The organism is Oleomonas cavernae (assembly GCF_003590945.1).
Lineage (GTDB): Bacteria > Pseudomonadota > Alphaproteobacteria > Zavarziniales > Zavarziniaceae > Zavarzinia > Zavarzinia cavernae.
This window is the reverse complement of sequence record NZ_QYUK01000011.1, coordinates 3,405,243-3,458,219: the sequence shown is the minus strand read 5'-3', so window position 1 is coordinate 3,458,219 and position 52,977 is coordinate 3,405,243. Positions and strand designations below refer to the sequence as shown.

Sequence of the window (52,977 nt, the reverse complement as noted above, 5' to 3'; positions counted from 1 at the left end):
AGGTGCCGATGGCCGCCGCCAGCATCATCAGCCCCATGATCGAGGTGCCGGTGACCGTGGTGCCGTCCTTGGAGACCCGCACTTCGGCGTCGAACTTGGTGGCGGTGGACACGAACTTGGCCGCCGCCCGGGCATGCAGGCCGCGGCGGTTACAGATTTTCAAGGTCCGGACCGGCTGGTCGCCGCCGCCCGAAATGCCGATTGGGGCCGGGGCAGGATCGTTCATGCCTGCTCACCCGCGAGCAGGGCCGAGGCCACGGAGATGTATTTGCGCCCGGCCTCCTGGGCCGACGACACCGCCTCGGCCAGGGTCTGCTTGCCGCGGACGCTGGCCAGCTTGATCAGCATGGGCAGGTTGACGCCGGCGACGACTTCGATTCCGGGCTTGTCCATCACGGAAATGGCCAGGTTGGACGGCGTGCCGCCGAACATGTCGGTCAGGATGATCACACCCTTGCCCCGGTCGACCGACGCCACGCCGTCGATGATATCGCGCCGCCGCTGCTCCATATCGTCGTCGGCACCGATGCAGATCGCGCGCATGGCTTGTTGGGGACCGACGACATGCTCGGTCGCGGCGATAAACTCTTCGGCCAGGCGACCGTGGGTCACCAGTACAAGGCCGATCATGGCTCCATTCGACAAGACCACCTCAAGCGAACACTGTATCGCGATGTATGACCGTGACGCGATGACCGCCTTCGCGCAAGACCCTGCCGATGCGTTCGGCCATGAACACGGACCGATGGCGCCCGCCGGTGCAGCCAAAAGCGATGGTCAGATACGATTTTCCTTCGCGCCGATAAAGGGGTACGAGGAATCCGAGCAATCCGGTCACACGTTCGTCGAATTCGGCAAAGGCGGGGTCGGCGACGATGTGCGCGGCCACCTGAGCGTCGCGGCCGGTGCCCGGGCGCAGTTCCAGCACCCAGTGCGGATTGGCCAGGAAGCGGACGTCGAGCACAAGGTCGGCCTCGCGCGGCACGCCCTTCTTGAATGAAAACGACATCACGGTGACCGACAGGCCGATATGCTCGTCCAGGGGGAACCTACCGGCGATCAACCGCTTGAGGTCGTTGGTCGAGAGCAGCGTGGTGTCGATGACCTCGTCGGCATCGTCGCGCACGTCGTGCATCAACTGCTGTTCCAGGGCGATGCCGTCGGTGACCGGGCGGCCCTGGGCCATGGGGTGCAGGCGCCGCGTCTCGGTATAGCGCTGGGCCAGCACCACTTCCGAACAGTCGAGGAACAGCACCTGCAGGTCGAGGTCGGGACGGTCGCGCAGGGTGGCGATCCGGCGCAGGAACTGGTCGGTGGCGAAGCCGCGGCTGCGGCTGTCGACATTGATGGCGATGCCCTGGGCGGTCCGGTCCGCCTCGGGCGACAGCACGGCGGTGAGCAGGCTCAGGGGCACATTGTCGATGGTCTCGTAGCCCAGGTCCTCGAGCGCCTTCATGGCCGACGACTTGCCGGCCCCCGACAGGCCGGTGACCAGCACCGCCCGCAGGCGGTCGCTGTCGGGCGGGGTGGTCGAATCGGTTCCTGGGGACATCTCGTTCATTCAAGCACCGTTACCGAGCCATCGAGCAAGCCCAGCGCCAATTCGACCTTGATCGGCGCCGCGGCTTCGAAAGGGTTAAGGTGGATCCGTGACACGGCGATGTCGGCGATCAACGCCTGCTGCGGCAAGGGCATCCGCTCGACCGCCTCGGGCGCCACCAGGTCGACCACCAGCAGCAGCGGCGCCTGGGCCCGGGCCGGCCGGCGCAGGATGCCCAGGCCGCGCACCTCGATCAGGCCGTGCAGGTTGGCGGGCGCGCGGGCGACCAGCCGGCCGTCTTCGACGCTCACCGTGACCTGGTCGTCGGCGACCAGTTCGCCGCCCCGGTCGATCAGCCGCAGCGCCAGGTCCGACTTGCCGCTGCCCGACGGCCCGCGCAACAGCACGCCGCGATCGGCCAGCGCGACACAGGTGGCGTGCACCAGATGGGAGGAGGCATTCATGGCGCGAAGGTGCGCCCCGGCCCCGGCGCCGTCAATCGACGACCCCGGGAGGTGATCCCTCTCCGCCGCTTGCGGGGGAGAGGGAGGGGCCCGTCGCGTGAGCGACGGGAGGGTGAGGTGGTCGTGGGGCGAGCCTGCGCTCCATGCCGACCACCCTCCTCACCCAACCCTCTCCTCCGAGGAGGAGAGGGCTTTTCAGGATCTAGCGCCGCTTCTCGTCGCCCGGGTCGACCGGTAGGTCCAGGATGAAGCGGGCGCCGCGCCGGTCGGCGTCGGCGGGGCCGCGATTTTCGGCCCGGATGGTGCCGTCATGGGCCTCGACGATCTGGCGCGCGATGGCCAGGCCCAGGCCGGAATGGCTGCCCACCTGCTCGTTGGGGCGCTCGGTATAGAAGCGGTCGAAGATGCGGGTCAGGGCCTCGTCGGGGATGCCCGGCCCGTCGTCGTCGATGGTGACGAGCAGGCGGTCGTCCTGCCGCTTCAAGGCGACGACCACCTGGGCGGTGCCATCCGTTCCCGAGAACGAGATCGCATTGTCGAGCAGGTTGCGGAAGACCCGGCCCAGGCGTTCGGGCGAGCCGCGCACCTCCAGCCCCTCGGCCTCGGGCGCGATGGTCAGGACCAGGGCCGGCCAGCCCGGCCGTTCCAGGTCGCGGTAGGTGTCGATCAGGCCGCTCAGCAATTTGTCGACGGCCACCGGGCGGCGTTCGTCACGCGCCATTTCGGCATCCAGGCGCGAGGCGTCGGAAATCTCCGAGATCAGCTTGTCCAGGCGGCGGACGTCGATTTCGATGATCTCGGCCAGGCGCTGCTTGGCCTGGGGATCCTTGGTCCGGGCCCAGGCCTCGGTCGCGCTGCGAATCGACGACAGCGGATTCTTCAATTCGTGGGCCACGTCGGCGGCGAAGGCCTCGATCGCGTCGATGCGGGCATAAAGCGCGCTGGTCATCGCCTCCAGCGCGACGGAGAGGTCGCCGATCTCGTCCTGGCGGCGGCCGAAGTCGGGGATCTTGACCCGGCGTCCGCGCCCGGCCTTCACCTGTTCGGCCGCTTCCGCCAGGCGGTGCACCGGCTGGGCGATGGTCCGCGCCAGGAAGAACGACAGCAGGATGGTGATCAGCAGGGCGACGCCGAACACTTCCAGGATGGCCAGGCGTTCGGCGCGGATCGCCTGGTCGATATCGCGCGCCTCGACCGACAGCACCAGGGCGCCCAGCACCTTGCGGAAGCGGGTCACCGGAATCGCGACCGAGATATGGGGCGTGCCGTCGATCGTCACCCGCTCGATGGCGCCGGCGCTGCCGGCCAGCGCCGCCGTGGCTTCCGGATAGTCGCGCGCCTGCTGCAGCGGATATTCGACATAGAGCGTGCGCCGCCTGGTGGTGGGCAGCAGCGGTTCGACCAGGTCGTAGAGGAATTCGACCAGGCCGGGGCCGGCATCGGGCGGCGGCAGGTCGATGCGGCGCACCTGGGCATCCAGGCGCAGGTCGTTGGTGTCGGCGACCAGGCGGCCGTCGTTGCTGAACAGGCGCGCCCTTGTATCGATCGGATCGGTCAGCCGGCGCAGCAGGGCGCGGGCCGGCTCCACATCCAGGTCGACCGCCTCGGGCCCGGAGGAGGCCGCCAGGCCCAGGGCGCCGGCCATCAGCTCGCCCTGGGTCAGCAGGGCTTCGGTGCGCTGGGTGACCAGGCTCGAGCGGAACTGGTCGAGATAGAGGATGCCGCCGACGAGCACACCCAAGGCCACGACATTGACCGCCAGGATCCGCCGCGTCAGGGACGAGAAGGGGCCGCGGCCACGCCGGCGCCGCGGGGGGATCGTCACAGGGGCCAAGGGTTCAACCGTTCAGTCAGCTTTCGTCGAACTTGTAGCCGATGCCGTAGAGCGTTTCGATCGAGCCGAAGTCGGCATCGACGCTCTTGAATTTCTTGCGCAGCCGCTTGATGTGGCTGTCGATGGTGCGGTCGTCGACATAGACCTGATCGTCATAGGCCGCGTCCATCAACTGGTCGCGGCTCTTCACATGGCCCGGCCGCTGGGCCAGGGCCTGCAGGATCAGGAATTCGGTGACCGTCAGGGTGACCTGCTGGTCGCCCCAGGTGCAGGCGTGGCGCAGCGGGTCCAGGGTCAGGCGGCCGCGCACCATCAAGGGCTCGGGCCGGGCCTCGTCGCCCTCGGTCACCGCCTCGGCGCGGCGCAGCAGGGCCTTGATCCGTTCGATCAGCAGGCGCTGCGAGAACGGCTTGCGGATGTAGTCGTCCGCGCCCATGCGCAGGCCCAGCACCTCATCCAGCTCGTCGTCCTTCGAGGTCAGGAAGATCACCGGCAGGGACGAGGCCTGGCGCAGGCGGCGCAGCACCTCCATCCCGTCCATGCGCGGCATCTTGATGTCCAGCACGGCCAGGTCGGGGGCCGAGCGGCCGAAGGCGGTCAGCGCCGCCGCCCCGTCGGTGAAGGTTTCCACGGCATAGCCTTCGGCCTCCAGGGCGATGGAGACCGAGGTGAGAATGTTCCGGTCGTCATCGACCAGGGCGATCTTCGGCGGGGCTTTCGTGCTCAAGTCTGCTCCTCCCACGGGCGTGGGACCGTTCCGATGTATGGGTGAGGGCGAATTTTGGCAATGATGGGGCAACAAGGGCCGGTTGCAGGGTCATTTATGTGACGGCCGATACGTTCGGGCGCAGTTTCGACCTTATGTATCAAGCGCACCAGGGGAGATAGGCCGTGATTAGGGGGCGCTAGCAGCGCTCGCATTCCTCGTCAGCGCAGTTGTGAGTCCGGTGGAGGATGGAATTCCATTCAACGACATGGTGAGGCCCAATTTCCATGCAGGGGTCACCCATGACAAACATGCGATAGCAAAATTTAGTAACGCGTCTTGGGGAATTTGGAAATACGTCTCTATATCTAGCAATTCCCCAAATATAAAAAAATTTCTCCCCAGCGTGTATAGCTTTAGCGCTTTCGTTAGAAATGCCAAATTTTATACTCTGCAAATTGAAATTTGGGGCGATAACCATGAAAATTGTTTGGTTAACTTCCGGAAACGTAAAGTTATCGGGCATATCTACTTCAGAGACGTAGGCATAAATTTGCAGCTGAACATCTATAGCTGGCGTATTGCCAGAATTATGCCATGTTTCACGAAACAGCCAGAAATAGCTATTTGTCGATTCATCATAGTGCTGGGTGTGAACCAAGTTCACGGGATGGACGTAAGCTCTCAGCTGTCTATGGCTGCTGTCTCTAGTGATCGCAACTGTTTCGTTTGCGGCTTTAGCCGCTTGCACGCTCGCTCTAGCGGTTATCCACGAGAGAATAAGCGTTACGACAAGGCCACTAACACCAAAGGCCGCTATCAAGGTTTGGCTGTGGGCGGAATCGGCGGCATCGCGAGCGGCTTCCGCAGCCTTCCACTGCGCGCACAAATCGGAATCTTCGCGATCCTTGGGGCGGTCGCAGTCGGCTCTATAACCGGGGGATGCTCGGTTTCTGCCTCGGCGCCGGGGATAAATGGGGTTGGCGATGGTTGTGGCTGACTGCCTTCGGCCTCTTGGTTTGGGGCTGGGCTTTCCGGCTTATTCTCTTCCGCTAGCGCGGCCATAGACCAAAGCGCGATGCCAGCGATCAGGCATCCTCTAAGCGCAGCGTCGCGCAGCCGATTGCGTGTAAACATTGGATCAGAAAAGCCGCCGTAAATCCGCCCCGGCCAATCTTGTTCGCAATGTTGCGCTCTGTCTCGTGGATTCCGAGCGCGGTTGGCTTCTCCGCCAACTCCCGGTAGGACACGTCGCGGCGCTTGAGCTCCGCCTTGGCTTGCTCCGCCCAGTCCGTTTCGTTGTCCGTTGCCGCATGAGAAACCGGTGGCCCTTTCAAACGGCCCGCCTCGCAGGCTTGGAAAGGCTGCCGGCGGCACAGCGACTCATAACCGATTGAAATCAATTGACTTTTATTAAGTGCTTGATTCTTATTGCAGAATCGCCATATTGCGGCAATGCAGCCGATCAGATTTAAATTCTCTCCGGAGAAAGCCAAGGCGGCCATCCAATGGATGATTGCCCAGCAGCCGGGCATCGATTTGCATGCAATGCTGAAGGCTTGCTACTTTGCCGATAAGCATCACCTCAACAAATATCACCGCCCGGTCTTTGGCGCGACCTATCGCGCCATGAGGTTCGGCCCCGTTCCCGTCGAGATTTACGAGATGGCGAAGGGCGAAGCCCTCTGGCTGGCTGAATTGGGCGATGACCGGTTTCCATGGAAACTCGAGGGGTATCGTCTGCAAGGCAATGGCGCGAATGCCGACCTTGACCACGATGTTTTTTCGGATTCGGATTTCGAGTCCTTAAAGCACGGCTTTGGCATTTCTTCTCACATGACGTTCAACGCGCGCACGTCTGCGACGCATGGGGCTGACTGGCAAGCCGCCAAGCTGGGAACCATGCGCTACGAGGACATGATCGACGATTCCCCCAGGAAGGCTGAAATCGTTGCGGACCTCCGGCAGAATGCCGCCCACATCCGGCTGTGACGTGCCTTGGTCCGTGCCCTTGAAGTCATCTGGATCTATGACGAGAAAATAGATCCGGCCAACTGGAAGATGGCGATATGCGTCGAGCCATCCCTTGGGATCTACCTGCGCATCAACTCGGACGGTTGGCGCGATGGCTCCATACCGATCCTGCAAGCGGATTACCCTTCTTTCCTGAAGCATGACAGTTTCATCGAATGCGGACAGCCATTCGAGTTGGATGATTACGTCATCGAGCATGGATTGGCGGCGCAAGGCATCTGCGATGCGATCCAAAAGAGCTCGACGATAAGACGCGGTGACAAAGCGGCCATCTACAAGGCTCTTGGCTGCCGGCCTTGATTCATGGCTTTGGACACGCGCTTGGTGAGGGCCTTGCGCCGCGATCACGAATCCCGCGGCCAGGATTAGGTACTGTACTCGATCGCCGGTATTCGATAGGTGTTTTCGCGACCTTGGTCTTTGAGCATCGGATCGCCCTTGACGACGCAGGAAAGCCCGGCGGATAGCGCCCGCGATCTGGTTCGCCGCACGCCGACGGCGGCCCTGGCCGTCACCTTGGGCGACGGCAGCCCCTATGCCTCGCTGGTCCTGGCCGCAACCGACCACGGCGGCCAGCCGCTGCTGTTCATCTCCAGGCTGGCCGAGCATACCCGGGCGCTGGAAGCCGATCCGCGGGCCTCGCTGCTGTTCGACGGCACGGTCGGGCTGGCCGACCGCCTGACCGGCGCCCGGGTCAGCCTGGTCGGCCGGCTGGCGCGCGACGACGACCCTTGGCTCAAGGAGCGTTTCTTCCGCCGCCATCCCGCCGCCGAGATCTATCGCGACTTCGCCGATTTCTCGCTTTGGCGGATGGTGGTCGAGCGGGCCCATCTGGTGGCCGGCTTCGGGCGGATTCATTGGATCGACGGGGGCGCATTTGTCCTCAATGCTGCGCAATATGCTGCATTGCAGGAAGGGGAGGCGGGGGTGGTCGCCCACATGAATGAAGACCACCTCGACGCGATCGCCCTTTATGCCACGCAATTGCTGGGCGAAGCTGACGCGGACTGGCGAATCTCCGGGGTCGATCCGGAGGGGATCGACCTGATCGCGGGCGACCGGCGCAGCCGGCTGCGCTTCCCGAGTCATGTTTCGAGCGTCATGGAAGTGCGGACGCGGCTTGTAGAATTGGTTAAGACAGCGCGTGAACTGCATAAATTGTGACAAATGTCGCCAACTGCGACCATCACGCCTGTTGCGGGAGCTTTTCAGGGCATCTATTTTCGCCGAGTCACGCAACCCAAGTGGGCGTCGGGTGTTTGCTCGTCGTCTTGAACAACCCCGACGCGGGATCATCATCCCGCCCTCTTCTCGCGGAGAAGCACATTGCGCCAGACTGGCACCCATATTTCGCGACATGGCCTCGACCTCCAGGGGATTCGGAACGTCTCCGCCGCCTACTGGAATCTCGATACGCCGGCCCTCTATGAAGAGGCGATCCGCCGCAGCGAGGGGGTCCTTGCGGAAGGCGGTCCTCTGGTCGTCAAGACCGGCCAGCACACCGGCCGTTCGGCCAGCGACAAGTTCACCGTGAAGGACGCCGAGACCGAGAGCGCGATCTGGTGGGGCAAGTCCAACGTCGCCATCACCCCAGAGGCGGCCGCCGGCCTGCGGGCCAAGGTTCGCGCCTATCTCGAGGGCAAGGAAATCTTCGTGCAGGACCTCTACGGCGGCGCCGACCCGGCCAACCGCGTGAAGGTCCGCGTGGTCACCGAATTCGCCTGGCATTCGCTGTTCATCCGCAACCTGCTGGTCCGCCCGGCGGCCGAGGATCTGCCGGACTTCCTGCCCGAATTCACCATCATCGACATGCCCAGCCTGCTGGCCGATCCGGCGGTGGACGGCACCAAGAGCGGCACCTTCATCGTCGTCGACTTCGCGGCCAAGACCATCGTCATCGGCGGCACCTCCTATGCCGGCGAGATCAAGAAGTCGGTCTTCACCATCCTGAACTACCTGCTGCCGGTGAAGGGCGTGATGCCCATGCACTGCTCGATCAACGTCGGCAAGGCCGGCGATTCGGCGGTGTTCTTCGGCCTTTCGGGCACCGGCAAGACCACCCTGTCGGCCGACCCCGAGCGCGAGCTGATCGGCGACGACGAACACGGCTGGTCGGAACACGGCGTGTTCAACTTCGAAGGCGGCTGCTACGCCAAGATGATCCGCCTCTCGCCCACGGCCGAGCCGGAGATCTACTCGACCACCAAGCGTTTCGGCACCGTGCTGGAAAACGTCGTGATCGACCCGGTCACCCGCAAGCTGGACCTGGACGACGCCTCGCTGGCCGAGAATTCGCGCGGCGCCTATCCGCTGGACTTCATCGCCAATGCCTCGGCGACCGGCATTGCCGGCCATCCCAAGAACATCATCATGCTGACGGCCGACGCCTTCGGCGTGCTGCCGCCGATCTCGCGCCTGTCGCCTGAACAGGCGATGTACCACTTCCTGTCGGGCTACACCGCCAAGGTCGCCGGCACCGAGAAGGGCCTGGGCAAGGAGCCGCAGGCGACCTTCTCGACCTGCTTCGGCGCGCCCTTCATGCCTCGTCACCCGACGGTCTACGGCAACATCCTGAAGGACAAGATCGCCCGTCACGGCGCCTCGTGCTGGCTGGTCAACACCGGCTGGACCGGCGGCGAGTACGGCACCGGCAGCCGCATGCCGATCGCCGTCACCCGCGCCCTGCTGCGCGCCGCCCTGGACGGTTCGCTGAACCAGGTGCAGTTCCGCATCGATCCCAACTTCGGCTTCGAGGTGCCCGTGGCCGTTCCCGGCGTGCCGACCGAGATCCTGGACCCGCGCCAGACCTGGGCCGACAAGGCCGCCTACGACGCCAAGGCCAAGCACCTGGTGGGGTTGTTCATCGACAACTTCGCCCAGTTCGAAGCCCATGTGGACGACGCGATCCGCTCGGCAGCTCCCAAGGCCGCCTGAGCCTGGCCGATCTCGCTTTGAGAAAGGGCCGCGGGCAACCGCGGCCCTTTTTCTTGACTTGCCCCACGCTCGGCCTTGACCGTGCATCTTCAGTTGGCCCCGAGCATAGGCCGGGAGACGGCAATGGGGGATGATTTGGCCGAGGCAAGCGTGGTGAGCCCGCTGCGGCAGCAGGTGGCGAGGGCGGCGAGGGTCATCTTTCCGTTCGTGGTACTCGTCGTCCTGGTCGACCAATGGCCTTTCCTGACGAAAACCTTTGACCGCGGCCAAGTGTTTGGCCGGGATGCATATAACCTATGGACCGCCGGCCGGCTGGCGCTGGAAGGCCGTACCGGTGATATCGCCGATTCGGCCGCTTTTGCCCGCGTGCTGGCCGAAGCCCTGGGGCCCGAGAGCAATTCCGCCCTCAGCCTTTTCCTCTATCCGCCGCCGGCACTTCTGTTTGTGGCGCCCTTCGGCTGGCTGCCCTATCCGGTGGTGCTGGCGCTCTGGTCAATTCTCGGTGCTGCCTGCTTCGTGATGGCGGTGGGGTTGCCGCGGCTCGAGCGGCCGCTTGTGGTGCTCGCACTTGTCGCGCCCATGACTCTGGTCAATCTGGTGCTGGGGCAGAACGGCCTTTTCAGCGCCGCCCTGTTCATCGGCGGCCTGCGCCTTGCCGGCAGCAGACCGGTCTTCGCCGGGGTGCTGATCGGGCTCCTGGCCTACAAGCCGATGATGGGATGCCTGCTGCCGCTGGTCTTTGTTGTCCAGCGGCAGTGGCGGGTGGTGCTGACGGCCGGCGCTACGCTTGCCCTGGCCTGCTTTCTGCCCGTGCTGTTCTGGGGCCCCGAGGTTTGGTCGGACTATCTGGAAAAGACGGTGCCCCTGGGCCGTAATTTTCTGGAACATGGCACCGGCATCGGCGGGGCCATGCGCCTGACACCGTTCACGGCGATGCGCCTCCTTGGGGCGGAGGTTGGCGCGAGTTACGGGGTTCAGGCGGCGGTCAGCCTCGTCTCTGTTGGCCTTTGCCTGGTCTACTTGCTGCGCCGAGGGCCGCGGGCAAATTTGGACGGCTTGGATATCCTGGTGTTTTCTGCCGCTACCGCCCTTGTCGTGCCCTATCTCCATTTCTACGATCTTGCGGTCATCACCGGCGGCCTGATCTTGATGTGGCGCGATGATGCCGGGGCTTCCGCCCGCCTGTTGCGCAATGGCGTCGTGCCGTTGTTGTGGTATCTGCCGCTCCTTGGCGTGATGTTGAATCTGGTCGGGCTGCCCCTGGCCCCGGTGGCTCTGATCGCCTGTCTTGCCCTTCTCGTGTTCCAGCCGATGCCGGCCGCCGCGCTTCCGCCATGATCTCGCCCAGCTCTCCGCCGCAATCAGGCTTCAGCATGGGATAGTCCAAGAGGGGGACTTACCCATGACGATGATCCACGCCCCGCTGGCGCGTGCCTGGCAATACCGCCGGCCCGCCGCGCTTTCCGTTGCCTTTGTCTCGTTGCTTGCCGCCTGTTCGCCGGACCAGACGTCCCAGACCGCCACCGGCAGCACACGGCCGAGGGATCCCTCGACCGGGGCGGACCCTGGCCCACAAGCGGATGCGCTCGGCACGCTCCGCGAGGCACCGGCCAAGGTCGCCGCGCCGTCCACCCTCGCGGTGGGCGGCGCACCGGTCCCGTCGGCCCCGATGCCCGAGCCCACCACCGACCGCTTCACCGATGCCGAACAGAACCCGGTCAAGGTGGTGGCCGAGGAGCCGGTCTCCACATTCTCCTCCGATGTCGACACCGCGTCCTATGCGGTCGCCCGGCGTTACCTGCGCGAGGGCCAGATGCCGCCGGCCGGTGCCGTGCGGGTCGAGGAGATGATCAACTACTTCCCCTATGACCTGGCCGGCCCCAGCGACCCGGCCCGGCCCTTCACCACCCGCGTCGCGGTGATGCCCAACCCGTGGAACGTCGACACCAAACTGATGACCGTGTCGATCAAGGCGCTGGACTTGAGCGAGGGCCGCCGGCCGCCGCTGAACCTGGTGCTGCTGGTCGACGTCTCGGGCTCGATGGGGCCGCCGGACCGCCTCGCCTTGCTGAAGACCTCGTTCATCGATTTCGCCCGCAGCCTGCGGGACGAGGACAAGATCTCGATCGTGACCTATGCCAGCGGCGTCGCCACGGTGCTGGAGCCGACCTCGGGCGAGAACAAGCGCAAGATCATCGCGGCGATCGAGGGCCTGGGCGCTGGCGGTTCCACGGCGGGTGCCGACGGCATCGAGCGGGCCTATGGCCTGGCCCGCGCCAATTTCGACAGGCACGCGGTCAACCGCGTCATCCTGGCGACCGACGGCGACTTCAACGTCGGCATTACCGATCCCAAGGCGCTGGAGAGTTATGTCGTCGAACAGCGCAAGCAGGGCATCTATCTCTCGGTCTTAGGCGTCGGCATCGGCAACCTGAACGATGCCCTGATGCAGCGCATGGCCCAGGCCGGCAACGGCAACGCGGCCTATGTCGACAGCGCCATCGAGGGCCGCAAGGTGTTGCAGGAGGAAGCGGCCTCGACCCTGGTGCCGGTGGCCGACGATGTGAAGTTCCAGGTCGAGTTCAACCCGCAGAAGGTCAGCGAGTATCGCCTGATCGGCTACGAGACGCGCGCCCTGCGCCGCCAGGATTTCACCGACGACAGGATCGATGCCGGCGACGTCGGCTCGGGCAAGGTGGTCACCGCGATCTATGAGATCACCCCGGCGGGGTCCAGGGGCTATGTCGAGCCCCTGCGCTACGGCACGCCGGAGGCGACCAGCGGCAGCACCGATCACGGCGAGGAATTCGCCCATCTGCGCATCCGCTACAAGCAGCCGGGCCATGACACCAGCGCCCTGATCGAACGGCCGGTGACCGCCAGCGACGTGGTTGCCGGCCTGGGCGATGCCAGTGACGACCAGCGCTTCGCCGTGGCCGTCGCGGCTTACGGCCAGAAGCTGGCCGGGGTGAGCTTCGTCGCCGACCTGTCCTGGTCGCAGATCGCCGATCTGGCCCAAGGGGCGCGGGGTGAGGACGTCAATGGTTACCGGGCGGAATTCGTCCAGTTGATCAAGGCCGCCGACAGCATCGATTGAGTGTGCTTGCTTGTTATCGTCATCCCGGCGGAGGCCGGGATCCATTCGGGGGCAGCGCGCGATGTCGCAATGGATCCCGGCCTTCGCCGGGATGACGCCTGTTCTTATGGTGCTCAATCCCGGGGCGGGAAGGCGGTGTTCACGGCACGCAGGTCGTCGCAGAAGGTGCGCACCACCATGTTGGGCTTGCCCACACCGGGTGTGGCCAGGGCGATCTCGGATTCCAGGGCATAGCGGGCAGCGTCCAGTGCCTGCATGCGGCCGGCGGTGACCCAGGCCTGGGCATAGTGTTCGGGCAGGAAGCCGACGAAGCAGCCCGACAGGATCAGGTGGGCCTGGGCCTCCATGTTCTCGACGCTGGCCTTGTGGATCACCCGGCCCATGGCGGCCATGTCGCGCTCCAGGCTGTAGGCGCGGGCGACGAAGCGGCACCGGGCGATCGCCGCCTGGTCGATCTGATTGGCCGGTTTGCCGAACAGCTCGTGGCCCTCGCCGCAATAGAGCAGGCTGCGTTCCTTGTAGAGGATTTCGTAGTCGACGCCGGCGACATGGCGGGGGAAGACGCCCACCGCCAGGTTCATGCGGCCGTCCAGCAGGGCGTGGTTGAGGGCTGAGGGCCGGTCGACCATCAGGCGGATGTGGACGTCGTTGTCGCGCTGCTCGAAGCGGCGGATGGCGCCGGCGATGGGCGAATGGCTGTCGGTCACCGTGCTGTCGACCAGGCCGATCTGCAACTCGCCCACCAGCTTGCCGCGCAAGGACGCGGTTTCCGAGCGGAAGCCTTCCAGGGCGGTGAACAGGCGCTTGGTCGACAGGTGCACCCGCTCGCCCTTGTCGGTCAGGCGGAAGCCGCCGCGGCCGCGCTCGCACAGGATCATGCCGAGGCGCTGTTCGAGGTTGCTCAGGTGGATGGAAAGGGTCGACGGGGTCAGGCCCAGTTCAGCCTGGGCCCCGGCAAAGCCGCCGTGTTCGGCCAGCGCGTGAAAGACCCGCAACAGGCGCAGGTCGATATTGTCGACTTTCATAGGGGAAAGTTATCGGAACAAAGGCTGCGCGTCATGTCCGGTGGTAGAGCATCCGGCCGATCACGTTGAGGAGCAGTTGCGCCGCGAGGATCGCGGTGCCGCCGGTGTGATCGTAATCGGGTGCCACCTCGACCAGGTCGATCCCGCAGATCGTGCCCCGGCGCGTGAGCCCTTCCAGCAGCTCCAGCACCTCGTAATAGGTGAAGCCGCCGTGGCTGGGCGTGCCGGTGCCCGGCGCGATCGAGGGGTCGAAGCCGTCGATGTCGATGGTCAGGTAATAGCGCTTGCCTGCCGGGATGCGCTCGATCACGGCGTCCACCCCCAGCTTGCGGAACTGGCGCACGCTGAGGATGTCGGAGCCCATGCGCCTGGCGTCGTCATAGCCGTCCTTGGCGGTCGAGGAGACGTTGCGGATGCCGAGCTGGGTCAGGCCGGTGACATAGGGCTTCTCGGCCGCGCGGCGCAAGGGATTGCCGTGGCCGAAGCGCACGCCGTGGCGCTCGTCGACGAAATCGAGATGGGCGTCGACATGGACGACATGGAACGGTTCCTGGTCGTCGAAGGCATTGATGCAGGGGATGTTCACCGAATGGTCGCCGCCCAGCACCAGGGGGATGGCCCCGGCTTTCAGGATCTTGCGCACGCCGTATTCGATGTTGGCGTGGCTCTGGACCGTGTCGGTATGGATGATGTCGGCGTCGCCGATATCAACGATGCGGGCATCGGCGAGGTAGGTGACATCGTCCTCGTGGTCATAGGCGCCGTCGTGCCCGAAGGCGAACAGGGTCGAGGCTTCACGGATCGAGCGGGGGCCGAAGCGGGCACCGGCGCGCCACTGGGTGCCGAAATCGAACGGCGCGCCCATGACCGCGACATCGGCATCGATCTTGTCCCAGTCGCTGCAGATCGGGCTCTTGGCGAAGGTGCAGAAGCCCACGAAGGGCAGGTCCAGCCGGCCGCGATCATATCCCGCCATCAGTCGCGCCTTAGGCCTGGAACCGCGCTGCGACGATGCACAGCAGTTCGAACATCAAGGTAGCGCCCAGGATCGAGGTCATGTTGGAGAGGTCGAAGGGCGGCGAGACCTCGACCACATCGGCGCCGATGATGTTCAGGCCCTGGAGGCCGCGCACCATGCGCTGGGCCTCGAAGGTGGTGAAGCCGCCGATCTCCGGCGTGCCGGTGCCCGGCGCCTGGGAGGGGTCGATCGCATCGACGTCGAAGGAAACGTAGACCGGTTTGTCGCCCACGATTTCCCGCGCCTCGGCGATGATGTCCTCAGGCGTGCGCTTGACGAATTCCTCGATGAAGACGATGCGGAAACCCGCGGCCTTGGCGAAATCGAGGTCGGAGGGGTCGTAGATCGAGCCGCGGATGCCAATCTGGATCACCCGCCTGGGGTCGAGCAGGCCTTCTTCCACCGCGCGGCGGAAAGGGGTGCCGTGGGTATAGAGATTGTCGCCGAAATAGCGGTCGTTGGTGTCGGAATGGGCGTCGAAATGGACCATGCCCACCGGCGTGGTCGAGGCCAGGGCGCGCAGGATCGGCAGGGTGATCAGGTGGTCGCCGCCGGCCGAAATCGGGATGGTGCCGTGGCCCTTGATCTCGCTGAAGAAGCCGGTGATCAGGTCCAGCGACTTCATCAGGTCGATCGGGTTGACCGGGGAATCGCCCAGATCGGCCACCCGGGCCAGGTCGTAGGGCGAAATCCCGCTGGCATGGTGGATGCGGCGGATGAAGCTGGAGGCATTGCGGATTTCCCGGGGCCCATGGCGTGCACCGGCCCGGTTGGTGGTGCCGCCGTCGAAGGGTACGCCCACCAGGCCGATGTCCACGCCCAATGCCGAGGTCGAGATCGGCAGCCGCATGAAGGTCGGCAATCCGGCGAAACGCGGGATCAGCGCGGCATCCTGGGGCTGGGGGAACGACGGGTCAGGCATCATGCTTCCTTGGAGTGACAACTCGGGCGCATGGTTGCCGCTCGAACGCACTTGGAGAATTCTGTTTCGTCAAAGAATGCTTGGATGGCTTTCGATATCAATGCGTCAAACGCCCCTTGAGGAAACGACCATGGTGACGATCAGGGATCCGCGCGCCAGCGACGAGGCCCATTGGCGCGTGTTGTGGGACGCCTATGTCCGCTTCTACCGGGCGAATGTGCCCGAGGCGGTGACGGCGGCAACCTGGGCGCGGATCATGGACCCGGCCCAGCCGGTCAATGCCCGCCTGGCCGAACTGGGCGGCCAGATCGTGGGCTTCGCCACCTCGGTCGTCCACCCCGCCACCTGGTCGATCGCGCCGATCTGCTACCTCGAAGACCTCTTCGTCGATCCCAAGGCCCGCGGCGCCGGCGCCGGCCGCGCCCTGATCGAGGACCTGATGGCCCAGGGCAAGGCCCGGGGCTGGGCCAAGCTTTATTGGCACACCCAGCAGGGCAACACGACCGCGCGGATACTCTACGATCGCCTGGGCCCGGCGGATGATTTCGTGCGCTATGTGCTGGCGCTTTAGCGGCCCGACGACCCACCTCACCCCACCCTCTCCCCCCTAAAGGGCGGAGAGGGCTAGCAAGCTTTCCCTCTCCGCCGCTTGCGGGGGAGAGGGTGGGGCCCGCCGCGTCAGCGGTGGGAGGGTGAGGTGGTCGCGCTCGCTTTCAACGTCTCGCGCACCGTCTCCAGGATTTCCCGGGACAGGGCCTCGTCATTCACTGCCCGTGCAAGGGACAGGGCGCCCACCAGGCTGACCAGCAGGTTGATCGCCTGGGCCCGGCCACCGTCGGGTGCCATCCTGGTCATGCCGGCCAGGTTGCGCTTCACCTGGCCGGTATAGGCGGTGCGCGCTGTCTCGTTGCTGCGGGCGATGTCGGCGACCAGGGCTGTCACGGCACAGCCGTCGGCCACGCCGTCGCGGTGTGCCGGGCTTAGATAGTAATCGATCAAGGCCGCCAGGGTGACACCGCCCAGACGGCCGTTGCTCTGGGCTAGGGCATGGCCCACCGCCTCGGTCACCAGCTCGTCGCGCGAGTCGAAATGGCGGTAGAAGCCGCCATGGGTCAGGCCCGCCTCCTTCATCAGGTCGGCCAGGCTGACCCCGTCGATGCCGGACTCGCGGAAGCGCTGCGACGCGATCTTGACGATGCGCGCATGGGTCTGCGCCTTTTCCGCCTGGGAATGGCCCATGACACCTCCAAAAACACTGTCCGCAGCCTCGCAAAAAAACTCGGCCGCGCCAACAGGATTGTGATCGACATCCTTCTGGATGATGAATAGCATCCTGATGCCTTTAAGGGAGGTGCGCCGATGTCCGTCGAATTCGTCTTCGACTATCAAAGTCCCTATGCCTACCTGGCCAGTACCCAGCTTGCGGGCCTGGGCGTGCCGATCGACTACACACCGATCGCCATCGTCAAGGTGATGAAGGCCGTGAACAACCGGCCCTCGCCCGAATGCCCGCCCAAGGCGCGCTATGCCGGGCTCGACGCCCGCCGCTGGGCCGAGCTTTACGGCGTGCCCTTCGGCATGAACCAGCAGTTTCGTGGCGCCGCCTATGGCGGCGGCTTCGAGGTCGAGGCGCTGATGCGCGGCGCGCTGGTGGCCGGGGATGAAGGGGTGATCGCCGCCTATAACGCTGTGGTCTTCGGGGCGATCTGGGGCCAGGGTGCCGATATCGTGACGGCCGAAGGGCGCCGGCAAGCCTTTCACGGCACGGGCATCGACATCGATGCCCTGTGGGACAAGGCGGCAGATCCGGCGATCGCGGCGCGGCTGGAGGGCAACAACGCGCGCGCCGTGGACCGCGGCGTGTTCGGCGTGCCCACCTTCTTCGTGGGCGAGGAAATGTTTTTCGGCAACGACCGGCTGGATTTCGTGCGCCGGCGCATCGCCACGGGAGCCGCAGCATGAGCCGGAAAATCGCCCTCGTCACCGGGGTCGGCCCCGGCACCGGCGCCGCCATCGCGCGCCGCCTGGCCAAGGGCGGCTATGAGGTCGCGATGCTGGCGCGCACCGCGGAACGCCTGAAGTCGCTCGAGGCGGAAGTGCCCGGCACTCACGGCTTCGCCGTCGACGTGGCCGATGGGCCTGCCCTGAATGCGACCCTGGACGAGGTCACGGCCAGGCTGGGCGCGCCCGAGGTGGTGGTGCACAACGCCGTGGGCGGCGCCTTCGCCAATTTCCGCGACATCAATCCCGATGTGCTGCAGCAGAATTTCCAGACCAATGTCATGGCCCTGCTGCACCTGGCCCGTCACACTACGCCGGCCATGATCGCGGCGGGCAAGGGGGCCTTGATCGTCACCGGCAACACCTCGGCCCTGCGCGGCCGGGCCAATTTCGCCGGCTTTGCGCCGACCAAGGCGGCCCAGCGCATCCTGGCCGAATCGATCGCCCGCGAGGTCGGGCCCAAGGGCGTCCATGTCGCCTATCTGGTGATCGACGCGGTGATCGATGTCGAATGGACGCGGCGCATGCGCCCCGACGCGCCGGACGATTTCTTCATCCAGCCGGCCGACATCGCCGAGGAAGTCTGGCACGTCGCCCACCAGGCGCGCAGCGCCTGGTCGTTCAATGTCGAGATCAGGCCGTTCGGCGAGACCTGGTGAGCAAGTCGCCAAAGCGCCGGGCGAGCGTATGGGCATCGCCCGGCCAGCGGCCCGACAGGTAATTGCCGTCTTCGACCACGAAGGCCGGCGTCTCGTCGCCTGCCGTATCGCGGGCGGTGCCGCGGGTCTTGGCCGTGTAATGCGGATCGTCGCGCGGCACGTTGCGGAAATCGCCGGCGTCGGCCAGGGCGCGGGTGACTTCCTGCTCGACGCCCATGTAGCCCGCAGGCTGGCCCGGCGCTTCCCTGTAGGTGCGGTAGTAGTGGGGATCCCAGAAGCGGCCGAGCTTGTTCAGGCGCCAGGCCGCGCTTTCCTGCGCCCAGGTCAGGGCCGTGGTCTTGCGGCCGTGCAGCACCGAGCGGCCGGTGGCGGGATCGATGCTGCGGGCGGCCAGCAGCACGCCGTGGCAGATCGCGGCGACCGGCTTGCCCGCCGCAAAGAAGCCGACGGTCAGGTCCTGCAGCTGCTTGCTTTCCAGATATTGGCGCATGCCCCGCGCCCGGTGCCCGCCGGGCAGGAACAGGCCGTCGTAATCCTCGACCCTCAGGGTGTCCCAGCGCAGCGGCACCAGAAAGGCCGGATCCAGGGTCATGCGGGCATAGGCCCGCCGGGCATCGCCGTTCGCCCGCAGCACCAGGCCCAGCGCCACCAGGCTGTCGAGCCCCGGCAGGAAGCCCCAGGGATCGAGGCCCCGGCCGGTCAGCATCAGGTCGTCGGCCATGCCCGGCGTGCCGCTGGCCGTGGCAAACACCACCGTGTGCCCGGCCTGGGTCAGGACCGCCCAGGTCACCGCGACCTCCGACGGATCGAAATCGCGGTCGGGGATCGGCATCAATACACGGGCCATGAGGGGGTTTCCTGATGAAGCTTGGGGGCAGCCTACATCAGCCTTGGACGTCGATCATGCGTCCTTCGAGACGCCAAGCTGCGCTTGGCTCCTCAGGATGAGGCAAGTCTTTGTACCAAAAAGATTTTCCTCATCCTGAGGAGGCCCGTAGGGCCGTCTCGAAGGACGCACGACAGCCGCGTCAGCGCCGTCCGGTGTCCATGAAGTCGGCGGCGCTGAAGCCCTCGGGGGCGGCGATCTCGACGATCGCCTCGTCGCGGTCGTCGAACTCGGTGCGCAGGGCCCGGCTCATCACCGCGTGCATATCGTAGAGGCAGGTGATGTAGGTGAATTCCAGGATCTGCTCGTCGCTGAGGAAGCTTTTCAGCGCGGTGAAGACCGCCTCGGGCACCCGGCCGCCCTGCAAGACCAGGCAATCGGTATAGGCCAGCACCGCCCGTTCCTCGGCCGAGAAACAGGTGGCGACCGGCCAATGCGGGATGGCGGCGATTCTCTCTTCCGAAACCTTCAGGCCGCGCAGCGACTTGCAGTGCTGCGAGAAGACGAACTGGCTGCCCTTGGCGAAACCCGCCCGGGTCTGGCCCAATTCGCGCAATACCGGATCGATCAGCCGCTTGGGGCTGCGATAGAACTGGAAGCCGCGCACCGCATGGTCCAGGGCGTCGGGCACCAGGGCGAAGACGCTCCACCAGTTGCCCGGCGTGCCGGTGTCGGTGCCGGGATCGGCCACCGGGTCGCGGTCGCCGAACAGCAACTGGTACATGGCCTGGACGATCGGGGCATTGTCCGGGCTCTTGGGCACCTCGCGCAGACGCGGCATGGCCTCAATTCCTCTCGATCAGGGTGGCGGGGCCGCGGGCCTCGTGGCGGATGTCGTCGGGGCCGAAGGCCTTGGTGGACGCGGCCAGTTCCATCATGATGCCGTTGGGATCGGTGAAATAGACCGAGCGGACGAAGACCTTGTCGTGCATGTCCGGGCTGAAGCCCTGGCGGCTGTCGTCGTGGTTCAGCACCACGGGGAAGGTGGGGACGCCGGCCGCCTCCAATGCCGTGCGGTACTCGTCGAGTTTCTCCTCGGGCACCGAGAAGGCGACATGGTTCATCGACCCCACCGCCGTCTTGGGATCCATGGGGAAATGGGCGACCGAGGCGATGCCGGGGGCCGGGGGCGGCACTTCCGGCCACCAGAAGAAGGCGAGCGTGCCGGCGCCGCCGCAATCGAAGAAGAAGTGCTGGCCGCCGTCGGGCAGGGCCACGGTCTTGACCAGCGGCATGCCCAGGATCCTGGTATAGAAATCCACCGTTTCGGCCATGTCGCGACAGACAAGGGCCAGATGGTTGAAGCCGGTAATCTGCATGTGTCCCCCGCCTTGCCATTCCACTTGACCCCGGGGAATGTGCCGGTCGAGCCTAGCCGCCGGCCGATCATTGTCAAGATAATTGACTAAATATCCCCGATGCGGTGAAGATGGGCACATAACAAGGATCGTCATGGCTGGGACAAGCCCACGGCTGTCTGGTCAACGAAATCGGGTAGTTCCAAGGCATATGCGCACCACTCTCAATCGTCATGGCCGGGCGAAGTCCCGGCCATCCACGTCGGCAAGCTGCCTCTTCCGTCAACAGATGCGGCTCGTCCCGACGTGGATGACCGGGACAAGCCCGGTCATGACGATTGAGAGTGGTGAGGGTGGAAGGAAAACTACCCGAAGGAAGTGGCCTTCCACGCCCCTTTTCCTTAACCGGACAGCCGTGGGACAAGCCCGGCCATGACGACAAAGAGCGATCTGGAGGGGATGGCATGACTTCGAGCCTGAATGCCGGCACGCGGCTGCGGGCACTGCTTGCGCGGCCGCAGATTCTGTTGGCGCCGGGCGCCTTCGACGGCATCTCGGCGCGCTTTGCCGCGGCCGCGGGGGCCGAGGCGGTCTATATGACGGGTTTCGGCGTCGCCGGTTCGCTGCTGGGGGTGCCTGATATCGGCCTGGTGACGGCCACCGAAATGGCCGACCGCGTGCGGGCCCTGGCGGAGGCCGCGGCCGGCACCCCGCTGATCGCCGATGGCGACAACGGCCACGGCGGCGCCTTGAACGCGGCGCGCCTGACCAGGCTCTACGAAGGCGCGGGCGCGGCCTGCATCCAGCTCGAAGACCAGGTCCTGCCCAAGCGCTGCGGCCATATGGAAGGCAAGGAGATCGTCGCCTTGGGCGAGGCGACGGCGCGCATCAAGGCCGCGGCCGGGGCCAGGCACGACGGCGGCTTCTGCGTCATGGCACGCACCGATGCCCGCGCGGTGGCCGGCCTCGACGAGGCCTTGCGCCGGGCCGAGGCCTATCTGCACGCCGGTGCCGACCTGCTGTTCGTCGAGGCGCCGCAGACTTTGGAAGAGATGCGGGCGATCGCCGAGCGGTTTCCGGGCACCCCGCTGGTCGCCAACATGGTCGAGGACGGCAAGACCCCCTATCTCGACGCCAAGAGCCTGCAGGACACCGGCTTCAGGCTGGTGATCTTCCCGGTCTCGGTGCTGCTGGTGGCGGCCAAGGCGGTCGAGGATGCCTATCGCGCGCTGCTGGGCGCCGGGCGCCTGCCGGCCGAGGCCGAGAGGCTGAGCTTCGCCGGCTATAACGAGCGGATGGGGTTGGGTGAGCTACTGGCCAAGGCTCAGGCGCTCTTGCCCGCCACCAGTTGAGGCGGGTGGCCCCAGTCTTCCCCAAGCCCGCGCGCAGGCCGGCCAGCTTGTCCGGCCCGATGCGGGTTTCCAGCACGCTTTCGAGTTCCAGCAGCAGCCTGGTCGCGGTCTTGTGGATGGGCATGGCCTCCAGGCTGAAATTCACGATGCGGGCGCGCTTGTCGTCGGGGTCGGCGGTCACGGTGATCAGGCCGCGCGCCTCCATTTCCGCCAGCATCTGGCTGATCGCCTGGCGGCTGACGCCTAGGTTGATCGCCAGGCGCGAGGCCCGGTGCTCGCCCGAAGCCAGGTTCAGCAGCAGGAAGGATTGCGCCCTCGTGGCGCCTTCGAGGCCCGCCGCGCGCATGCCGGCCTGCAGCGCTTCGTCGAACCAGTAGACGGCGCGGAGGAGATCGAGCATCAGGGGCGAGCGGGACATTGGATTCAACCGCCGGCGGCTTTGCGAGGGCGACCACCCTTGGCGCCGTTCGCTCGCGCCGCTGCGGCCTTGGCCGGCGACGTCGCCCGCCCGGCAATGCGCGCCAGTTCCCGGTTCATCCAGGCGCGCGTGCCGAAAATGCCGGATACCAGCGCGGGCACATAGAGATCAGCGTCCAGTGCTGGCCAGTGCAGGTTTAAGCCCATGCCGTCGACCTCCACGCCGGCAAGTTCATCATCGCTGGCGCCGTGCAGATCCTGCACCAATCGGGCCGGGAAGGCATAGGTGCAGCCATTGACCAGATTGATCGTCACGCGCCCAGTCGCCCGGTCGTAGGTGGCACCCGCGGCACGCGGCGCCGTCTCGAGCAATTTGGCTCCCCGGGCCTGCGCTGCCTTGAGCTGTGCATCAGTCACGCTTGCCATGAATGCGCTCCCATTCCCGCAAGAATTCATCGCGATGGTCGATCACTTCGGCGACCAGCCGCCGCAAATCGGCACGACTGATCCCGACACTGGAAATCAACTCGGGCTCACCACCAGAGCCCAGGAGGTTGATCTTCGCCTGTCCCGCTCCGGTGATATGGACATGGGCTGGCTCATGATCGAGCGTGTAGATCACGAAGCGAAAGCCATGCGCGCGATGGACCACGACCATGGCGCAATCATAACCCATCTGATGGGTTATTCAATACGTATGAGCGTTGCCCCCTGCCGCACCGGGCGGCAGAGAGCATAGGCCCCGATCAGGCTGCGGCCGTAACCTTCACCGGGTGGATCGCGCGGAAGCCGATGGCGAAGCGGTTCCAGGTATTGATCACCCCGATCATGAGGGTCAGCTTCACCGCTTCCTCGTCCGAGAAGTGGCGGCGCATCTCCTCATAGTCGGCGTCGGGCGCATGGCTCTGCGAGACCAGGGTGAGGGCCTCGGTCCAGGCCAGGGCGGCGCGCTCGCGCGGGGAATAGAGCGGCGATTCGCGCCAGGCGCTGAGCAGGTACAGGCGTTCCTCGGTCTCGCCGGCGGCGCGGGCATCCTTGGTGTGCATGTGGATGCAGAAGGCGCAGCCGTTGATCTGCGAGGCGCGGGTCTTCACCAGTTCGAGCAGGCTGTGCTCCAGGCCGCAGCCTTCGGCGTAGTTCGAGAGTGCCACCATGGCGTTCACGGCTTCGGGGGCGGCTTTGTAGAAATTCAATCGGGGGGTCATGGGTCTCAACCTTCCTTGCTGCCTACAAAGAGAAAGACGATCCGGCCCGCCCGGCTGTGACATCAAAAAGGCCGGCGGCGCTGCCAATCCAGCGTGGAGGCGATCATGGTCTCGAGGTCCGAGCGGCGAGGCACCCAGCCCAGGCGGCTGCGCAGCCGGCTGGCGTCGGCGACCAGGGATGGCGGATCGCCGGGGCGCCGGGGGCCGATGACATGGGGCACCGGCCGGCCCAGCACCTGTCCGGCGGCGGCCAGCACCTCGGCCACGCTGGCGCCCAGGCTGGAGCCGACGTTCATCGCCGCGCTGCCGCCGCCCTCCAGCAGGTGGCGCAGGGCCGCAACATGGGCCTCGGCCACGTCGGCCACGTGGACATAGTCGCGCACCGCCGTGCCGTCGGGGTGTCGTAGTCGTCGCCGAAGATCTGCAGGGCCGGGGCCTGGCCCAGGGCGGCCTTGGCGATGTTGGGAATCAGGTGGGTTTCGGGCTCGTGGCTTTCGCCGATCTGGCCTTCCGGGTCGGCGCCTGCGGCATTGAAGTAGCGCAAGGACAGGGAGCGCAGCGGATAGGCAGCCCCCAGGGCGCGCAGGATGCCCTCGAACGCCAGCTTGGTGGCGCCATAGGCATTGATCGGATCCGTCGGGTGGCTCTCGGGGATCGGCGAGGCCGTGGGCAGGCCATAGACCGCCGCCGAGGACGAGAAGACGAAGGGCTCCACCCCCAGTTCGATCAGGGTGCGGGCGAAGGCCAGGGCCTTCACCACGTTGTTCTCGTAGTATTTGAACGGCTGCATCACCGATTCCGAGACGATGCTGAAGGCCGCGAAATGCATCGCGCCCACCGCCCGGTGGCGGCGGATGGCGGCGGTGATCAGTTCGCCGTCGGCAATGTCGCCCTCGACCAGGGGGCCCCATTGCACGGCCTGGGCATGGCCGGTCGACAGGTCGTCCACGGTCACGGGCAGGAAACCGGCCGCGCTCAGCGCCTTGCAGGTGTGCGAGCCGATATAGCCGGCGCCACCGGCGACCAGGATGGCCGGGCGATCTCCCGAAGACTCCATGCTCACTTAACTCCGCGACGGCGCACAGCATTGACTGCCCGGGCGCATCCTAGTCGAGCACCGTGGCGGGCGCCAGCCGCCCTCTTTTGGTCGCCTTTGCGTGGCTTGATGGCGCCAACCAAACAGCCGCAAAGGTATGCGTCGATGGAACTTTTCATGTTCCGCCGGCTGCTGGTGCTCATGACCGGGCTGGGGCTTTCCTGGTCGGCCGCGGGGCAGGATGCCGGTGTCGAGAAGGGCGATCTGCTGATCGCGGTCGGCGACTATAGCTTCGCCGATGACGACGAGGCGGCCCTGGCCGCCGCCGCGCAGCGCCCGCTGGTGCCGCTGGGCGTGCCACCCGCCATGGTCCAGGCCGCCGATCCGAGGCCCCAGCCACCCACGGTCCCCACGGGCTGGCAACTGGGCTTCAACGGTGGCGGCCAGGGCGGCGGCGTCGTGGTCGAAGGCGGCGGCTCGGCCGCGGCCCGCGGGGTCAGCCTGGGCGCCACCGTCGATCCCGGCGCCAGCACCGGGCGCCTGTTTCTGGCGACGCGATCGGCCGACCTGACGCTTGGCTCGCTATCGGCCCGCAGTACCCAGCAAGTGACTTCGATCAGCCCCAGCTCTTCGCCATGGCCACACCGGCCATCACCCTGAAACACACGATCGAGGTCGACATGCCCTGGCACGACACCTCGGTGCTGCTCGATTCACAACGCTCCAGCGGCGACGACGCCTGGCTGCACCGCCTGGAAGCGCGCCAGACCCTGTTCGGCCCGTCGGCGTCGGCGTGCTGATCGAGGAAACCAGCCCGCACAAGGCCGACGTCGGCCTCTCGACCCGTTTGCGCCTGGACTGGTAGGCCTATTCCGTCGCGGTTTCCCGGCGCTTCGCATCGGCCAGCGTGGCGCTTTCCCGCTTGAGCGGGCGCGAGACCGGGCAGACCTGCTGAACGAATTCGTTCAGGGTGTTGGTCAGGTTCTCGCTCACCAGGCGGTAGTGGATGAATTGTCCGCGTTTCTCGCCGGCGATCAGGCCGGCGGCCTCCAGGATCGACAGATGTTGGGAGATCGAGGGCTTCGACATCTCGAAGCGGCTGGCGATCTCGCCCGCGGTCAGTTCCGAATGGGCGAGATAGGCCAGGATTTTCCGCCGGGCGGTGGATGACAACGCCTGAAACACCCGCTGCATTCCTGCTCCTTGATCTCTGGGGCGACCGAATGTCGCGAGAATAGCAAACGGGCGGGATTGACCAAAAGCAAATTACGTAATTAGGTAATTAACGAAATATAGTGCGATTGCCTCGAACCAACAAGGGGAACGCCATGGCCTGTCATTCGACCGAACGCATGATTGCCGATGCGGCAAGCGATGCCCGGGCGGGCATCGTCGTCTGGTCGCCGGTAAAGTCGATCTGGACCGGCAGCGTGACCGTGATCGCCCTGGTCGGCGGGCCGCTCAGTTTCACCGCCGATGCCTTCCTGCTGTTCCTGGTAACCAGCGCAATTACCCTATGCGGCGGCCATTCGGTGGGCATGCACCGGCTGCTGATCCATCGGGGCTTCGAGGCGCCGAAATGGCTCGAACACATCCTGGTCTATCTGGGCACCCTGATCGGGATGGCCGGCCCTCGGGGCATGATCTACGGCCACGACATCCGGGATTGGGCACAGCGCCAGGAGACCTGCCACGACCTGTTCGGCCATCGCCGGCCCTTCCTCCACGATGCCTGGTGGCAGATGCATTGCGAGGTTCGCCTCGATCATCCGCCGCGCTTCGTGCTGGAACCTGCCGTGGCGCAGGATCGCTTCTACCGTATCGTCGAGCGGACCTGGCTGTGGCAGCAATTGCCCTGGGCCGTCGGCTTCTTCCTGGTGGGCGGGTTGCCGTGGCTGATCTGGGGCGTGCCGGTCCGGGTTGCCGTGTCGCTGACGGGCCACTGGCTGGTCGGCCACTTCGCCCATCGTGGCGGCCACCAGGGCTGGCGGGTCGAGCATGTCGCCGTACAGGGCTACAACATCCGCCATATCGGCCTGATCACCTTCGGCGAATGCTGGCACGCCAATCATCACGCCTTTCCCGGCTCGGCGAAACTGGGCCTTGAACCCGGCCAGATCGATCCGGGCTGGTGGCTGATCAAACTGTTCCAATATGCAGGCTTGGCGCGCAATCCGCGGCTGCCTGAACATCTGCCGGCACGGGCAAATGTCGTGCGCGCCACCTCAAGGCCGCAGCAGCAGGCGGGGATCGAACTTGAAGGGGCGGCGGCGGGCGATGGTGAGTTGCGCGGCCTGCGGGTGGGACGGGTTGAGCACGAGGTTGCGCGCCTCGGGCACGATCACCGAGGGCACCGATAGCAGGCAGGCCGCGGCGGTCTCGATGAAGCGGTCGCCGGCGGCGCGGGCGCGGGCGGCACTGCGCAAGTGCTGGTCCTCGGCGGTGATGCTGGCGCCGGCGGTCTCGATGGTCAGCAGGGTGTAGTCGTCGGGCAGCAACTCGCCCGGCAGGTCCAGGTGGACCAGGACTTCGAGCACGGCCAGGGCCGGGTGGTCGGACAGATAGACGGCGGCCTTGCCCGGGCTGTTCCAGCGCCCGCCGAAGCGTCGCGCGCCCTCGCCGTCGAGGGCGGCGTAGGGCGCCCGTGCCAGCCGCCACAATTGCATGGCACGCTAGGCGGCGATGCCGTGGGCGATGCGCCCGAGCAGGACCTCGACCGCGCGGGCGCCGGCCTCGGTATCCAGCCGGTCGAGCGGGGCCTCGTTCTCCAGCAGGCGGCTGGGCCTTCGCAGCCAGACCCGCGCCTTGGCCTCGCTGCCGAAGCACTCGACCGCCAGGGCGACGATGCGGGCGATGCGCACGACCCGGTCGGACTGTTCCGGCGTCAGGCGGCCCAGATGGCGGCGATGCTGCAAGGTCCGGCGCGGGATGATCAGGCGATCGACCTCGCCCGCATCGACGATCCCGTCGGCGATCAGCCGATCGATCGCCGTCACCGGCAAGCCGTCCCGGATCGAGCGCACGGCCGACCCGTCACGATCCTCGACGATCGCCGCAAGCTCGGTCATGGTTTCGATCCCGTGCGCAACATGCCCATGAATATAGGGCAAATTGCGCGATTGGGAAGGGGCTCTTTGACCTGCGTCATCCTGGCGAAGGCCGGGATCCATTGTCCGGCGAGAGGAGATCTGGCGGCAGCAACTCGCTGACCCTGCCATGGATCCCGGCCTGCGCCGGGATGACGGATGGGGCCGGGAACTCAGCCGGCCAATTCCGCCACCGCACCGGTCAGCCGCGCCAGATCGGCATCGCTGGACAGCCGGTGGTCGCCGCCCTTGATCAGGGTCAGGGTCGCGTCGGTGCTCTCGATCCGCGCCAGCAGTTCGGCCGACAGGGCATGGGGCACGTCCTCGTCGGCGGTGCCGTGGATCAGGCGGGTGGGGCAGCGGATGGCGATGGGCCGCCCAGGATCAGATGGTCGCGGCCCTCGGTGACCAAGCCTTGCGTGATCTCGTAGCCTTCAGGGTCATAGGCGGAAGGGTCGCGGAACAGGCCGTCGCGGGCCAGGGCCATCTTCTGGTCGTGGCTGAGCTGGGCCCAGATCAGTCGCTCGGTCATGTCGGGCGCCGCGGCGACGGTGACGAGGCCGGCGACCCGATCCGGCCGGGCCAGGGTGAGCAGGCAGGCGATCCAGCCGCCCATCGAGGAGCCGACGACGATCTGCGGGCCCTGGGTCAGCGAATCAAGCACGGCGATTGCGTCATCCAGCCAGCGCCCGATGGTGCCGTCGGTGAAGGCGCCCGACGAGCGGCCATGGCCGAAATAGTCGAAACGGGTGAAGGCCCGGCCGGTATTTGCACAGTAATGGTCCAAAGCTGTGGCTTTGGTGCCGGTCATGTCGGACTTGAACCCACCCAGGAACAGGACGCCCGGTGATTTCCCGGTGCGGCTGTGATAGGCGAGTCTATTGCCGTCGCCACGCAGCAGTTGAGCGGGTGCGTCGGCGGCGGAAGGGGCATCGGCGGCGTTCATGAGCGATACATATACCGGCATCGAGGCTGATGCCATGGCAGCAGCACCCAGCCCCGGCCGCCTGCCCCGCGTGCTGCAGGTGTTGCCCGCGCTGGGTGCCGGCGGGGTGGAGCGGACCGCGGTCGATGTGGCCGGCGGCCTCACCGCTGAAGGAGTCGAGACCTTCGTCGCCTCGGAAGGCGGGCGCCTGGTCCACGACCTGGAGCGGGTGAGCGCCCAGCACATCACCCTGCCGCTGGCGACCAAGAATCCCTTGCGCCTGCGCGCCAATGTCCGCCGCCTGCGCGCCCTGGTGCGCGAACACGGCATCGAGCTGATCCATGCCCGCTCGCGCGCGCCGGCCTGGAGCGCCCGGAGTGCGGCCCGGGCCGAGGGCCTGCCCTTCGTCACCACCTATGCCGGGACCTATAACGAGGATTTTCCGGGCAAGCGGCGCTACAACGCCATCATGGCCTCGGGCGACGTGGTGATCGCCAATTCCCATTTCATCGCCGGCCATGTGCGCGAGCGCTATCCCGCCGTTGCCGATCGGCTGGTGACGATCCCCCGCGGCATCGATATCGACCTGTTCGATCCCGCCCGGGTCAGCCAGGAACGGGTCATCGCCATGGCCAAGGCCTGGCGCCTGCCCGACGGCCTGCCGGTCATCCTCCTGCCCGGGCGGCTGACCCGCTGGAAGGGCCATAGTTTCCTGGTCGATGCCCTGGCCAAGCTGGGACACCATGATTTCGTCTGCTACTTCGTGGGCGACGACCAGGGGCGGTCCAAATACCGCACCGAACTGGAAGACAAGATCGGCCACGTCGGCCTGGGCGGGTCGATCCGCATCGTCGAGCATTGCCGCGACATGGCGGCGGCCTACATGCTGGCCGACGTGGTGGTGGCCCCTTCGCTGGATCCGGAGGCCTTCGGCCGCATTCCGGTCGAGGCCCAGGCCATGGGCCGGCCCGTGGTGGTGACCGACCATGGCGGCTTCCGCGAGACCGTGATCCCCGGCGAGACCGGCCTGCTGGTGCCGCCGGGCGATGTCGATGCCCTGGCCGCCGCGATCCAGGATGCGCTCAACCTGGACGCTTCGGCCCGCGCCGCCCTGGCCCCCCATGCCCGCGCCCATGTCGCGCAGACCTGGACGGTGGAGCGCATGGTCGCCTCGACCCTGGACGTCTATCGCGGGCTGATGGCGGGGCGCTGAACGTCAGGCCAGCAGCCAGCGCAGGGCCAGGAAAGCGCCCAGCGCCAGCAAACCGGCGAAGAACCAGCGCCGGAAGGTGACGGCATCGATGCGGGTACGCAGCCACTGTCCGACGACCTGGCCGGCCAGCGCCGGCACCAGGGTCAGCACCGAAGCCCAGGTGAAGACGCCGGCGCCGCTCAGGGTCAGGGCCAGCGCCAGGGTCGAGACCAGGAAGGACAGGCCCAGCGCCTGGACCAGCGCGTCCTTTTCGAGCCCGATCGCCTGGAGATAGGGCACGGCGGGGAGGACGAACACGCCGGTCGCCGCCGTCACCATGCCGGTTAGGCCGCCGACCACCGGCGCCGCCCAGGCTTCGTGCCGGGGGGCGACCTGAAAGCGCACCTGGATCAGGCCGATGGCGGCATAGAGAACCAGGGCCGCGCCCAGCGCCGCCGCGGCCCCGGCGGCGTTGGCCCCGGCGATCAGGCCGCCCGCGGCCAGGGTGCCCAGGATCACCCCCAGCATCATCGACCAGAGGCGGCGGGCCAGCGGCAGCAGGGTCGCCGTCGGCCGCATCTGCTGCAGGTTGGTGATCACCGAGGGCACGATCAGCAGGGCCGCCGCCTGGGCCGGCGCCATGACCAGGCTGAGCAGGCCGACCGAAATGGTCGGCAGGCCCAGGCCGATCACGCCCTTGACGAATCCGGCCAGCAGGAAGACGGCGGCGATCGTGGCGATCAGCGGGAAATCGAAGGGCATGGCATATGGAACCCGGTGTTAAATGCCGGGCCAACATCCATCAGGACCAATGGCGCGGATATCTGAAACGCTTCGGCCACGGCCGAAGTGCGGTGCAAAGCCCTCTCCTCCGTGGGAGGAGAGGGTTGGGTGAGGAGGTCGTCGGGGCAAAATACCGGCATCTCGCGGCCGCCCGACCCACCTCCCCCGACCCCTCGCCTGCCAAGCGGGCGGAGGGGAGGAGGTGCGGGCTCTCAACCAATCGTGGCGGCTTGATCGGGCCGGGACGCAGCCTCGCCGCTTGCTTTCCGCGGGCATTTCCGTTAGGAACGCGGCTTCTCGACGATCAGTCGACCCGATATTCGTGACCGGCGGCAGATTCCGTGGTCCAGGAGCACAGGCGATGAAGGAAGGTATTCACCCGAACTACCATGTCATCACGGTCGAAATGACCGATGGCACGGTGTTCAAGACGCGCTCGACCTACGGCAAGGAAGGCGACGTCCTGAAGCTCGACATCGACAAGAGCTCGCACCCGGCCTGGACCGGCGGCAGCCAGCGCATCATCGACACCGGCGGCCAGGTCGCCCGCTTCAACAAGCGCTTCGCCAAGTTCGGCATCAAGTAACCCTGTGCCGGCAACGGCGCGGACCATGAAAAGGGCGGCCCTGGGGCCGCCCTTTTTCGTCTGTCCTCAGTAGTTCGTCAGCTCGCACGAACCGTCGGACTTGTACTTGTAGACCTTGCCCTCATAGCCGTCGATCTTGCCGAAGGGGATGTAGGGCCACAGGCCCGTGGTCTGATCGGCGGTCGAGGCATAGACATTGGCGCCCGCGGCCTTGGCCATGGCGCCGCAGAACAGGTTGCCGTCGCCGTCGCCGCCCGGCTCGCTGATCCGGGCCGCCTGGCAGGCAACCAGCCAGATATCGTCGACCAGGCCTTTGAGGGTCGAGAACAGGGGCTCGACATTGCCGCGCTTGATGCCGGTGCCCAGCGACAGGCCATAGCCGCCGTTGTCGCCCTTGGCCTTGCCGTGGCAGTTGATCACCAGGGCCAGCAGCTTGCCGTTGGTGGCCGAGCGGGCGACCGAGGCGACGTTGATCATCAGCCACTTGGGATCGGTGTCCTTGGTAACCTTGCGGGTATTCCACATCTTGTAGTCGGGGCCGGGCACGTTCTCGGCATTGAGGACCATGGCCGGCTGCGGGATTGTGATCATGACGCCTCCTCCGTTCAGTAGTTGGTGAGTTCGTTCGAGCCGTCGGGCTTGTACTTGTAGACGTCACCCTCATAGCCATCGATCTTGCCGTAGGGGATGGTCGGCCACAGGCCGGTCGACTGCTTCGCGGTCGAGGCATAGACATTGGCGCCTGTCGCCTTGGCCATCGACCCGCAGAACAGGTTGCCGTCGCCGGCACCCCCCGCCTGGGAGATCTGGGCAGCGCCGCAGGCGACCAGCCAGATATCGTCGACCAGGCCTTTGATCTCGCCCATCACCAGGTCGACATTGGCGCGGGTGATGCCGGTGCCGATCCCCAAGCCAAAACCGCCGCCCTTCTCGTCGAACCAGTATTTGTGTTCCTTGAGCACGGCGTAATAGCCGTGGCAGTTGATGACCAGCGCCTTCAGCTTGCCGCCGGTCGCGGCCTTGGCGATCGAGGCGACATTGATCATGACCCATTTGGGGTCTTCGGCTTCCTTTACCTTGCGGCTGTTCCACATCTTGTAGTCGGGGCCCGGGACATCCTCGGCGTTGAGGACCATGGCGGGCTGCGGGATCGTGATCATGACGGGACTCCGGACTGCCTGATGGAGCGCAGGGTACGGCCAGGGCGAATTTTATGCCGTGCCCGCCATCACACAATGGCCTCTTGAACCCCGTGCCGCCGATCCTACCTCATAGGCGTCGGGCGCCCGTTACGGGGTCCGGCCGCCGGATCGGCCCATGCGGGGGATCCGCCGCATGTCCCCAATCGCCTTTGCTCAATGGAGAATTGCGATGCGCACTGCCTTTGATTTCTCGCCCCTGATGCGTTCGACCATCGGTTTCGACCGTGTCTCCCGCCTGCTCGATGCGGCCGCCCGCGTCGACGAGGCGGCGTTTTCCTACCCGCCCTACAATATCGAAAAGTCCGGTGACGACCGCTACCGCATCACCATGGCGGTGGCCGGCTTCGCGCCCGAACAGCTCGAAGTGACGGTGAAGGAAAACGTCCTCTACATCACCGCCAAGGGCCGCGAGGACAAGGCCGAGACCCAGTATCTGCATCGCGGCATCGCCGCCCGCGCCTTCGAGCGCCGCTTCGAACTGGCCGACACGATCAAGGTCGTGAATGCCTCGTTCGAGAACGGCCTGCTCCACGTCGATCTGGTGCGCGAGGTGCCCGAGGCCAAGAAGCCCCGCCAGATCACCATCGAGACCCGCGCCAACCCGGCGGCGCCGCAGATCGAGCATCAGGCGGCCGCGTAACCTTAGCGCCTGGCCCCAAATAGCGACGGGCTGCCCGATGGGCAGCCCGTTCTATTGTAAAGCCCGTCCCTGTAAGACTTGCGGGAGGGATCTTGCCGCAAGCTTTCCGACTGCGTCAACCCGCCACATCGGGGAAACGCTCAGTTTCCAAGCTTTTTCTCAGGTCTTGAAGAAGGCCGCCGCGGCGTCGCGGGTTGCCCGCTTCTTTTCGATCGCCGCTTCGCACCGCGTAATCTCGTCCCGGCAGGCGGCGATGCGGGCTGCCAGATCCTCGATCGACAGGGGATCGAGGGCGATCTGCTCGATGGTGATCAGCACCTTGGGGCGTGGCCGGTCGTCGGGGTCGAACGCCATGATTGCCTCTTGCTCCATCCTCGCCTAGACCGGCAGAGCATAGCCGATCGGAGCCGCGAAGATGAACCCCGATACCATGACCGCCATCGCCGTGACCCAGCCCGGCGGGCCCGAGGTCTTGCGCCCGGTGACCCTGCCGGTGCCCCGGCCGGGCCCTGGCGAGGTTCTGATCAAGCTGGCGGCGGCAGGCGTCAACCGGCCCGACGTGATGCAGCGCCTGGGCCTCTATCCGCCGCCGCCGGGTGCGCCCGAAACCCCGGGCCTGGAAGCGGCCGGCACCATCGTCGCCCTGGGCGAGGGGGTCGCCCGCTGGCAGCTCGGCGACCGGGTCATGGCCCTGCTGGGCGGTGGCGGCTATGCCGAATATGCCGTGGCGCCGGGGCCGCAGTGCCTGCCCGTGCCGGCCGGCCTGTCGATGGTGGAGGCGGCGGCGATCCCCGAGACCTTCTTCACCGTCTGGACCAATGTCTTCGAGCGCGGCGGCCTGAAGCCGGGCGAGCGTTTCCTGGTCCACGGCGGCGCCAGCGGCATCGGCACCACAGCAATCCAACTGGCGTCCGCCCTGGGCGCCACGGTTTTCACCACCGTGGGCGGGGCCGACAAGGTGGCCCCCCTGGAGGCCCTGGGGGCCGCCCATGTCATCGATTATCAGACCCAGGATTTCGTCGAGGTGATCCGGGCGGAAACGGCCAAGCGCGGCGTCGACGTGGTGCTCGACATGGTCGGCGGCGATTACGTCCAGCGCAACATCAGCGCCATGGCGACCGAAGGCCGCCTCGTCTACATCGCCTTCCAGAACGGCGCCCAGGTCGAGGTCAACCTGCTGCCGCTGATGCTCAAGCGCCTGACCCTGACCGGTTCGACCCTGCGCATCCGTTCGGTTGCCGAGAAAGGCGCCATCGCCGCGGCGCTGGAGGCCACGGTCTGGCCGCTGCTGGCCCAGGGCAAGGTCAAGCCGCTGATCGACCGGACCTATCCGCTGGCCGATGCCGCCGGTGCCCATGTCCGCATGGACGACCGTGGCCACATCGGCAAGATCGTGCTCACTATTTGATCAATTACCATTCAAAGTTTTGACGTTGTCGTGACGGCCGTCTATATACGCCTGATCACTCAATGCCATGACCATGGCGGCGGGCGGCCCCCGGGGCCGGTCGCGATGGTGGAGAATTGACATGTCGCTACCCCTGATGCCCAAGGCAACGGCCGTCTGGCTGGTTGAGAACACTTCCCTGACCTTCGACCAGATCGCCAAGTTCTGCGGTCTGCATCCGCTCGAGGTGAAGGGCATTGCCGATGGCGAAGTGTTCCAGGGCATCGTCGGCCAGGATCCGGTGGCCCAGGGCCAGTTGACTCAGGAAGAACTCGACCGCGCCCAGGCCAACCCCAAGGCGGAACTGAAGGTCAGCGCCTCGACCAACCCGATTCCGCGTGCCCGTTCCAAGGGCCCGCGCTATACGCCAGTGTCGCGCCGCCAGGACCGGCCGGACGCCATCGCCTGGCTGCTGCGCAACCACCCCGAACTGTCGGACGCCCAGCTCTGCCGCCTGATCGGCACGACCAAGCCGACGATCAAGGCGGTGCGCGAGCGCAGCCACTGGAACAGCCAGAACATCAAGCCGGTCGACCCAGTGACGCTGGGCCTGTGCACCCAGATCGAACTGGACCAGGCGGTGCAGAAGGCGGCGGAGCGCACCAAGGGCGACGTCGACGACGAGGATGCCGACTACGACGAAGCGACCGCGCCCGAGGTGCTGGAAGCCGCCGCCGAAGTCGAAGGCAGCGAGCCCGAGAGCGACGGCCCCGCGTCCGACTGGCAGAACTGAGGCGCTCGTTCAGCACCACCTTTTGTCGTCATGGCCGGGCGACGTCCCGGCCATCCACGTCGGCAAGCTGCCTAGACTTTCAACGGATGTGCACCGTCCCGACGTGGATGACCGGGACAAGCCCGGTCATGACGAAGGGGTGGGCTTACCGTTCGGTGAGCTTCAGTTCGATGCGGCGGTTGCGGGCCAGGGCGTCGGGGCCGGTGCCGTTGTCGATCGGCTGGAACTCGCCGAAGCCGGCTGCGGCCAGGCGGCTGGGCGGGATGTCCTGGGTGATCAGGAATTTCGCCACCGCGACGGCCCGCGCCGTCGACAATTCCCAGTTCGACGGGTAGAGCGGCGAGACGATCGGGTTGGCGTCGGTGTGGCCGTCGACGCGCAGGATCCAGGGCAGGTCGGCCGGAATCTGCGCCGCGATTTCCTTCAAGGTGACGGCAAAGCGCGCCAGGGCTTCCTGGCCGCCCAGGCCCAGGTCGGCCGAGCCCGAGGCGAACAGCACCTCCGACTGGAAGACGAAGCGGTCGCCGACGATGCGGATGTCGTCGCGCTCGCCCAGCACCTCGCGCAGGCGGCCGAAGAATTCCGAGCGATAGCGCGCCAACTCCTCCACCTTGCTGGCCAGGGCCAGGTTCAGGCGCCTTCCCAAGTCGGCGATCACCGCCTGGGATTCGCGGTCGTCGGCCTCGGACTTGTCCAGCAGGGCGGCGATTTCCTTGAGTTGCTCGCGCAGTTCCATCAATTGGCGGTTGAGCAGGTCGACCTGGGCCTGGGCGTCCGCGGTCAAGGCGCGTTCGCGGTCCAGCTCGGTGCCCAATTGCCCGGCCTGGCCTTCGAGCGCCTGGGCCTGGGCCTGGCTTTCGCTCAATTGCGCGCGCAACTGGTCGCGTTCGGCGTTGGCCCCTTCGACGGCGGTCGACAGGCTGGAGACCGACAGGCGCAATTCGGCATTGGCCTGGCGCTCCAGGGCGAGCAGGTCGGTCAGGTCGGCGATCTGGCGATTGAGGCGGGCCAGCGCCTCGTCGCGGCCCGACAGGGCTTGGCCCAGGAAGAACTGCGCCATCATGAAGACCGACAGCAGGAAGCTGATCGCCAGCAGCAGCGTGGTCAGCGCGTCGACGAAACCGGGCCAGATCTCGGCCCCGCCGCGTTCGCGAAAGCGCCGGCTGCGCGAGGCCATGTCAGCGCTGCTCCTCGGCGGCCATGGCGGCGATGGTGCGGGTCAGGATCTTGACCTGGGCGGCGACCTCGTCGAGGCCGGCGCTCTGGCCCTCGATCAGGCGGCCGATGCCGGCATCCAGGCTGCGCAGATGGGCGCGGCTGGCATCGTCCAGCACCGGCGCCGGCGCGCTGGGCGCGTGGCCCAGGCGCTGCAGCAGGGGCTTCAGCTCCATCTGGGTCTCGGCGATGCGCACCATCAGTTCCTGCTCGGCCCGCATCTGATGCGCGAGCGTGCCCAGGCGTTCCGTCAGGGTCACCAGGGCCTCGTTGCCGGAGCCGCGATTTTCCTCGGCCCGCGCCATGGTCCGCTGCAAGCGGTCGAGGCTTTCGGCGGTGGATTCGAGCAGGGCCGAGACATAGGCCGGCACCCCGGCGCCGCCCTCGCCTTCGACGCCTACGCCGGTGCTGCCCAGCTTGGTGTTGGCGGTCAGGTAATCCTCGACTTCCCCTAAAAACCGGCCCTGGGCCTGGGACGCCTGGAGTTCGAGGAATCCTAAGACCAGCGAGCCCGAGAGGCCGAACAGCGACGAGGAGAACGAGGTGCCCATGCCCGACAGGGGCGCCTCCAGGCCGCGCTTGAATTCGGTGAACATGGCGGCGAAATCGCCGCCGCCGGCGATGCTCAGGTTGCGGATGGCATCGCCGATCGACGAGACCGTCAGCAACAGGCCCCAGAAGGTGCCGAGCAACCCCAGGAAGATCAGCACCGAGACCAGGTAGCGGCCGATCTCGCGCTTCTCGTCCAGGCGCGCGGCCAGGCCGTCGACCAGGGCGCGGGTGGCGGTGGGGCCCAGTTGCCAGCGGGCGCTGCGGCGCTCCGACAGGGCGGCGGCCACCGGTCCCAGCAGGTCGGGCGCCGGGGCGGCGACCAGGCCCGGATCCTGCTGTTCCAGCCGCTCGAACCAGCGCGCCTCGGGCCGCAGTTCCAGCACCTGGCGCAGCAGATAGACGATGCCCAGCAGCATGACGCCGATGATGACCGAGTTCAGCGCCTCGTTGGTGGCGAAGAAGCGGCTGGCGGGATCGAGCAGGAACACGACCAGCCCGGCCACGGCGAGCAGGAACACGGTCATGCGGAACAGGTAACGGTCCGGCTTCACTTTCCTCAACCTCTACCGATGGCAATACGCCACACCCAACGGAAGCTCGCAGGGTGTCAGGGCATGATGGCGATGTCGACCCCATCGGCGATCGGCGCGTCGGGCGCCATGCCGACGGCACGAAGATCGATGCGGTTCGCGGGCACGCCTTTTTCGATCAGATAGGTCCTGACCGCCTGCACCCGCTGCAGCGCCAGGCGCCGGGCGCCCGTGGTGGTGTCGTTGGTGCCGCTGGCGAAACCGCGCAGCAGCAGGCGGCCGCCCGGGGCCTTCAACTGTTCCATCACCGCGTCCAGCGACGCCTTGGCCGCCTCGTCCAGGGCGTTGCCGCTGGTCTCGAAGACGACCTGGGTCACCGCCTTGGCGACCGACGGCAGCGCCGAACTGGTGGCGGCGGGCGGCGGCGGGGGCGGCAGGGCCGCCAGTTCGGTCGGCCGGCCGACATCCGGGGCGGCTTCGCTTGCCGGCGGCGGGGGCGGTGGCGCGGCGGGCGGCGGCGGTGGGGCAACCGGCGGCGGCGGTGGCGGAGGGGGCGGTGGTGGAGGTGGAGGCGGCGGTGCGGCAGCGACTTCCGTCGCGGGCTCGCTCAGCCGGCTGCCCAGCTCGACCATGGTCAGCGTGCGCGGCGTGGCGGTATCGATCACCGGGCGCGCGGGCGGCGGCGGCGGGACCGCTGCCTCGACCGGTGGCGGCTCGGCGGTCGGGGGCTCGGCGGTTGGGGGCTCTACGGGGGCCGGCGGCGAGGCCGGGGGTTCGAGCGCCGCGACGGGCGGTGTCGGGGCCTCGGCGATCGGCGGGGCCGGCGCCTCGACGGCGGCGGCCGGCGGCGGGGCGGCGGGGCGGGCGGCGGTCGCCGGCCGGCGCGGCCGGGCGGGACGCCTGGGCTGGGCGTCGCCGGTCAGCTCGTCCAGCACCGACATGTCGACGATGACATCGGCCTGGGTGCCGCCGCCGATGACGATGGTCTGGTAATCGAGGCTGCCGGTGCGGCCGTGCGACGGCGTGCGCGCGGGGGCCGGGCGGGGCGGCGGGCTATAGGCCGGGCGGTCCTGCTCGTTGCCGCCGGCGCGGGCCGGGGCGGGCAGGGCAATCAGGGCGGCGCCGAAGGCGGCCAGCAGCGCGGCCATGGACACGCCGGACCATGCGGCCCCGACACCATGCCGTGTCCCGGCGGCTGACTTCATGCCCCTATTACTCCCCTGTCAGACCCGTCCTCTTAGCAGGATAAGACGAGTCGCGAAACGGGCGAAATGTTGCGGCGCGATGCCCGCGGGCGCTATTGCGGTGCCGTCTCCGCTTCGGCCTTCGCCGGCTTGGCCGGCTTGGGCTTGCGCGGCAGGCCGGCGCGCTCGATCAGGATGCGCAGCTTCTCGTGGACGATCTCGTTGCCGGCGATGATCTCGGGCTGGTTCAGCACTTTCCGCGTGCCCTTGACGTCGGACACGATGCCCCCGGCCTCGCGCACCAGGATGATGCCGGCGGCGATGTCCCAGGGGGCCAAGTCGGTTTCCCAGAAGCCGTCGAAGCGCCCGGCGGCGACGAAGGCAAGATCGAGCGAGGCGGCACCGAAGCGGCGGACCCCGGCCACTTCGCGCATCACGATGCCAAGCTCTTTGAGGAAGCGCAGATGATCGCCCCGGCCGTGGAACGGGATGCCGGTGGCGATCACGGTCTCGCGCAGGTCCTTGCGCGCGGCGACGCGCAGGCGATGCTCGTTGCAATAGGCGCCGGCGCCCTTCTCGGCCCAGAACATCTCATCGGAAATCGGGTTGTAGACCACGCCGGCGATGATCTCGCCGTCGCGCTCGACGCCGATCGAGATGGCGAATTGGGGCAGGCCGTGCAGGAAATTGGTGGTGCCGTCCAGCGGGTCGACGATCCAGCGGTGGGACTTGTCCTTGCCCTCGACCACGCCGCGCTCTTCCATCAGGAAGCCGAATTCGGGGCGCACCCGCGACAGCTCGGCATAGAGCACGTCTTCCGCCTTCTGGTCGGCGACCGAGACGAAATCGGCCGGGCCCTTCTTGGAGACCTGGAGGTTCTCGACCTCGCCGAAATCGCGCTTCAGGCCGCGGGCGGCCTTGGTGGCGGCGGAAGCCATGACATTGATGAGCGGCGAGCGAAACGCCATCGCGGGAAACCTCGACAGGAGAAAGGAGCAGGCACCGCCGGATCACCGGCGCGCAGGGCGCGGAACCTATCAGGGGTGGGCGCGGGGGTCAAATGGCGGCGCTGACGTTTGGTGCAGCCTCATGCTAACGTCAGTGCATGGCTGACGAATCCGACAACCTGATCCTGGTCTATTCGCGGCGCATGGACACGACGCTCGCGCGTGTCGACGAGCGCATCGGGGACCTGACGCTGCGCGTCAACGATGTTCAGGCGTCGATTGCGGGCCTCAGGCGTCATCAGGCGCAGGATGCGGGCGTGGTCGCCCACATGCAGGCGCAATTGGATCGGCTTCGCGACGAGATCGAACGCATCAAACGCCGCCTGGAAATTTCTCCGTCGCCCGTGGCCGAGTGAACACGCCAGATCAAGGCTAAACTTGGTCTGTCCCCTTATTCCGTTATGACCGTCGGGCATCGTTAATCGATGCGAAGAGCATCGGCGATTTTATCTTTTGGGATAACTACAATGTTTGATTTAAAGCCAAATCCAATGTTGTTGCCGCCGCTTAGGTAAAAGCAAACATTCTCCGGCTTTCTGCGAAAATCAAAGGCTAATTGAGGCGGTATATCTTTTGGACGATCATCCACTTTAACATCAAGATAAATATAGTAGGTAATTTTTTTGTTAGAGATCTGCGGATCTCGTTGAATTCCGTCCCTTTCCAGGGGGCTAAGTCGGTGTCCACGCCAATATATTGTCGTAAATGACAGACGCGTTCCCTCTTCTGGGTGATCGCAATAATACGCGTGAGCGCCAAGGCTCGCGTAATTTTGCTCTTTCACGAATCTCGGCAAATTTTCGACGCTCGTAAATTCAACCTTAAGCAGGGGGCGGCTCGGTTTATCGCCACCCATAACCGAGTCACCCATCAGCGCTAAAGTAGTTGAATCGACAAGGCCCGATAGCGAACTTGCTCCTGGCCCTGGCATTTCCGTCTGATCCTGCCAGTCCACTGATTGAATTGAAGCATAAGCAAGGTCGTCGGGGTGGTGCTCGATGCAGCCGGAAAACAACGGGACAAGGCACAGTATGGTCAGAAACCCCAGTTTCACCTTATTCCTCCCCTTTTAGCACTGGTCTGCGCGCCGCCGATATCGGCGGAAAACCATAGTTTTCCCTGTAATCATTGGGGTGATTTTCGATTTGCCGCGCCACGAATGCCGCCTCATCCCCCCTCGACGCCGCCAACATTGTTCGACCAAGTTTACGACCCTGCTGCGGCGATACTGCGACGATATTGCGGTAGCATTTCAACCATCATACTGGACTGCACTCCTTCGGCGAGTCAGTCAAATCAGGGACAGTTGGTTGTGACCGAGCATAGCTGACCCGTTGGCGTCGATCCGGTCTCGCATGTTAAGCTTCCCGCCATGAGCGAGCTTCCCGAGAACGTCACCTCGGAATTCATTGCGCGGCAGCTTCAAGAGCTGCAACAGGGGCAGCGTGCCCATGACCGCGCCTTGCGCGAGGTGGCGGAACTGGCGCGACGCGGCATCGAGTACACCCAGCGGGTGGAGCGGCGCATGGACGGGGTGGAGCGGCGGGTGTCTGAATTGCGCGATGATCTGGAACTCATGATCAAGGCGGAACTGATGGGTCGCCTGGAAAAGCCTTAAGGCAGCCGCATCCTCCCGCCCATCTCGCGTGTTCCGGTGAACCATGCCCTGGGGCCGTGGACGCGACACCGAACCGTCCGCCGGCCCTGCATAAATACCGGCGTGGCCTAGCCGTCGTGGCCGGTGCTGGCGCCGAGCAGGACACCCAGAACGCCGGAGGTGCCCCAGCGGTAGACCGAGTGGAGCGCGATCTCGGTCCTCAGCGCCCTCCATGCGGCGGCGTTGACAGCGGGAAGGCCCGTCTTGCCGGACTGGTAGTCGCGCAGCAGGGCGTCAGCCACCCCGCCCGCCGTTGCGTGCGGCTCGGCGTCCCAGCGGGGTCGCCGGAGCCCGGTCATCCGGAAATAAAGGGCATCGACGACATAGGCCGCCGCCTCGTCCTCGTTGTCCGTCACCTGGGTCTTGGTCAGGTCGAACACCGCATGGGTGCACTCGTGCAGCAGCAGGCCTTCCTCCGTCCGCCCGATCAGCGGCGCGACCTGAAGCAAATTGGGCGTCCCCGAGGTGTATTGGCCGCCGACGCCCGGCGGGAAGGTATTGGTCACCTGAAGGCTGATCTTGCCCGTCTCGAGCGCGTCCGCGACGCGGTGGAAGGAGGCGGGCGCGATGGTCACCGTGCCGGCATTGAAGGGAAAGGTGAAGCGGATCCGGGCGACGACCGGCCCGCGCAGCAGGCTCAGGATTTTGTCACGGGTGGTCATGATGAAATATCCTCGCACCAAGCAGGGTCAGTGGGCGTAGTCATCACAAATTCGAGAACTGGGCGGCCGGATGTGCATCCCGGTTCGCAAGACTGATGATCTGCCGATCGCCGCTGGATGTCTGTTACGTCCGTTACAGGCCCGTGCGATATCCGGTCGGGCCGTGGATGGGCAACGGCGCCCGAATGGCCTACCCTGGTCGCCGGTGCGGCTTGGGACGGGTGGCGTGGCGATGGCGGGCAATGACGTCGAGGCGGAAAAACCCGCGCATAGCCTGTTCGACAATCTCCAGGGCCTCGCCTTCGGCGTGATCATGGTGTCCTTCGGCATTTCGCTGCTGAAGGCGCAGGGGCTGATCACCGGCCAGGCGGCGGGGGTGGCTTTTCTGATCAGCTATTCGGGCGGGATCGAGTTCGGGCTGGTGTTCTTCGTCGTGAACCTGCCCTTCTATGTCCTCGCGGCGCTGCGCATCGGCTGGGGCTTCACCCTGCGCTCGCTGGCCTGCGTCGCCAGTATCTCGGTGTTGACCAGCCTGGCGCCGCGATTGTTCAGCTATGCCCATGTCGAGCCGTTCAGCGGCGCGGTGGTGGCGGGCCTGTGCGTCGGCATCGGTTCGATCGGGCTGTTCCGCCATGGCGCGAGCGGCGGCGGTGTGGGGATCCTGGCCTATTACATCCAGCAGCGGACAGGGTTTCGCGCGGGCTGGCTGCAACTGCTGCTGGACGCCGTCATCTTTACGGCCGCGGCTTTCGTCCTGCCGGGCTGGGGCGTGCTGGTCTCGATGGTGGGCGCGCTGGCGCTGAACCTGCTGGTCGCCGTCAATCACCGCGGCGACTGGTACATCGCCCGCTGAGCCCCCGCGATCAGGCCCTGGGCCTCGATCAGCGGCAGTTCGCTGCGGCCCCAGTCGGCCGCGGCATGGATCAGGGTGTCGACCAGACCCAGGGCGCGGGCCAGCGCCGCAGCGGGCGGCTGGCCGGTGACCAGGTGGCCCATGAGGGCCGCACCCAGGGTGTCGCCCAGGCCGTGGGGCGGCCCGGCCACGATCGCGGTTCTGGTCACCTGCGGCTGGCCGTCGATCAGGGCGATGGTGGCGAGCGTGCCGGCGTCGAGCTCGAAGGACGTGACCAGGGGCAGGGGCACCTTCAGGGCGCGCAGGGCGGCGACGGCTTCGTCGACGGTGGCCAGGGCGCGCCCGGCCAGAACCTCCAGCTCGAAATGGTTGGGCTTGACGATGTCGGCGACGGGGACCAGCCGGTCGCGGAAGCAGTCGGCGATGCCGTCCTTGACATAGATGCCGCCGTCGCGGTCGCCGATCACCGGGTCGACCAGGACGAGGGCCTTGGGGTTGGCCGCCCGCACGCGGGCGATGGCGTCGAGCGCCACGGCGCCGTTCTCGACCGTGCCCAGATAGCCGACGATGACACCGGCGACCTGGGGCAAGGCGCCGATGCGCTCCAGCCCGTCCAGCATGTCGGCCAGCAGGCCGGCGGGAATAGCACCGCCGCCCGGCCGGCCGTGGCCGGGATGGGCCGAGAGCAGGACGGTGGGCAGTTCCACCACCTCGCAGCCCAGCTTCTGCAGCACGAAGGCCGCCGCGGCATTGCCGACGTGACCCCAGGCGACACGCGATTGCAACGACAAGACCAGCGGCGCCGGCATCACCCGAACCTCATATCCAGCAAGGGCCGTACCTTAGTACCGCCCCCGTGGTACTGCCTCGATTTATTCATGAAAGCCGATCCGCATTGTTGTTGTCTTGGCCGGTGACTTTGGTTCACCGTGCTGGCCGGTGTCGAGGGGGGATACTCGCCATCGTCGGCCGCGGCGCCCATCGCGGCGGCGAGCCGGGGATTTTGGCATGCCGGGCCCTGTCGCCCGAAATCCAGCCAGAGAGGGGAACGTGTAATGGCTTCTATGAAACCGCAACTGATCAGCATCGCCGCCGCGGTGGTCGTCGTGGGTCTTGGCGCCGGCTATTTCCTGACCCGCAGCGACGAGGCCGCGCCGCCGGCACCCGCCGCTGCGCCGGTCGCTGCCGCCCCGGCTGCTTCGCCCGCCCCGGCACCCGCCCCCGCCCCGGCACCTGCCGCCGCGCCCCCGGCACCGGCCCCTTCGGCAACGCCGGCGGCGCCCGCGCCATCGGCTCAACCGCCGGCCTCGGGCGGGCTTTCGCCGGCGCCGGCACCGGCAACCCCCGGGACATCGCCGGGCGGCTCGGCTGGCGCGATGCCGGGCACCGGGATGCCAGGCACCGGGATGCCAGGGACAAAGGGCGGCGTGCCCGGCATGCCCGGTGGCGGCATGCCCGGGGGATGCCCGGCATGCCGGGTGGTGCCATGCCGGGCGCTTCGGCCAACCTGCAGCAGGCGCTTGTCGGCGTCTGGCAGGGCCAGGTGATGAGCGAAGGGGTGATGCAGCAGACCCGCTCCACCTTCACCGCCGACGGCAAGTTCACCCAGCAGACCAATCTGCCCCAGGTGACCAACCAGACGCTGGTGATCCAGGGCACCTGGAAAGTGGTCGACGACGGCCGCGGCGGGCAGGCCCTGGAACTGACGCCGACGAGCTGGGAGCCGCAGCAGATCTGCGCCTTCAACGGCCAGTGCCAGCCGTTCCAGCCGACCGCGGAGACCATCCCGGTGCGCCTGATGAACCAGAACATGCTGCAGATTCCCGGCGGCATGTTCCAGCGCGCGGGCTGAGACTGCCTGGCGCATCGGACAGCGGCATTGCGTGGTTCGACAGGCTCACCATGAGGAAAGTCTTTTTGCCACAAAGATCCCCCTCATCCTGAGCCTGTCGAAGGACGCAGGGTGCCCGTGCAGGGCGCAATTTTCCGGCCGTTTTCGGTGCGGCGCCGCAAATTTGCTGCGTTGCGACCTTGCGACTCGACCGCGGCTGACTATAGTCGGGCCACGATTTGGCCATTTTTTCTGATCAGGCGGGGATCATTCATGAGCAGCGTGCGGCCTCGGCGCAGTGTCCTCTATATGCCGGGCGCCAATGCCCGGGCGCTCGACAAGGCCCGGACCCTGCCCGCGGATGCCCTGATCCTGGACCTGGAAGATGCCGTCAGCCCGGATTCCAAGGAACTGGCGCGCAACCAGATCGCCGAGGCGGTGAAGACCGGCGGCTATGGTTATCGCGAGCTGATCGTGCGCATCAACGGCCTCGACACGCCCTGGGGCCTCGCGGATTTGAAGGCGATCGCGCCGCTGGGCGCCGATGCCATCCTGCTGCCCAAGGTCGAGGACCCGGCCACGGTCTCCAAGGCGGCGATCGCGCTGGAACAGGCCGGCGCCTCGGCCAAGACCACCTTGTGGGCGATGATGGAGACGCCGCTGGGCATCCTGCGCGCGGCCGAGATCGCCGCCGTGTCCAAGCGCCTGACCTGCTTCGTCATGGGCACCTCCGATCTGACCAAGGACCTGCATGCGCGCCACACGCCGCTGCGCCTGCCCATGCTGACCTCGCTCGGCCTGTGCCTGCTGGCCGGCCGCGCCTATGGCCTGACCATCCTCGACGGTGTCTACCTTGACCTCAAGGACGAGGCGGGCTTTGAGGAGTCCTGCATCCAGGGCCTGGAACTGGGCTTCGACGGCAAGACCTTGATCCACCCGTCCCAGGTCGAGCCGGCCAACAAGGTCTTCGCGCCTTCAGAGGGTGAGATCGCCTGGTCGCGCAAGATCATCGAGGCCTTCGCCGAGGCCGAGGCGCAGGGCAAGGGCGTGGTCCTGGTCGACGGCAAGCTGATCGAAAACCTGCATGTCGACAATGCCAGGCGCGTCGTCGCCCTGGCCGATGCCATCGCCGCGCGGGGCTGACGCCATGAGCACCAAGACCGCCAAGGGCAATTTCTTCGAGGATTTCCAGGTCGGCCAGGAGCTGGTCCATGCCACGCCGCGCACGCTGACGCAAGGTGACGTCGCCCTCTATGTCGCGCTGACCGGCAGCCGTTTCGTGCCCCAGTCGTCTGCCGCCTTCGCCCGCAGCATCGGCCTCGACGGTGCGCCGGTCGACGATTTCCTGACCTTCCATGTGGTCTTCGGCAAGACCGTGCCGGATGTCTCGCTCAATGCGGTGGCGAACCTGGGCTATGCCCAGGGCCGGTTCCACCGGCTGGTTTCGCCGGGTACCACGCTTTCCTCGACCTCGACCGTCATCGGTCTCAAGGAAAACTCGAACAAGGAAACCGGCACGGTTTACGTCAAGACCACCGGCCGCGACGAGAACGGCAGCCTGGTGCTGGACTATTGCCGCTGGGTCATGGTGCGCAAGCGCGACACCGCCTCGCCGGCCCCCACCCCGGTGGTGCCGGACCTGCCCGCCGTGGTGGCGCCCGAAGCCCTGGTGGTGCCCACCGGGCTTAACCTCGACAGTTTCGATACTGCTTTGTCCGGCTCCCCCATCTTTGGGATGATTACGCGGTGGGCGAGAAGATCGATCATGTCGACGGCATGACGATCGAAGAGTCCGAACACATGATGGCAACCCGCCTGTACCAGAACACGGCGCGGGTCCATTTCAACCAGTGGACCGAGAAGGACGGCCGTTTCGGCCGGCGCCTGATGTACGGCGGCCATGTCATCTCGCTGGCCCGGGCACTGTCGTTCAACGGCCTGGGCAATGCGGTCTTCGTTTCGGCGATCAACGGCGGCCGTCATGTGGCGCCGACCTTCGCCGGCGACACACTGTTTGCCTGGTCGGAAGTGAAGGCCAAGGCCGAGATCGCCGGCCGCAAGGATCTGGGCGCCCTGCGCATCCGCACCGTGGGGGTCAAGAACCTGAGCGCCGCTGAATTTCCCGAGTCGGGCGAGAATGTCGTGCTCGATTTCGATTATTGGGTGTTTATCCCGCGGCGCTGACCATCCCCGCAAGGGGTGGTGATGGCGCAGCCATGATGTGACTTAGGTTTCGTTGACTGGCGGTGATCCGCCTTTAGTATCAGCCCGCGGACGGGATCGCTTGTCCCGCCCAGTTTCAGCCCAGGTCGGCGCGCCTCACGGGGGTGGGGCTCCGGCCGCTATTCGAGGACCAGCGATGGCTCAAGCCGAGCGTCCGCTTTCGCCGCATCTCCAGGTCTATCGCCTGCCCCTTACCGCTCTTGCCTCGATCACGCACCGGATTACCGGTATCGGCCTGGGGTTTGGCACGATCCTGCTGGCCTGGTGGCTGGTCGCCGCCGCCGGCGGGCCCGATGCCTACGCCCACTTCCAGTGGTTCGCGGGCTCGATCGTCGGGCTCGTCCTGCTGTTCGGCTTCACCTGGGCCTTGATGTTCCACCTGCTGAACGGCCTGCGGCACCTGTTCTGGGATGCCGGCTGGGGCTTCGACATCAAGGTGTCGCACCAGGCCTCGGTCTTCGTGGTCGCCGGCTCGGTGCTCCTGACCGTCATCGTCTGGGCCGCGGCCTTCATCCTCTAGGACCAAGACACATGGCTTCCCGCTCCTCCCTCCGCACGCCGCTCGGCGCCGTTCGCGGCCTGGGCTCCGCCAAAGACGGCACCCATCACTGGTGGCTGCAGCGCGTCACCGCGATCGCCCTGGTCCCCCTTACCATCTGGTTCGTGGCGAGCCTCGTGGTCCTGGCCGGCAGCCCGTTCGAGGTCTTCACCGCCTGGGTGGGCCAGCCGCTGGTCGCGGTCTTCCTGGGGATCTTCGTCACGGTCGGCATCTGGCACCTGAAGCTCGGCGCCCAGGTGGTGGTCGAGGACTATGTCCACGGCGAAGCGGCCAAGATTACCACCCTGCTGGTGATCAACTTCGCCTGCGTGCTGGTGGGCGCCGCCGCCCTCTTTTCGATCCTCAAGATCGCGATCTGAGTAACGTCCCATGCCCCAGGTCTATCCCATCACCGACCATACCTATGATGTCGTGGTCGTCGGCGCCGGCGGCGCCGGCCTGCGCGCCACCTTCGGCATGGCCGAGCGCGGCCTGAAGACCGCCTGCATCACCAAGGTGTTCCCCACCCGCAGCCATACCGTGGCGGCCCAGGGCGGCATTTCCGCGGCGCTGGGCAACATGGGCGAGGACGACTGGCGCTTCCACATGTACGACACCGTCAAGGGCTCGGACTGGCTGGGCGACCAGGACGCGATCGAATACATGTGCCGCAACGCCCCGGCCGCGGTGACCGAGCTCGAGCACTACGGCGTGCCGTTCAGCCGCACCGAGGACGGCAAGATCTACCAGCGCGCCTTCGGCGGCATGACCACCCACTACGGCAAGACCCCGGCCCAGCGCACCTGCGCCGCGGCCGACCGCACCGGCCATGCCATCCTGCACACGCTGTACCAGCAGTCGCTGCGCTTCGACGCCCAGTTCTTCGTCGAATATTTCGTGCTCGACCTGATCATGGAAAACGGGGTCTGCCGCGGCGTCATCGCCTGGGACCTGGAAGACGGCTCGATCCACCGCTTCCGCGCCCAGATCGTGGTGCTGGCGACCGGCGGCTATGGCCGGGCCTTCTTCTCGGCGACCTCGGCCCACACCTGTACCGGCGACGGCGGCGGCATGGTCTTGCGCGCCGGTCTGCCCCTGCAGGACATGGAATTCGTCCAGTTCCACCCGACCGCATCTACGGCGCCGGCTGCCTGATCACCGAAGGCGCGCGCGGCGAAGGCGGCTACCTGGTCAATTCCAAGGGCGAGCGCTTCATGGAACGCTACGCGCCCTCGGCCAAGGATCTGGCCAGCCGCGACGTGGTCTCGCGCGCCATGACCATCGAGATCCGCGAGGGCCGCGGCGTCGGCCCCAACAAGGATCATATCCACCTGCACCTCGACCATCTCGATCCCAAGGTGCTGCACGAGCGCCTGCCCGGCATCTCGGAAAGCGCCAAGATATTCTCGGGCGTCGACGTGACCAAGCAGCCGATCCCGGTGCTGCCCACCGTCCACTACAACATGGGCGGCATCCAGACCAATTATCACGGCGAAGTCCTGACCCTGACCGATGGCAACCCGGACACGGTGGTGCCCGGCCTGATGGCGATCGGCGAGGCGGCCTGCGTTTCGGTCCACGGCGCCAATCGCCTGGGCTCGAACTCGCTGATCGACCTCGTCGTGTTCGGCCGCGCCGCGGCGATCCGCGCCGCCGAGATCGTCAAGCCGGGCGAGGCCCAGAAGGACCTGGCCAAGGATTCGGCGGACTCGTCGCTCGCCCGCCTCGACCGCCTGCGCTTTGCCAAGGGCGGCAGTTCCACCGCCAAGGTGCGCGGCGCCATGCAGCGCGTGATGCAGAACAATTGCGCGGTGTTCCGCACCGGCGAGGTGCTGGAGGAAGGCAAGAAGCTGATCGGCGAGGTCTGGCAGCAGTGGGGCGATGTCGGCGTGACCGACACCTCCATGGTCTTCAACACCGACCTGGTCGAGACGCTGGAACTGGACAACCTGCTGCGCCAGGCGCTGGTCACCATGCACGGGGCGGCCAACCGCGAAGAGTCCCGCGGCGCCCATGCCCGCGAAGACTTCCCCGATCGCGACGACGAGAAGTGGATGAAGCACACGCTGGCCTGGGCCAACGAGAAGGGCGAGGTCACCATCGACTACCGCCCGGTGCATACCTACACGATGACCGACGAGATCGAATACATCACGCCGCGCCCGCGCGTCTATTGAGCGCGACCGGCGAGATACCGAAAGGCAAGGCCAATGGTTGAGTTTGCACTGCCCCGCAATTCGAAGGTCGGCACCGGCAAGACGGTGAAGGCCCCGGGCGCCAAGCGGGTGAAGGCGTTCAAGGTCTACCGCTGGGATCCCGACAAGGGCCAGAACCCCAGCCTGGACACCTTCGAGGTCGACCTCGACCAGTGCGGGCCCATGGTCCTGGACGCCCTGATCAAGATCAAGAACGAGATCGATCCCTCGCTCACCTTCCGCCGCTCGTGCCGCGAGGGCGTGTGCGGCTCCTGCGCCATGAACATCGACGGCGGCAACACGCTGGCCTGCACCAAGGCGATCGAGGATGTGAAGGGCGAGGTCAGGGTCTATCCCTTGCCGCACCAGCCGGTGATCAAGGACTTGGTGCCCGACCTGTCGCGCTTCTATGCGCAATATGCCTCGATCAAGCCCTGGATGCAGACCCAGACCCCGCCGCCCACGCGCGAGCGCCTGCAGAGCAAGGAAGACCGCGAGAAGCTGGACGGCCTCTACGAGTGCATCCTGTGTGCCTGCTGCTCGACCTCGTGCCCCAGCTACTGGTGGAATGGTGACCGTTACTTAGGGCCCGCGGTGCTGCTCCAGGCCTACCGCTGGCTGGTCGACAGCCGCGACGAGGGCACCGGCGAGCGCCTCGACGACCTCGAGGACCCGTTCCGCCTCTACCGCTGCCACACCATCATGAACTGCGCCAATACCTGCCCCAAGGGCCTGAACCCGGCCAAGGCGATCGCCGGCATCAAGCAGATGATGGTCGAACGCCAGGGATAAAACTCCCTCTCCGCCGCCGGTACTCCCTCGCCCCGCTTGCGGGGAGAGGGCCGGGGTGAGGGGTATCGAGGGCTGCGCCGATGGCCGTCCGGTCCGCTCCGGCGCGGATCCCCAACGCCCCTCACCCTAGCCCTCTCCCCGCAAGCGGGGCGAGGGGACACACTCTCAATCCCCGAAGATCGACCAGCGCATGCGCTTGGCCAGCAGTTCGAGCGCGATCGAGCCCAGCCTGGAGTTGCCCTGGGGGTCGAGGCCCGGCGACCAGACGCAGATCGAGGCCTTGCCGGGAACGATCGCCAGAATCCCGCCGCCCACCCCGCTCTTGCCGGGCAAGCCGACCCGGAAGGCGAAGTCGCCCGAACCGTCGTAGTGGCCGCAGGTCAGCATCAGGGCATTGATGCGTTTCGCCCGATCGGCCGAAACCACGCGGGCGCCGGTGGTGGGGTGGCGGCCTGAAAAGGCCAGGTAGCGGCCGGCCATGGCGAGCTGGCGGCACGACATGGCGATGGCGCAATGATGGAAATAGACGCCCAGGGCCAGTTCGACCGGGTTTTCCAGGATGCCGAAGGCCTTCATGTAGTTGGCCAGCGCCGCATTGCGGAAGCCGGTGGTCTGTTCCGAACGGGCCACGGCATGGTCGATATAGATGGTCTCGTCGTCCGAGACGAACTGCAGGAAGCGCAGAATCTCGCCCAGCGCCACATTGGGCTTGTGGCCCGAGAGGATGGTGTCGGCCACCGCGATGGCGCCGGCATTGATGAAGGGATTGCGCGGGATCCCCTTCTCGTATTCGAGCTGGACGATCGAGTTGAAGGCATTGCCCGAGGGCTCGCGCCCGACCCGCCGCCACAGCCCGTCGCCGATCTTGCCCAGGGCCAGGGTCAGGGTGAAGACCTTGGAAATGCTCTGGATGGAAAAGGGTTTGTCGCTGTCGCCGGCGGCGCACACCTGGCCTTCGGCATCGACCAGGGCGATGCCGAAGGCGGCCGGGTCGACGCGGGCCAGTTCGGGAATATAGGTCGCAACCTGGCCGCGGTCCGTCCGCGCCGCCATTTCTGCGGCGATGTCCTGAATGATGCCGTCGAGCTCGACCACTCTTGACCCTCGATGGAGGCGAAGTCCTGCCGGCCGAGAACTACTACGGCCGCTTGCTGGAAACAAATCGTTAGGGATTGCCGATCACTATGAGGCGGTCGAATTAAAGCCTCGAGGAAACCCCATGTTTGCACTGCGCCGGAAAGAACAAGAAGCGGAAGCGGCCGCCCTGGTCGGGGCCAAGTCCGAGCTGGCCGCGCTCAAACAGATGCTCGATGCCATGCCGGTCAACGTCATGATGTGCGAGCTCAAGGATTTCTCGATCACCTATATGAACAAGACCTCGGTCGAGACCCTGCGCAAGCTCGAGCACCTGCTGCCGGCCAAGGCCGACCAGCTCCTGGGTCGCTCGATCGACATCTTCCACAAGAACCCCAGCCATCAGCGCCGCCTCCTGGCCGACCCCAAGAACCTGCCGCACCGCGCCCGCATCAAGCTGGGCGACGAGATCCTGGATCTTCAGGTCTCGGCCATCTACGACGCCCAGGGCCAGTACACCGGGCCGATGCTGACCTGGTCGATCATCACCGATTTCGTGCGCCAGGAAAAAGAGACCAAGCGCCTGATGCGCATGCTCGACGACATGCCGATCAACGTCATGACCGCCGACAAGGACACGCTGGAGATCAACTACATCAACCGCACCTCGACCAATACCCTGAGGGCGGTCGAACACCTGCTGCCGATCAAGGCCGACAACGCGCTGGGCACCTGCATCGACATCTTCCACAAGAACCCCAGCCACCAGCGCCGGATGCTGGCCGATCCCCGCAACCTGCCGCACAGCGCCAAGATCAAGCTGGGCCCTGAGACGCTGGACCTGCGCGTCTCGGCGATCATGGACGATGACGGCAGCTACATCGGCCCGATGGTGACCTGGGCGATCGTCACCAAGACGGTCAACGTGATCGACACGTTCGAGCGCACGGTGAAGACCGCGGTCGACTCCGTCGCCGGTTCGTCAGTCGAGCTGAACGCGGCCTCCGAGGTCATGGCCGGCGCCGTGCAGCGGGCCGTCACCCAGGCCGAGACCATCGCCTCCAATGCCGACGAAGCCTCGTCGAACGTCCAGACCGTGGCCGCCGCAACCGAGGAACTGGCTGCCTCGGTGGCTGAGATCGGCCGCCAGGCGATCCAGTCGTCCTCGGTCGCCCAGGCCGCCGTGGCCCAGGCCGAGCAGACCAACATCACCGTCAAGGGCCTGGCCGAAGCCTCGGAACGGGTGGGTGCGGTGGTCAAGCTGATCAACGACATCGCCGGCCAGACCAACCTGCTGGCGCTCAACGCCACGATCGAGGCGGCGCGCGCCGGCGAAGCGGGCAAGGGCTTTGCCGTGGTCGCCTCCGAGGTGAAGAACCTCGCCAACCAGACCGCCAAGGCGACCGACGAGATCGCCGGCCAGATCACGTCCATTCAAGGGGCGACCCAGGATGCCGTGGGGGCGATCACCGCCATCACCAAGACCATCGGCCAGATCAACGAGATCGCCGGGGCCATTGCCGCCGCGGTCGAACAGCAGGGCAGCGCGGTCCAGGAAATCAGCCGCAACGTCCAGGAGGCGGCGGGCGGTACGCGCGAAGTCACGGCCAATGTCGGCGTGCTGTCGCGCGCGACCGACGAG

66 protein-coding genes and 2 pseudogenes (2 of these 68 running past the window's edge) are annotated in these 52,977 nt (G+C 66.4%); 30 read left to right on the top strand and 38 right to left on the bottom strand.

The window, feature by feature from the left end; all coding sequences use genetic code 11:
- The 6 genes from D3874_RS20625 to D3874_RS20600 form a co-directional block, all read right to left on the bottom strand.
- Positions 1–226, bottom strand: partial view of an HPr family phosphocarrier protein gene (locus D3874_RS20625; protein ID WP_119780274.1) — the 5' portion only. Its footprint begins 92 nt before the window's first position; the window shows 226 of its 318 coding nt (coding positions 1–226); it begins with the start codon at positions 224–226; its stop codon lies off the left edge, out of view.
- Entirely contained in the window at positions 223–630 is a 408-nt protein-coding gene (locus tag D3874_RS20620; protein WP_119780272.1) for a PTS sugar transporter subunit IIA, read from the bottom strand. The genes D3874_RS20625 and D3874_RS20620 overlap by 4 nt, the downstream gene beginning before the upstream one ends.
- Positions 631–652: 22 nt before the next feature.
- Entirely contained in the window at positions 653–1,552 is a 900-nt protein-coding gene (rapZ, locus tag D3874_RS20615) for an RNase adapter RapZ (RefSeq protein WP_119782413.1), read from the bottom strand.
- A gap of 5 nt (positions 1,553–1,557) precedes the next feature.
- The gene (locus tag D3874_RS20610; RefSeq protein ID WP_119780270.1) at positions 1,558–2,004 is read right to left on the bottom strand and encodes an HPr kinase/phosphorylase; all 447 of its coding nucleotides are present in this window, start codon (positions 2,002–2,004) and stop codon (positions 1,558–1,560) included.
- 202 nt (positions 2,005–2,206) lie between these two features.
- Complete coding sequence (locus D3874_RS20605) at positions 2,207–3,829, bottom strand: sensor histidine kinase (protein ID WP_158596127.1); 1,623 nt, start codon at positions 3,827–3,829, stop codon at positions 2,207–2,209.
- Positions 3,830–3,854: 25 nt separating this feature from the next.
- Positions 3,855–4,565, bottom strand: coding sequence for a response regulator transcription factor (locus D3874_RS20600; protein WP_119780265.1), 711 nt, complete (start codon positions 4,563–4,565; stop codon positions 3,855–3,857).
- Positions 4,566–4,785: 220 nt separating this feature from the next.
- Between D3874_RS20600 and D3874_RS28110 the strand changes: the two genes are divergently transcribed.
- The gene (locus tag D3874_RS28110) at positions 4,786–5,544 is read left to right on the top strand and encodes a hypothetical protein (protein WP_147385753.1); all 759 of its coding nucleotides are present in this window, start codon (positions 4,786–4,788) and stop codon (positions 5,542–5,544) included.
- A gap of 88 nt (positions 5,545–5,632) precedes the next feature.
- Here the strand turns inward: D3874_RS28110 and D3874_RS20595 are convergent, their stop codons facing one another.
- On the bottom strand, positions 5,633–6,049 hold the full coding sequence (locus tag D3874_RS20595; RefSeq protein WP_158596126.1) for a DUF6471 domain-containing protein: 417 nt from the start codon (positions 6,047–6,049) through the stop codon (positions 5,633–5,635).
- 7 nt (positions 6,050–6,056) lie between these two features.
- Here D3874_RS20595 and D3874_RS20590 point away from each other — a divergent pair, with 7 nt between their 5' ends.
- The 6 genes from D3874_RS20590 (at position 6,057) to D3874_RS20565 (ending at position 12,609) form a co-directional block, all read left to right on the top strand.
- Entirely contained in the window at positions 6,057–6,536 is a 480-nt protein-coding gene (locus tag D3874_RS20590) for a Panacea domain-containing protein (protein ID WP_158596125.1), read from the top strand.
- A gap of 6 nt (positions 6,537–6,542) precedes the next feature.
- Positions 6,543–6,878, top strand: a complete 336-nt coding sequence (locus D3874_RS20585) for a hypothetical protein (protein WP_119780259.1) — start codon at positions 6,543–6,545, stop codon at positions 6,876–6,878.
- A 138-nt stretch (positions 6,879–7,016) separates the two neighbouring features.
- Positions 7,017–7,742 (top strand): HugZ family pyridoxamine 5'-phosphate oxidase, encoded by a 726-nt coding sequence (locus tag D3874_RS20580; RefSeq protein WP_233560073.1) that lies wholly within the window; start codon positions 7,017–7,019, stop codon positions 7,740–7,742.
- 162 nt (positions 7,743–7,904) lie between these two features.
- On the top strand, positions 7,905–9,512 hold the full coding sequence (locus tag D3874_RS20575; protein ID WP_119780255.1) for a phosphoenolpyruvate carboxykinase: 1,608 nt from the start codon (positions 7,905–7,907) through the stop codon (positions 9,510–9,512).
- 123 nt (positions 9,513–9,635) lie between these two features.
- Positions 9,636–10,850: a glycosyltransferase family 87 protein gene (locus tag D3874_RS20570; protein ID WP_119780253.1), complete on the top strand. Its 1,215-nt coding sequence runs from the start codon at positions 9,636–9,638 to the stop codon at positions 10,848–10,850.
- 64 nt (positions 10,851–10,914) lie between these two features.
- Positions 10,915–12,609, top strand: a complete 1,695-nt coding sequence (locus D3874_RS20565; protein WP_119780251.1) for a vWA domain-containing protein — start codon at positions 10,915–10,917, stop codon at positions 12,607–12,609.
- Positions 12,610–12,722: 113 nt separating this feature from the next.
- On the opposite strand, the gene D3874_RS20560 is transcribed toward D3874_RS20565, so the two are convergent.
- From D3874_RS20560 to speB (D3874_RS20550), 3 genes are read right to left on the bottom strand one after another with little or no spacing between them, the layout of a single operon-like run.
- Positions 12,723–13,634, bottom strand: coding sequence for a LysR family transcriptional regulator (locus tag D3874_RS20560; RefSeq protein WP_119780249.1), 912 nt, complete (start codon positions 13,632–13,634; stop codon positions 12,723–12,725).
- A gap of 31 nt (positions 13,635–13,665) precedes the next feature.
- A complete protein-coding gene (gene speB / locus D3874_RS20555) occupies positions 13,666–14,610 on the bottom strand; it encodes an agmatinase (protein ID WP_119780247.1) in 945 nt (314 codons plus the stop codon).
- 10 nt (positions 14,611–14,620) lie between these two features.
- Positions 14,621–15,574: an agmatinase gene (gene speB / locus D3874_RS20550; RefSeq protein ID WP_119782412.1), complete on the bottom strand. Its 954-nt coding sequence runs from the start codon at positions 15,572–15,574 to the stop codon at positions 14,621–14,623.
- Positions 15,575–15,704: 130 nt separating this feature from the next.
- On the opposite strand from speB (D3874_RS20550), the gene D3874_RS20545 reads away from it, so the two are divergent.
- Entirely contained in the window at positions 15,705–16,145 is a 441-nt protein-coding gene (locus tag D3874_RS20545; protein WP_199699176.1) for a GNAT family N-acetyltransferase, read from the top strand.
- A gap of 107 nt (positions 16,146–16,252) precedes the next feature.
- Here D3874_RS20545 and D3874_RS20540 read toward each other — a convergent pair whose 3' ends face one another.
- Entirely contained in the window at positions 16,253–16,813 is a 561-nt protein-coding gene (locus tag D3874_RS20540; protein WP_119782410.1) for a TetR/AcrR family transcriptional regulator, read from the bottom strand.
- Positions 16,814–16,933: 120 nt separating this feature from the next.
- Here D3874_RS20540 and D3874_RS20535 point away from each other — a divergent pair, with 120 nt between their 5' ends.
- Together D3874_RS20535 and D3874_RS20530 are read left to right on the top strand one after the other, a co-directional pair.
- Positions 16,934–17,536: a 2-hydroxychromene-2-carboxylate isomerase gene (locus D3874_RS20535; protein ID WP_119780245.1), complete on the top strand. Its 603-nt coding sequence runs from the start codon at positions 16,934–16,936 to the stop codon at positions 17,534–17,536.
- Positions 17,533–18,234, top strand: coding sequence for an SDR family NAD(P)-dependent oxidoreductase (locus tag D3874_RS20530; protein WP_119780243.1), 702 nt, complete (start codon positions 17,533–17,535; stop codon positions 18,232–18,234). The genes D3874_RS20535 and D3874_RS20530 overlap by 4 nt, the downstream gene beginning before the upstream one ends.
- On the opposite strand, the gene D3874_RS20525 is transcribed toward D3874_RS20530, so the two are convergent.
- The 3 genes from D3874_RS20525 to D3874_RS20515 form a co-directional block, all read right to left on the bottom strand.
- The gene (locus D3874_RS20525) at positions 18,209–19,081 is read right to left on the bottom strand and encodes a type 1 glutamine amidotransferase domain-containing protein (protein ID WP_119780241.1); all 873 of its coding nucleotides are present in this window, start codon (positions 19,079–19,081) and stop codon (positions 18,209–18,211) included. The two genes, D3874_RS20530 and D3874_RS20525, sit on opposite strands and share 26 nt — an antisense overlap.
- Before the next feature lie 181 nt (positions 19,082–19,262).
- Positions 19,263–19,901: a carboxymuconolactone decarboxylase family protein gene (locus D3874_RS20520; RefSeq protein WP_119780239.1), complete on the bottom strand. Its 639-nt coding sequence runs from the start codon at positions 19,899–19,901 to the stop codon at positions 19,263–19,265.
- A 4-nt stretch (positions 19,902–19,905) separates the two neighbouring features.
- Positions 19,906–20,439 carry a VOC family protein gene (locus D3874_RS20515; protein ID WP_119780237.1) on the bottom strand — a complete coding sequence of 178 codons (534 nt, stop codon included), beginning with the start codon at positions 20,437–20,439 and terminating at the stop codon, positions 19,906–19,908.
- 443 nt (positions 20,440–20,882) lie between these two features.
- Between D3874_RS20515 and D3874_RS20510 the strand changes: the two genes are divergently transcribed.
- Positions 20,883–21,770, top strand: a complete 888-nt coding sequence (locus D3874_RS20510) for an isocitrate lyase/PEP mutase family protein (protein ID WP_119780235.1) — start codon at positions 20,883–20,885, stop codon at positions 21,768–21,770.
- Between the two features lie 163 nt (positions 21,771–21,933).
- Here D3874_RS20510 and D3874_RS32130 read toward each other — a convergent pair.
- From D3874_RS32130 to D3874_RS20485, 6 genes and pseudogenes are all read right to left on the bottom strand, one after another.
- A pseudogene (locus D3874_RS32130) lies at positions 21,934–22,116 on the bottom strand (MarR family transcriptional regulator); the annotation flags it as partial.
- A 77-nt stretch (positions 22,117–22,193) separates the two neighbouring features.
- Complete coding sequence (locus D3874_RS20500; RefSeq protein ID WP_119780230.1) at positions 22,194–22,613, bottom strand: DUF2442 domain-containing protein; 420 nt, start codon at positions 22,611–22,613, stop codon at positions 22,194–22,196.
- Positions 22,597–22,845: a DUF4160 domain-containing protein gene (locus D3874_RS20495; RefSeq protein ID WP_119782409.1), complete on the bottom strand. Its 249-nt coding sequence runs from the start codon at positions 22,843–22,845 to the stop codon at positions 22,597–22,599. Before D3874_RS20495 ends, D3874_RS20500 begins: the two co-directional genes overlap by 17 nt.
- Before the next feature lie 88 nt (positions 22,846–22,933).
- Positions 22,934–23,392 carry a carboxymuconolactone decarboxylase family protein gene (locus tag D3874_RS20490; RefSeq protein ID WP_119780227.1) on the bottom strand — a complete coding sequence of 153 codons (459 nt, stop codon included), beginning with the start codon at positions 23,390–23,392 and terminating at the stop codon, positions 22,934–22,936.
- 62 nt (positions 23,393–23,454) lie between these two features.
- Complete coding sequence (locus D3874_RS31675) at positions 23,455–23,748, bottom strand: hypothetical protein (protein WP_338016738.1); 294 nt, start codon at positions 23,746–23,748, stop codon at positions 23,455–23,457.
- The gene (locus D3874_RS20485; RefSeq protein ID WP_338016737.1) at positions 23,685–24,449 is read right to left on the bottom strand and encodes an NAD-dependent epimerase/dehydratase family protein; all 765 of its coding nucleotides are present in this window, start codon (positions 24,447–24,449) and stop codon (positions 23,685–23,687) included. The genes D3874_RS31675 and D3874_RS20485 overlap by 64 nt, the downstream gene beginning before the upstream one ends.
- Positions 24,450–24,593: 144 nt before the next feature.
- On the opposite strand from D3874_RS20485, the gene D3874_RS20480 reads away from it, so the two are divergent.
- Both D3874_RS20480 and D3874_RS28670 read left to right on the top strand, forming a co-directional pair.
- Entirely contained in the window at positions 24,594–25,088 is a 495-nt protein-coding gene (locus tag D3874_RS20480) for a hypothetical protein (protein ID WP_119780225.1), read from the top strand.
- The gene (locus D3874_RS28670) at positions 25,064–25,228 is read left to right on the top strand and encodes a hypothetical protein (RefSeq protein ID WP_158596124.1); all 165 of its coding nucleotides are present in this window, start codon (positions 25,064–25,066) and stop codon (positions 25,226–25,228) included. The genes D3874_RS20480 and D3874_RS28670 overlap by 25 nt, the downstream gene beginning before the upstream one ends.
- A 67-nt stretch (positions 25,229–25,295) precedes the next feature.
- Here D3874_RS28670 and D3874_RS20475 read toward each other — a convergent pair whose 3' ends face one another.
- The 5 genes from D3874_RS20475 to D3874_RS20460 all read right to left on the bottom strand — a co-directional run bounded on the left by D3874_RS20475 (position 25,296) and on the right by D3874_RS20460 (position 28,460).
- The gene (locus D3874_RS20475; protein ID WP_119780223.1) at positions 25,296–25,622 is read right to left on the bottom strand and encodes a metalloregulator ArsR/SmtB family transcription factor; all 327 of its coding nucleotides are present in this window, start codon (positions 25,620–25,622) and stop codon (positions 25,296–25,298) included.
- 1,031 nt (positions 25,623–26,653) lie between these two features.
- Positions 26,654–27,094 (bottom strand): RES family NAD+ phosphorylase, encoded by a 441-nt coding sequence (locus tag D3874_RS20470; RefSeq protein WP_119780221.1) that lies wholly within the window; start codon positions 27,092–27,094, stop codon positions 26,654–26,656.
- Between the two features lie 6 nt (positions 27,095–27,100).
- On the bottom strand, positions 27,101–27,496 hold the full coding sequence (gene parS / locus D3874_RS20465) for a type II RES/Xre toxin-antitoxin system antitoxin (protein ID WP_119780219.1): 396 nt from the start codon (positions 27,494–27,496) through the stop codon (positions 27,101–27,103).
- A gap of 191 nt (positions 27,497–27,687) precedes the next feature.
- Positions 27,688–27,834, bottom strand: a complete 147-nt coding sequence (locus D3874_RS30700; RefSeq protein ID WP_233560071.1) for a hypothetical protein — start codon at positions 27,832–27,834, stop codon at positions 27,688–27,690.
- Positions 27,835–27,857: 23 nt separating this feature from the next.
- Positions 27,858–28,460 (bottom strand): alpha/beta fold hydrolase, encoded by a 603-nt coding sequence (locus D3874_RS20460; protein WP_233560069.1) that lies wholly within the window; start codon positions 28,458–28,460, stop codon positions 27,858–27,860.
- Between D3874_RS20460 and D3874_RS20455 the strand changes: the two genes are divergently transcribed.
- Complete coding sequence (locus tag D3874_RS20455) at positions 28,459–29,652, top strand: glycosyltransferase family 4 protein (RefSeq protein ID WP_233560067.1); 1,194 nt, start codon at positions 28,459–28,461, stop codon at positions 29,650–29,652. The two genes, D3874_RS20460 and D3874_RS20455, sit on opposite strands and share 2 nt — an antisense overlap.
- A 3-nt stretch (positions 29,653–29,655) precedes the next feature.
- Here D3874_RS20455 and D3874_RS20450 read toward each other — a convergent pair whose 3' ends face one another.
- The gene (locus D3874_RS20450; RefSeq protein WP_119780216.1) at positions 29,656–30,393 is read right to left on the bottom strand and encodes a sulfite exporter TauE/SafE family protein; all 738 of its coding nucleotides are present in this window, start codon (positions 30,391–30,393) and stop codon (positions 29,656–29,658) included.
- A 382-nt stretch (positions 30,394–30,775) separates the two neighbouring features.
- On the opposite strand from D3874_RS20450, the gene rpmE reads away from it, so the two are divergent.
- The gene (gene rpmE / locus D3874_RS20445; RefSeq protein ID WP_119780213.1) at positions 30,776–31,000 is read left to right on the top strand and encodes a 50S ribosomal protein L31; all 225 of its coding nucleotides are present in this window, start codon (positions 30,776–30,778) and stop codon (positions 30,998–31,000) included.
- 66 nt (positions 31,001–31,066) lie between these two features.
- On the opposite strand, the gene D3874_RS20440 is transcribed toward rpmE, so the two are convergent.
- Both D3874_RS20440 and D3874_RS20435 read right to left on the bottom strand, forming a co-directional pair.
- A complete protein-coding gene (locus tag D3874_RS20440; RefSeq protein WP_147385751.1) occupies positions 31,067–31,591 on the bottom strand; it encodes a hypothetical protein in 525 nt (174 codons plus the stop codon).
- A 14-nt stretch (positions 31,592–31,605) separates the two neighbouring features.
- Positions 31,606–32,160 (bottom strand): hypothetical protein, encoded by a 555-nt coding sequence (locus tag D3874_RS20435; RefSeq protein ID WP_119780209.1) that lies wholly within the window; start codon positions 32,158–32,160, stop codon positions 31,606–31,608.
- A 211-nt stretch (positions 32,161–32,371) separates the two neighbouring features.
- On the opposite strand from D3874_RS20435, the gene D3874_RS20430 reads away from it, so the two are divergent.
- Positions 32,372–32,842, top strand: a complete 471-nt coding sequence (locus D3874_RS20430) for an Hsp20 family protein (protein ID WP_119780207.1) — start codon at positions 32,372–32,374, stop codon at positions 32,840–32,842.
- A gap of 159 nt (positions 32,843–33,001) precedes the next feature.
- Here D3874_RS20430 and D3874_RS20425 read toward each other — a convergent pair whose 3' ends face one another.
- Positions 33,002–33,196, bottom strand: a complete 195-nt coding sequence (locus D3874_RS20425) for a DUF1192 domain-containing protein (protein ID WP_119782407.1) — start codon at positions 33,194–33,196, stop codon at positions 33,002–33,004.
- Between the two features lie 61 nt (positions 33,197–33,257).
- Between D3874_RS20425 and D3874_RS20420 the strand changes: the two genes are divergently transcribed.
- Entirely contained in the window at positions 33,258–34,250 is a 993-nt protein-coding gene (locus D3874_RS20420) for an NAD(P)H-quinone oxidoreductase (RefSeq protein WP_119780205.1), read from the top strand.
- A gap of 121 nt (positions 34,251–34,371) precedes the next feature.
- A complete protein-coding gene (locus tag D3874_RS20415; RefSeq protein WP_119780203.1) occupies positions 34,372–35,022 on the top strand; it encodes a DUF1013 domain-containing protein in 651 nt (216 codons plus the stop codon).
- A gap of 145 nt (positions 35,023–35,167) precedes the next feature.
- Here the strand turns inward: D3874_RS20415 and D3874_RS20410 are convergent, their stop codons facing one another.
- The 4 genes from D3874_RS20410 to D3874_RS20395 form a co-directional block, all read right to left on the bottom strand.
- Positions 35,168–36,199 carry a peptidoglycan -binding protein gene (locus tag D3874_RS20410; RefSeq protein WP_119780201.1) on the bottom strand — a complete coding sequence of 344 codons (1,032 nt, stop codon included), beginning with the start codon at positions 36,197–36,199 and terminating at the stop codon, positions 35,168–35,170.
- A 1-nt stretch (position 36,200) separates the two neighbouring features.
- Positions 36,201–37,340 (bottom strand): flagellar motor protein MotA, encoded by a 1,140-nt coding sequence (locus tag D3874_RS20405; RefSeq protein WP_338016736.1) that lies wholly within the window; start codon positions 37,338–37,340, stop codon positions 36,201–36,203.
- Between the two features lie 56 nt (positions 37,341–37,396).
- Positions 37,397–38,524 (bottom strand): OmpA family protein, encoded by a 1,128-nt coding sequence (locus D3874_RS31315; protein ID WP_147385750.1) that lies wholly within the window; start codon positions 38,522–38,524, stop codon positions 37,397–37,399.
- A 92-nt stretch (positions 38,525–38,616) separates the two neighbouring features.
- Positions 38,617–39,471: an inositol monophosphatase family protein gene (locus D3874_RS20395; RefSeq protein ID WP_119780195.1), complete on the bottom strand. Its 855-nt coding sequence runs from the start codon at positions 39,469–39,471 to the stop codon at positions 38,617–38,619.
- Positions 39,472–39,608: 137 nt separating this feature from the next.
- Between D3874_RS20395 and D3874_RS20390 the strand changes: the two genes are divergently transcribed.
- Entirely contained in the window at positions 39,609–39,866 is a 258-nt protein-coding gene (locus tag D3874_RS20390) for a mediator of RNA polymerase II transcription subunit 7 (RefSeq protein WP_119780192.1), read from the top strand.
- 62 nt (positions 39,867–39,928) lie between these two features.
- On the opposite strand, the gene D3874_RS28105 is transcribed toward D3874_RS20390, so the two are convergent.
- Entirely contained in the window at positions 39,929–40,564 is a 636-nt protein-coding gene (locus tag D3874_RS28105) for a hypothetical protein (protein WP_147385749.1), read from the bottom strand.
- A gap of 318 nt (positions 40,565–40,882) precedes the next feature.
- On the opposite strand from D3874_RS28105, the gene D3874_RS20385 reads away from it, so the two are divergent.
- Positions 40,883–41,128, top strand: a complete 246-nt coding sequence (locus D3874_RS20385; RefSeq protein WP_119780190.1) for a hypothetical protein — start codon at positions 40,883–40,885, stop codon at positions 41,126–41,128.
- A 107-nt stretch (positions 41,129–41,235) separates the two neighbouring features.
- Here D3874_RS20385 and D3874_RS20380 read toward each other — a convergent pair whose 3' ends face one another.
- A complete protein-coding gene (locus D3874_RS20380) occupies positions 41,236–41,829 on the bottom strand; it encodes a hypothetical protein (protein WP_119780188.1) in 594 nt (197 codons plus the stop codon).
- A gap of 232 nt (positions 41,830–42,061) precedes the next feature.
- On the opposite strand from D3874_RS20380, the gene D3874_RS20375 reads away from it, so the two are divergent.
- Entirely contained in the window at positions 42,062–42,682 is a 621-nt protein-coding gene (locus tag D3874_RS20375) for a YitT family protein (protein WP_119780186.1), read from the top strand.
- Here D3874_RS20375 and pdxY read toward each other — a convergent pair.
- Together pdxY and D3874_RS28665 are read right to left on the bottom strand one after the other, a co-directional pair.
- Complete coding sequence (gene pdxY / locus D3874_RS20370) at positions 42,652–43,491, bottom strand: pyridoxal kinase (protein ID WP_119780184.1); 840 nt, start codon at positions 43,489–43,491, stop codon at positions 42,652–42,654. The genes D3874_RS20375 and pdxY overlap by 31 nt on opposite strands.
- A gap of 485 nt (positions 43,492–43,976) precedes the next feature.
- The gene (locus D3874_RS28665; protein ID WP_158596123.1) at positions 43,977–44,135 is read right to left on the bottom strand and encodes a hypothetical protein; all 159 of its coding nucleotides are present in this window, start codon (positions 44,133–44,135) and stop codon (positions 43,977–43,979) included.
- A gap of 18 nt (positions 44,136–44,153) precedes the next feature.
- Between D3874_RS28665 and D3874_RS20360 the strand changes: the two genes are divergently transcribed.
- The 8 genes and pseudogenes from D3874_RS20360 to D3874_RS20330 all read left to right on the top strand — a co-directional run bounded on the left by D3874_RS20360 (position 44,154) and on the right by D3874_RS20330 (position 50,261).
- Positions 44,154–44,534 carry a hypothetical protein gene (locus tag D3874_RS20360; protein ID WP_147385748.1) on the top strand — a complete coding sequence of 127 codons (381 nt, stop codon included), beginning with the start codon at positions 44,154–44,156 and terminating at the stop codon, positions 44,532–44,534.
- A gap of 252 nt (positions 44,535–44,786) precedes the next feature.
- The gene (locus D3874_RS20355) at positions 44,787–45,656 is read left to right on the top strand and encodes an HpcH/HpaI aldolase/citrate lyase family protein (RefSeq protein ID WP_119780180.1); all 870 of its coding nucleotides are present in this window, start codon (positions 44,787–44,789) and stop codon (positions 45,654–45,656) included.
- A gap of 4 nt (positions 45,657–45,660) precedes the next feature.
- Positions 45,661–46,293: a MaoC family dehydratase gene (locus D3874_RS31670; protein WP_338016735.1), complete on the top strand. Its 633-nt coding sequence runs from the start codon at positions 45,661–45,663 to the stop codon at positions 46,291–46,293.
- A complete protein-coding gene (locus tag D3874_RS31665; protein ID WP_338016734.1) occupies positions 46,260–46,697 on the top strand; it encodes a MaoC family dehydratase in 438 nt (145 codons plus the stop codon). Before D3874_RS31670 ends, D3874_RS31665 begins: the two co-directional genes overlap by 34 nt.
- Before the next feature lie 175 nt (positions 46,698–46,872).
- Positions 46,873–47,256, top strand: coding sequence for a succinate dehydrogenase, cytochrome b556 subunit (sdhC, locus tag D3874_RS20345; RefSeq protein WP_119780178.1), 384 nt, complete (start codon positions 46,873–46,875; stop codon positions 47,254–47,256).
- A gap of 11 nt (positions 47,257–47,267) precedes the next feature.
- Positions 47,268–47,654 carry a succinate dehydrogenase, hydrophobic membrane anchor protein gene (sdhD, locus tag D3874_RS20340; protein WP_119780176.1) on the top strand — a complete coding sequence of 129 codons (387 nt, stop codon included), beginning with the start codon at positions 47,268–47,270 and terminating at the stop codon, positions 47,652–47,654.
- A gap of 10 nt (positions 47,655–47,664) precedes the next feature.
- Positions 47,665–49,451 (top strand): annotated as a pseudogene (sdhA, locus tag D3874_RS20335) (succinate dehydrogenase flavoprotein subunit).
- 33 nt (positions 49,452–49,484) lie between these two features.
- The gene (locus D3874_RS20330; RefSeq protein ID WP_119780174.1) at positions 49,485–50,261 is read left to right on the top strand and encodes a succinate dehydrogenase iron-sulfur subunit; all 777 of its coding nucleotides are present in this window, start codon (positions 49,485–49,487) and stop codon (positions 50,259–50,261) included.
- Between the two features lie 165 nt (positions 50,262–50,426).
- Here D3874_RS20330 and D3874_RS20325 read toward each other — a convergent pair whose 3' ends face one another.
- A complete protein-coding gene (locus tag D3874_RS20325) occupies positions 50,427–51,356 on the bottom strand; it encodes a glutaminase (RefSeq protein WP_119780172.1) in 930 nt (309 codons plus the stop codon).
- A 124-nt stretch (positions 51,357–51,480) separates the two neighbouring features.
- On the opposite strand from D3874_RS20325, the gene D3874_RS20320 reads away from it, so the two are divergent.
- Positions 51,481–52,977: the 5' portion of a methyl-accepting chemotaxis protein gene (locus D3874_RS20320; protein ID WP_158596122.1), read on the top strand. 111 nt of this gene lie beyond the right edge of the window; the window shows 1,497 of its 1,608 coding nt (coding positions 1–1,497); it begins with the start codon at positions 51,481–51,483; the stop codon falls past the right edge of the window.

Bases quoted from the DNA above. Each gene is read 5' to 3' on its own strand.
- rpmE (WP_119780213.1), top strand. From the start codon at position 30,776: ATGAAGGAAGGTATTCACCCGAACTACCATGTCATCACGGTCGAAATG.
- D3874_RS20380 (WP_119780188.1), bottom strand. From the start codon at position 41,829: ATGACCACCCGTGACAAAATCCTGAGCCTGCTGCGCGGGCCGGTCGTC.
- rapZ (WP_119782413.1), bottom strand. From the start codon at position 1,552: ATGTCCCCAGGAACCGATTCGACCACCCCGCCCGACAGCGACCGCCTG.
- D3874_RS20475 (WP_119780223.1), bottom strand. From the start codon at position 25,622: ATGCAGCGGGTGTTTCAGGCGTTGTCATCCACCGCCCGGCGGAAAATC.
- D3874_RS31315 (WP_147385750.1), bottom strand. From the start codon at position 38,524: ATGAAGTCAGCCGCCGGGACACGGCATGGTGTCGGGGCCGCATGGTCC.
- speB (WP_119782412.1), bottom strand. From the start codon at position 15,574: ATGCCTGACCCGTCGTTCCCCCAGCCCCAGGATGCCGCGCTGATCCCG.
- D3874_RS20330 (WP_119780174.1), top strand. From the start codon at position 49,485: ATGGTTGAGTTTGCACTGCCCCGCAATTCGAAGGTCGGCACCGGCAAG.
- sdhD (WP_119780176.1), top strand. From the start codon at position 47,268: ATGGCTTCCCGCTCCTCCCTCCGCACGCCGCTCGGCGCCGTTCGCGGC.
- D3874_RS31670 (WP_338016735.1), top strand. From the start codon at position 45,661: ATGAGCACCAAGACCGCCAAGGGCAATTTCTTCGAGGATTTCCAGGTC.
- D3874_RS20560 (WP_119780249.1), bottom strand. From the start codon at position 13,634: ATGAAAGTCGACAATATCGACCTGCGCCTGTTGCGGGTCTTTCACGCG.
- D3874_RS20510 (WP_119780235.1), top strand. From the start codon at position 20,883: ATGACTTCGAGCCTGAATGCCGGCACGCGGCTGCGGGCACTGCTTGCG.
- D3874_RS20620 (WP_119780272.1), bottom strand. From the start codon at position 630: ATGATCGGCCTTGTACTGGTGACCCACGGTCGCCTGGCCGAAGAGTTT.
- D3874_RS20435 (WP_119780209.1), bottom strand. From the start codon at position 32,160: ATGATCACGATCCCGCAGCCCGCCATGGTCCTCAACGCCGAGGATGTC.
- D3874_RS20545 (WP_199699176.1), top strand. From the start codon at position 15,705: ATGGTGACGATCAGGGATCCGCGCGCCAGCGACGAGGCCCATTGGCGC.
- D3874_RS20410 (WP_119780201.1), bottom strand. From the start codon at position 36,199: ATGGCCTCGCGCAGCCGGCGCTTTCGCGAACGCGGCGGGGCCGAGATC.
- D3874_RS20485 (WP_338016737.1), bottom strand. From the start codon at position 24,449: ATGGAGTCTTCGGGAGATCGCCCGGCCATCCTGGTCGCCGGTGGCGCC.
- sdhC (WP_119780178.1), top strand. From the start codon at position 46,873: ATGGCTCAAGCCGAGCGTCCGCTTTCGCCGCATCTCCAGGTCTATCGC.
- D3874_RS20460 (WP_233560069.1), bottom strand. From the start codon at position 28,460: ATGAACGCCGCCGATGCCCCTTCCGCCGCCGACGCACCCGCTCAACTG.
- D3874_RS20570 (WP_119780253.1), top strand. From the start codon at position 9,636: ATGGGGGATGATTTGGCCGAGGCAAGCGTGGTGAGCCCGCTGCGGCAG.
- D3874_RS28665 (WP_158596123.1), bottom strand. From the start codon at position 44,135: ATGCCGCCACCGGGCATGCCGGGCACGCCGCCCTTTGTCCCTGGCATC.
- D3874_RS20440 (WP_147385751.1), bottom strand. From the start codon at position 31,591: ATGATCACAATCCCGCAGCCGGCCATGGTCCTCAATGCCGAGAACGTG.
- D3874_RS20590 (WP_158596125.1), top strand. From the start codon at position 6,057: ATGATTGCCCAGCAGCCGGGCATCGATTTGCATGCAATGCTGAAGGCT.
- D3874_RS20520 (WP_119780239.1), bottom strand. From the start codon at position 19,901: ATGCCGCGTCTGCGCGAGGTGCCCAAGAGCCCGGACAATGCCCCGATC.
- D3874_RS20425 (WP_119782407.1), bottom strand. From the start codon at position 33,196: ATGGCGTTCGACCCCGACGACCGGCCACGCCCCAAGGTGCTGATCACC.
- speB (WP_119780247.1), bottom strand. From the start codon at position 14,610: ATGGCGGGATATGATCGCGGCCGGCTGGACCTGCCCTTCGTGGGCTTC.
- parS (WP_119780219.1), bottom strand. From the start codon at position 27,496: ATGACCGAGCTTGCGGCGATCGTCGAGGATCGTGACGGGTCGGCCGTG.
- D3874_RS20430 (WP_119780207.1), top strand. From the start codon at position 32,372: ATGCGCACTGCCTTTGATTTCTCGCCCCTGATGCGTTCGACCATCGGT.
- D3874_RS20385 (WP_119780190.1), top strand. From the start codon at position 40,883: ATGAGCGAGCTTCCCGAGAACGTCACCTCGGAATTCATTGCGCGGCAG.
- D3874_RS20450 (WP_119780216.1), bottom strand. From the start codon at position 30,393: ATGCCCTTCGATTTCCCGCTGATCGCCACGATCGCCGCCGTCTTCCTG.
- D3874_RS20470 (WP_119780221.1), bottom strand. From the start codon at position 27,094: ATGCAATTGTGGCGGCTGGCACGGGCGCCCTACGCCGCCCTCGACGGC.
- D3874_RS20480 (WP_119780225.1), top strand. From the start codon at position 24,594: ATGGAACTTTTCATGTTCCGCCGGCTGCTGGTGCTCATGACCGGGCTG.
- D3874_RS20495 (WP_119782409.1), bottom strand. From the start codon at position 22,845: ATGGTCGTGGTCCATCGCGCGCATGGCTTTCGCTTCGTGATCTACACG.
- D3874_RS20415 (WP_119780203.1), top strand. From the start codon at position 34,372: ATGTCGCTACCCCTGATGCCCAAGGCAACGGCCGTCTGGCTGGTTGAG.
- D3874_RS20360 (WP_147385748.1), top strand. From the start codon at position 44,154: ATGCCGGGTGGTGCCATGCCGGGCGCTTCGGCCAACCTGCAGCAGGCG.
- D3874_RS20530 (WP_119780243.1), top strand. From the start codon at position 17,533: ATGAGCCGGAAAATCGCCCTCGTCACCGGGGTCGGCCCCGGCACCGGC.
- D3874_RS20565 (WP_119780251.1), top strand. From the start codon at position 10,915: ATGACGATGATCCACGCCCCGCTGGCGCGTGCCTGGCAATACCGCCGG.
- D3874_RS20535 (WP_119780245.1), top strand. From the start codon at position 16,934: ATGTCCGTCGAATTCGTCTTCGACTATCAAAGTCCCTATGCCTACCTG.
- D3874_RS20525 (WP_119780241.1), bottom strand. From the start codon at position 19,081: ATGGCCCGTGTATTGATGCCGATCCCCGACCGCGATTTCGATCCGTCG.
- D3874_RS20395 (WP_119780195.1), bottom strand. From the start codon at position 39,471: ATGGCGTTTCGCTCGCCGCTCATCAATGTCATGGCTTCCGCCGCCACC.
- D3874_RS20490 (WP_119780227.1), bottom strand. From the start codon at position 23,392: ATGACCCCCCGATTGAATTTCTACAAAGCCGCCCCCGAAGCCGTGAAC.
- D3874_RS20595 (WP_158596126.1), bottom strand. From the start codon at position 6,049: ATGGCCGCCTTGGCTTTCTCCGGAGAGAATTTAAATCTGATCGGCTGC.
- D3874_RS20420 (WP_119780205.1), top strand. From the start codon at position 33,258: ATGAACCCCGATACCATGACCGCCATCGCCGTGACCCAGCCCGGCGGG.
- D3874_RS20610 (WP_119780270.1), bottom strand. From the start codon at position 2,004: ATGAATGCCTCCTCCCATCTGGTGCACGCCACCTGTGTCGCGCTGGCC.
- D3874_RS20515 (WP_119780237.1), bottom strand. From the start codon at position 20,439: ATGCAGATTACCGGCTTCAACCATCTGGCCCTTGTCTGTCGCGACATG.
- pdxY (WP_119780184.1), bottom strand. From the start codon at position 43,491: ATGCCGGCGCCGCTGGTCTTGTCGTTGCAATCGCGTGTCGCCTGGGGT.
- D3874_RS20355 (WP_119780180.1), top strand. From the start codon at position 44,787: ATGAGCAGCGTGCGGCCTCGGCGCAGTGTCCTCTATATGCCGGGCGCC.
- D3874_RS20375 (WP_119780186.1), top strand. From the start codon at position 42,062: ATGGCGGGCAATGACGTCGAGGCGGAAAAACCCGCGCATAGCCTGTTC.
- D3874_RS20455 (WP_233560067.1), top strand. From the start codon at position 28,459: ATGAGCGATACATATACCGGCATCGAGGCTGATGCCATGGCAGCAGCA.
- D3874_RS20390 (WP_119780192.1), top strand. From the start codon at position 39,609: ATGGCTGACGAATCCGACAACCTGATCCTGGTCTATTCGCGGCGCATG.
- D3874_RS20500 (WP_119780230.1), bottom strand. From the start codon at position 22,613: ATGGCAAGCGTGACTGATGCACAGCTCAAGGCAGCGCAGGCCCGGGGA.
- D3874_RS28670 (WP_158596124.1), top strand. From the start codon at position 25,064: ATGGCCACACCGGCCATCACCCTGAAACACACGATCGAGGTCGACATG.
- D3874_RS20540 (WP_119782410.1), bottom strand. From the start codon at position 16,813: ATGGGCCATTCCCAGGCGGAAAAGGCGCAGACCCATGCGCGCATCGTC.